Raw genomic sequence first — 57,671 nt, forward strand, 5'->3', positions numbered from 1 at the left:
ATGAACGAATTCTGGCAACACTGTTCCGCACTGCTGGAGCGCGAGCTGACGCCCCAGCAGTACGTGACGTGGATTAAACCGTTGGCCCCGGTTGCCTTCGATGCTGCGGCAAACACGCTGCAGATCGCCGCTCCCAACCGCTTCAAGCTCGACTGGGTCAAGAGCCAGTTTTCGGGCCGCATCACCGATCTGGCCCGCGATTTCTGGCAAGCGCCCGTCGACGTGCAGTTCGTCCTCGACCCGAAGGCAGGCATGCGTGCTCCGCAGGCGGCAAGCGCGCCGGCGCCGCGCGCGCCGCTGGCGGCCGCCCTGCAGGCCGAAGCCGCTCATGTTGCCGGCCATGTTTCCGGTCATGCCGCCGCTCAAGCCGTCATGTCCCAGGCAAGCCCGGGCGCGGCGACTTTGGCGAGCCTCGCGAGTATGTCGCGCGCTGCCGCACAAGCCGCTGAAGACGCTGCCGATCTCGATCTGCCCAGCCTCGACGCCAACGAAGCCGCGGCAGGCCGGCGTGGCTGGCGGCCCGGCCAAAGCGCCGCAGCCGCAGCCGCAGCGAGTGGCGAGCCCGACCCCACTTACGAGCGTTCCAAGCTCAACCCGGTGCTCACGTTCGACAACTTCGTGACCGGCAAGGCGAACCAGCTTGCGCGCGCGGCGGCCATCCAGGTGGCCGACAACCCGGGCATCTCGTACAACCCGCTGTTCCTCTACGGCGGCGTGGGCCTCGGCAAGACTCACCTGATCCACGCGATCGGCAATCAGCTCCTGATCGACAAGCCGGGCGCGCGCATCCGCTACATCCACGCGGAGCAGTACGTCTCCGACGTGGTGAAGGCGTACCAGCGCAAGGCGTTCGACGACTTCAAGCGCTACTACCATTCGCTCGACCTGCTGCTGATCGACGATATCCAGTTCTTCTCGGGCAAGTCGCGCACGCAGGAAGAGTTCTTCTACGCATTCGAGGCGCTGGTCGCCAACAAGGCGCAGGTGATCATCACGAGCGACACCTATCCGAAGGAAATCTCGGGTATCGACGACCGTTTGATCTCGCGCTTCGACTCGGGCCTGACCGTGGCGATCGAGCCGCCCGAGCTGGAAATGCGCGTAGCGATTCTGATGCGCAAGGCGCAGTCGGAAGGCGTGAGCCTGAACGAGGATGTGGCGTTCTTCGTCGCCAAGCATCTGCGCTCGAACGTGCGCGAGCTCGAAGGCGCGCTGCGCAAGATCCTCGCGTACTCCAAGTTCCACGGCCGCGAAATCTCCATCGAGCTGACCAAGGAAGCGCTCAAGGACCTGCTGACGGTGCAGAACCGCCAGATCTCGGTGGAAAACATCCAGAAGACGGTGGCCGACTTCTACAGCATCAAGGTCGCGGACATGTACTCGAAGAAGCGTCCCGCGAACATCGCGCGGCCGCGCCAGATCGCCATGTACCTGGCCAAGGAGCTCACGCAGAAAAGCCTGCCGGAAATCGGCGAGCTGTTTGGCGGGCGCGATCACACGACGGTGCTGCACGCCGTGCGCAAGATCGCCGACGAGCGCACCAAAGACGCCCAGCTCAACCACGAGCTGCACGTGCTCGAGCAGACCCTCAAGGGCTGATTGGGCTCGTCAGGCGCAGCAACACCGGCGCGGCCGAGCTCGGCCGCGCCACCTGTTTATTTTGCGGATCGCCCCCAATTTAGGGGAGCGGTCCGTTTTCAGGCACAATATGGGTTTATCCGCGCGGCGGCCAGGCCGTCGCGCGGCTTTCACGCCGCGGCCTGCGCTGCAGGGCGGCTCCAGGGCTTGTGGCGCCGGCTGAACACCAAGCGAGCGCCGAATGCCAGCCCTGGACGGGGTGCGCAGACCGTCACATCAACGAAGGAACTCTATGCAACTGGTCAAGACCGAACGCGATAACCTGCTGAGGCCGCTGCAAACGGTGAGCGGCATTGTCGAACGCCGCCATACGTTGCCGATCCTCGCCAATCTGCTGATCACCAAAACCGGTTCCGACGTCTCGTTCTTGTCGACCGACCTCGAGTTGCAGATCACCACGACCGCCGACTTCGGCGTCGGCAACGACCAGGTGGCCACCACCGTCGCCGCGCGCAAGCTGCTCGACATTCTGCGCGCGATGCCCGACGGCCAGGTCACGCTCACGCTCGCCGACAAGCGCCTCACGGTGCAGTCGGGCAAGAGCCGCTTCGCCCTGCAAACGCTCGCCGCGGACGAGTTCCCCACGGTGGCGCAGGCCAAGGACTTCGGCGCGAACCTCTCGGTGCCGCAGAAGACCTTCCGCCAGTTGCTCGGCATGGTTTACTTCGCGATGGCGCAGCAGGACATCCGTTACTACCTGAACGGCATGCTGCTCGTCGTCGATGGCGACCAGTTGATGGCTGTCGCCACCGATGGCCACCGCCTCGCTTTCTCGTCGATGAAGATCGAAGGCTCGTTCGCGCGCCAGGAAGTCATCATCCCGCGCAAGACCATTCTCGAACTCCAGCGCCTGCTTGAAGACATCGACGATTCGCTGAAGATCGACATCGGCTCCACGCAGGTGAAGTTCACGTTCGGCCAGGTTGAACTGGTTTCGAAGCTCGTGGAAGGCAAGTTCCCCGACTTCCAGCGCGTGATTCCGAAGGCGCACAAGAACACCTTCCAGATCGGCCGCGAAGAGCTGCAACGCTCGCTGCAACGCGCGGCGATTCTCACGTCCGACAAGTTCAAGGGCGTGCGCTGCATCATCGAGCCGGGCCAGCTCAAGATCATGTCGACTAACGCCGACCAGGAAGAGGCGCAGGAAGAGCTGGAAATCGCCTACCAGGGCGACACCATCGACATCGGGTTCAACGTCACGTATCTGCTCGACGTCCTCGCGAACCTGAAGGTCGACACGCTGGAAGTGAGCCTTGGCGACGCCAGCTCCAGCGCGCTCATCACGATTCCCGAGAACGAGGAATTCAAATACGTCGTGATGCCGATGCGCATCTAAAAAACGCGACAGAAGAAGAACACCAGGGGGCGCTGCGCCCCTTTGGCGTTTTTATGGCTTTTCGAAAAAGTCTCGAGCAGTAACACAGGCAGTACGCAGAACCGGAAAAAATCCATGACTGATACGAACAACTCGCAACCCGACAACAGCTACGGCGCCTCGTCGATCCAGATCCTCGAAGGACTGGAGGCGGTGCGCAAGCGGCCCGGGATGTACATCGGCGACACGTCGGACGGCACCGGTCTGCATCACCTCGTCTTCGAAGTGCTCGACAACTCCATCGACGAAGCACTCGCCGGCTACTGCAACGACATTCACGTGGTGATCCACGCGGACAACTCCATCTCGGTTACCGACAACGGCCGCGGCATCCCCACGGGCGTGAAGATGGACGACAAGCACGAGCCGAAGCGCAGCGCCGCCGAAATCGTGATGACCGAGCTGCACGCGGGCGGCAAGTTCGACCAGAACAGCTACAAGGTTTCGGGCGGCCTGCACGGCGTGGGCGTGTCGTGCGTGAACGCACTCTCGAGCTTTCTGCGCCTCACGGTGCGCCGCGACGGCAAGAAGCACTTCATGGAATTCCACCGTGGCGTGCCGCAGAACCGCGTGCTCGAAGAGCGCGACGGCGTGACGGTCTCGCCCATGCAGTTGCTGGGCGACACCGAAAATCGCGGCACCGAAGTGCACTTCATGGCCGACGAAACCATCTTCGGCAGCGTCGAATATCACTACGACATTCTCGCCAAGCGCATTCGCGAGCTTTCGTTCCTGAACAACGGCGTGCGCATCCGCCTGACCGACCAGCGCACCGGCAAGGAAGACGATTTCGCGTTCGCGGGCGGCGTGAAGGGCTTTGTCGAGTACATCAACAAGGCGAAGCAGGTCCTGCACCCGAACATCTTCTACATCCAAAGCGAGAAGGACGGCGTGGGCGTGGAAGTCGCGATGCAGTGGAACGACAGCTACAACGAAAGCGTGCTGTGCTTCACGAACAACATCCCGCAGCGCGACGGCGGCACGCACTTGACCGGCTTGCGCGCGGCCATGACGCGCGTGATCAACAAGTACATCGCCGATAACGAAATCGCCAAGAAGGCCAAGGTCGAGACCTCGGGCGACGACATGCGCGAAGGCCTCTCGTGCGTGCTTTCCGTGAAGGTGCCTGAGCCGAAGTTCAGTTCGCAGACGAAGGACAAGCTGGTGTCGTCCGAAGTGCGCGCGCCGGTCGAGGAAGTCGTGGCGAAGGCGCTGGAAGAGTTCCTGCTGGAAACGCCGAACGACGCCAAGACCATTTGCGGCAAGATCGTCGACGCCGCGCGTGCGCGCGACGCCGCGCGCAAGGCGCGTGAAATGACGCGCCGCAAGGGCGTGCTCGACGGCGTGGGCCTGCCGGGCAAGCTCGCGGACTGCCAGGAAAAGGATCCCGCGAAGTCGGAAGTCTATATCGTCGAGGGCGACTCGGCAGGCGGTTCGGCCAAGCAGGGCCGCGACCGCAAATTCCAGGCAATCCTGCCGCTGCGCGGCAAGGTGCTCAACGTGGAGAAGGCGCGCTACGACAAGCTGCTCTCCAGCGAGCAGATCGTTACGCTGATCACCGCGCTCGGCTGCGGGATCGGCAAGGACGACTACAACCTGGAAAAGCTGCGCTATCACCGCATCATCATCATGACCGACGCGGACGTGGACGGCGCGCACATCCGCACGCTGCTGCTCACGTTCTTCTATCGCCAGATGCCCGACATGATCGAGCGCGGCTACGTGTACATCGCGCAGCCGCCGCTCTACAAGCTCAAGGCGGGCAAGGACGAACGTTACCTCAAGGACGACGCCGATCTCAACGCGCACATGCTGCGTCTCGCGCTGCAAGGCTCCGAACTCGTGCCGAGCGAAGCCGCGACGCCGATCTCGGGCGACGCACTGGGAGAACTCGCGCGCTCGTACCAGCTCGCGCGTGGCGTGGTGGACCGCCTGAGCCGCCTATATGACGTGCGTGCGCTCGAAGCGATCATGGACGGCGTGGCGATCGACCTGTCGAGCGAGGCATCGACCGAGGCATCGGCGCGCGCGCTCGAAGCGCAACTGCGCGACGACCCGCTGAAGCCCGAAGTCACCGTGGTGCCGATGTACGACCCGGTGCGCGAGCAACGTTCGCTGCGCGTGGAGCGTCGTCATCATGGCAACGTGAAGGTCTCGGTCATCGACGAGGAATTCCAGCTCACCGCCGATTATCAGCAGCTCGTGAACACGGCCAATACGTTCAAGGGCTTGATCGGCAAGAACGCGTTCATCAAGCGCGGCGAGCGGAGCATGGCGGTGACCGACTTCAAGAGCGCAATGAAGTGGCTGATCGCAGATGCCGAGCGCAATGTCTCGAAGCAGCGTTACAAGGGGCTCGGCGAGATGAACCCCGGGCAGCTTTGGGAAACGACGATGGACCCGGCGGTGCGGCGTTTGCTGCGCGTGCAGATTGAAGATGCGATTGCTGCCGACGGCATCTTTACGACGCTGATGGGCGATGATGTGGAGCCGCGTCGCGCGTTTATTGAAAGCAATGCGTTGCGTGCGGGGAATATTGATGTTTGATCGGCTGCTTTGTTGATCGACGCATAAGCAGCGGAAAACAGACTCATAAGTTGAAAAGCCTATGGGTCTGTTTCTTTTTTAATCCCCGTTCGGCAGACGTTTGAAGCTGGCATCCACACACCACGCTTCCCACATCCTCCGATACGCCGCCTCCATATTCCGCGCGAAACGCGTTCCGTCCATGAGCCGCGAACGTTGCATGCGCTCGCGCAACCCCGCGCGCAGCGCAGCGAGCCGCGGCAGGTCGCATGCAAGTGCGATCACAATAGCGACGTAGTCGGCGTCGTTCTGCGCGGCAAGCTCCGGCAGACCCAGATTGGCGAGCAGGCAGAGCCCCGCACGGCTCACCGCCGAGCGTCCATAGCGCGTAGGCACCGGCACCCCCATCCAGAAAGCATCCAGACTCGTGGTATGGCCGTTGGCCGGAAATGTGTCGAGCGCGATATCGATCTGGTGATACGTGCGCAAATAGTCCTCGCGCAACTGAAAGCCGACGAAGCGCACGCGCGCGGCACCGATGCCATGTGCCGCGAGGCACGTCGCAAGCCGTTCGCGCGCACTGCCGGGCGGCGCCATCAGTATGAGGCGCGCCTGGGGCAGCGCAGCGAACACACCAGACCAGAGCGCCAGCGTCGCATCAGTGAGCTTGCAGGGGTTGTTCAGGCATCCAAACGTGATGTGCCCAGCCGAAGGCGTTGAAAGTGCCGGCAACGCACCCGGTTCCAGCCCCGGGGAAAGTGCGTCGTAACACCAGAACGCGTCGGGCAAGCGCAGTGATCGCTCGGTGTACTGGTCGTCGACGTGCGGCATGTCCACCGGGTCGAGCCACGGATCGGTGAGGCGCCATCCGATCGACGGGCTGCCGGTCGTCCCCGGGTAGGCAAGCCACGCGACCTGAACGGGCGCGGGCCGCCGCGCGAACAAGAGGCGCCGGGCGCCGCCCATATGCATCGTGAGGTCGACGAGTACGTCGATGCGATCGTCGCGAATCTGCTGTGCAAGGCGCGCGTCGTCGAAATCGCGCACGTCGCGCCACACGTCGGCGAGCTTCATGAGACGCGCGGTTACGTCGTCGCGCTGCGCGCTCAACGCATAGCAGACGATCTCGAACGCTGCGTGATCGTGATGACGCAATAGCGGCATCGTAAAAAGCGACTGGCAGTGGTTGCGAAAATCGGGCGAGACATAGCCGATGCGCAACCGTCGTTCGGGCTCCGGCGCACTCGCATAGTGTGCGGTCGCACTTGCGGCAAGCAGCGCCGCCTCGTGCCGCGCGGAGAACTCCTCGGCCTCCGCGCGAACCGCGTGAGCATCGTCGGCAGCGAACATCAGCGCGAATAGCAAGTTGCTATTCGCGCCGAGATTGGCCGGGTCGCATTCCATCGCCCGGCGATAGCACGCGATGGAGGCCTCGATGCATCCGCTCTTGCTCATGGCGTTGCCGAGATTGAGGTGTGCGTCGGCGAAATCGGGCTTCAGTTCGATGGCGCGGGAAAACGCCGCCCGCGCTTCGTCGATGTGGCCGCGGCTCATGAAGACGTTGCCGAGATTGTTCCATGCCGACACCCGCAGCGGATCAAGCTCGAGCGCGCGTTCGAGTGTCGACTTCGCCTCGTCGAGGTGGCCCGCGCCCCACAAGACGCAGCCCAGATTCGTGAGCACTTCAACCGAATCCGGCGCGAGCGCGCGGGCACGTTCGAGAACAGCGCGCGCTTCGGTGTTGCGATTCATCGCCAGCAGGGCTTTGGTAAGGTTGTTCCATGCATTCGCGTGGGCCGGCGCGATATCCACCGTGCGCCGCAGCACGGCCTCGGCGCGCGCCGGCTCACCCGAGTTCAATAGCATGGTCCCGTAATTGAAGCGGATGCCCGCATGATCGGGCGCCAGTGCGATCGCGCGTTCGAACAGCCGAGATGCTTGATCGGTCTCTCCCTGCTCGCCGTAAAGGTGGCCAAGATTATTTAACGCGATGGGGAAATCCGGCTGCAACTCGATCGCGCGGTTCAGTGCATGAATCGCAATGCCTCGCTCGGCTGCGGAATGACAAGTCAGGGCCAGGCTGACGAGAAAAACCGGACTCTCGCGCACCGCGAGCGCGCGGCCAATCAGTGCACGTGCTGCCGAACGGTCACGATCCAACTCGAGCAGGCCGGCAAGGTGCAGCGCATCGGCATCTTGAGGATTCGCGTCAACAAGCCGCTTGCACATCGCGCGCGCGGCTTCAGATTTGCCGCGGTGCCAGGCGGTCTCGGCAGTTGCGAACGTGTCGCCGGGGAGAAGCGCGCCGGGAGCCCCGGTGTCGGAGGTTGCCATGGTAGGAAGCGCCGCTGCGGACCGCCTGACGACGCAGGCCGGACACAACGAGACGTGAAGATGCGTAGCTCGCTATTTTCGCGGCGTAGCGGCGCTCTCGAATTGATTTCGGACAGTTTTTGAACAAGCGCTCAACGCCTGGGGAACGGCTCCTCCCCTGCGGAGCAACTATCCACAGACCTCTGCGGATAACCCAAGGAAAAGCCCTGGAAATCACTGTGCACGAATCGGGGATAACTCTACAGCGCTGAAAAACGGGGAAAAGTTGCCAGCAGCAGTCCAGCGTTGTCCTTGAAACGCCCGCAGGGTTATGAATTCCCCACAACCTTGTTTACTCAACGGTTTTTCCCGGTTATCCACAGGAAACCCAGGGGCTTGTTAACTATTACTACGTTTACGTATACATAAATTAAAAAAACCTTAGAACCCCCGCACCGGAAGTGGCTTCAGCCGCCGGAACAGCCTGGACCGGCGGCATCGAACCACGCCGATCAAATCAGCCGGATATACAACTCCGTGCGCAAATCATCGGGTGCCGCTTCATCCGGCGTATTCAAATAGACTTCGAACGATGGCGTCGAAAAATCGGCCTTGCGCCCGGACTTCGGCAGCCAGTCGTTGTAAAACCACATCCACGCGTCGCCGAGACCCTCATACGGCCCCTTGTGCAGCAGCATTGCGTGCTCGCCGCCACGCAGATGGATTTTCTCGACGGGCGCAATGATGTCGACATCCGTCGGCTGCTCCAGATGAATGGCCGCTTTCGAGCGCAGCTTCGATGCCTCGACCTGATTGGGATCGTCGTAGTAGATGCCGACCATGCGCGCGCCGGAGGTGCGCACCTTGCGCTCGCTGAGCCATTGCGCGAGCGTATAGAACGCGTCTCCAATCTTCATGTACGGGCCCACGTGGCTGACGGCAAGCAGATCGAGCTGATCCAGGGTGACGAGCTTGACTTCGCGGTGTTGCATGATGGAGTCTCCAGGTTCGGCGGCCGCACGGGCCGCGCAGGTTCATCCGCTCCAAGATAGCACCGCGTTTGGAGAGACGTTCTTTCCCGGATCAGGCACCTCAGATGCATGCGCCGCTAAAGCTCCCGGAGGCTCACAGGGCGACCCGTCTCACCGGGTGGGTATCGAGCCAAGCGCGCTCGTCGTCGTCGTAAAGCCGCGAACGCGTGAGAAAGCGCAGCCCCGTCGGCCGCTCGAGCGAGAACATGCCGCCGTTGCCGGGCACTGCGTCGATGACGAGCTGCGTATGCTGCCAGTACTCGAACTGCGCTTCGGTCATATAAAACGGCATCCCGCCGATCTCGCCGAGCTGCACGTCGGCGCTTCCGACCATGAACTCGCCGGCAGGAAAACACATCGGCGCGCTGCCGTCACAGCAGCCGCCCGATTGATGAAACAGCAGAGCGCCGTGCTCGCGTTCGAGCTGCCCGATCAATGCGAGCGCAGCCGGCGTGGCGGTAACGCGTGCAACCATATGGCGGTCCTCCGTCAATCGGCGCCAGAGCGGCCGGGAAGACGGCTCATCCCGGTCGGCCTGGCTACCCGGCGATCACGATCGCGATCGGATCGGAATCAGAAGAAGCCCAGCGGCTTATCGCTATAGCTGACGAGCAGGTTCTTCGTTTGCTGATAGTGGTCGAGCATCATCTTGTGGTTTTCGCGGCCGATGCCCGACTGCTTGTAACCGCCGAACGCCGCGTGCGCCGGATATGCGTGATAGCAGTTGGTCCACACGCGCCCCGCCTGAATCTCGCGGCCGAAGCGATACGCGCGCGTGCCATCACGCGTCCACACCCCGGCGCCGAGGCCATAAAGCGTGTCGTTGGCGATTTCCAGCGCTTCCTCTTCGGTCTTGAAGGTCGTCACGGAAACGACCGGGCCGAAGATCTCTTCCTGGAAGATGCGCATCTTGTTGTGGCCGCGGAAAACCGTGGGCTTCACGTAGTAGCCGTCGCCGAGCTCGCCCGCGAGTTTGTTGCGCTCGCCGCCGATCAGGCATTGAGCGCCTTCCTGCTTGCCGAGGTCCACGTACGAGAGGATCTTCTCCAGTTGCTCCTGGGAGGCCTGGGCGCCGATCATCGTCTTCGGGTCGAGCGGGTGGCCTTGCTGGATCGCGGCCACGCGCTTGAGCGCGCGCTCCATGAAGCGGTCATAGATCTTCTCGTCGATCAGCACGCGCGACGGGCAGGTGCACACCTCGCCCTGGTTGAGCGCGAACATCGCGAAGCCCTCGAGCGCCTTGTCGAAGTAGCTGTCGTCGTGGTCGAGCACGTCGGCGAAGAAGATGTTCGGGCTCTTGCCGCCCAGTTCCAGCGTCACGGGAATGAGGTTCTGGCTCGCGTACTGCATGATCAGGCGCCCCGTGGTGGTCTCGCCGGTGAAAGCGATCTTGGCGATGCGGCGGCTCGATGCGAGCGGCTTGCCCGCTTCGAGACCGAAGCCGTTCACCACGTTGAGCACGCCCGGCGGCAGCAGATCCTGAATCAGTTCGACGAGCACGAGTAGCGATGCGGGCGTCTGCTCGGCGGGTTTGAGCACCACGCAATTGCCGGCGGCGAGCGCGGGCGCGAGCTTCCAGGCGGCCATCAGGATCGGGAAGTTCCACGGGATGATCTGGCCCACCACGCCGAGCGGCTCGTGAAAGTGATAGGCGACGGTGTCGTGATCGATCTCCGAAATGCCGCCTTCCTGCGCGCGCACGCAGCTCGCGAAGTAGCGGAAATGGTCGATGGCGAGCGGAATGTCGGCGGCGAGCGTCTCGCGCAGCGGTTTGCCGTTATCGATGGTTTCGGCTATCGCGAGCTTTTGCAGGTTTTGTTCGAGGCGATCGGCGATGCGATTGAGCACGTTGGCGCGCTCAGTCGACGAGGTCTTGCCCCACGCAGTCTTGGCCTTGTGCGCGGCGTCGAGCGCGAGCTCGACATCGGCTTCGCGCGAGCGCGGAATCGAGGTGAACGGATGGCCGGTGATGGGCGAGATATCGTCGAAATATTCGCCGCCGAGCGGCGCCACCCATTCGCCGCCGATGAAGTTGCCGTACTGTTTCTTGTAGGGGAATTCGGTGCTCAGAAACTGCATGTCCGCGTGATTCATCTGTGTGCTCCTCGCTTGTCTCTATCGATATGGACGGGCGCGGGTCCTGATGATGCTGACCGCCGCGCAACCGGAGCGCATTAACGCCAGAACCATGCCAATGAGCACGCAATCACCGTGTGGCGGGCGTTTGAGGGATTGTCGGGGTGCAAAAAGGGCGTCGTGCGCTGCTCCGCGATGTGAGGACGCATGCGTCAGCTGTGCCGTGGCGGAGCAGCACGGTGCGACGCTGTTCAGAAAAGGAACAGTAGAGGAACAACAGGGGCGCAACGCGGGTGAGCTGCGCGGAAAAAAGCGGCGCGGGCGGCGCGCATGCTGTAGGCTTTGCACCCGTAACAGCAAGGAGAGTTTGCATGTCGAGTACATTCGTCTGCCGCAATCAGTCGTGCGGCACCCCGTGGGAGCAAAACGAGGTGGTGATCAAGAACGAGGGCCAAGGCCCTCTGTTCCGTTGCCCGCTGTGCGGCGCCCGCAATTACCTCGAGCAGTTCGAAGACGACGACGGCAACGCCGTCTACGAGCAGGTGGACGGCAAGCCGTTTCTCTAAGCCGGGCGCGCCCGCGCGATGCGTCAGAGGATTTCCGACGCGAGCGAGATGCCGAAGATCAGGCCGCCGATCAGACCGAGCGCGCGGCCGACGAGCAGCAGATTCAGGTCTTCGTCGAGCATGCCGGCGTCGCGCCGCTCGCGCAGCACTGTGCGGTGCAGCAGCGGGCGCGGGAACAATAGACAGGCCGAAATCATGGCCGGCACGGCTAGCCGGACGAGTGCGCCGTAGTGGCGATCAGAGGGGAAATCGGCCCAGACCAGCAGCACAACGAGAAGCGCGGTGATGATTGCGCCGACGATTGCGCCGGCGACGAGTTTGTCGGTGGGATGCCCGTGCATGACAACTGCCCAAGAGTGTTTTCGATGGCACCATCATCTGACGTATGTCAGAAAACCCCCATCGGAGCAGTCCTAAAACGCTTGCACAACGGTTGTCGCGGCGCATGCGCTAAGCATGGTCTGTGCCATGCACGTGTATTTTGCATTGGATTTACACCTATCCGTTCGAGTAGGCTGGCGCCGCCCCGTGGCCGTCCTACAGTACCGTCATACGATTAGAAACGCAGTCGTCCATACGGGGTGCACCATGACATTTGTCGAACAAGAAATCGCGCACATTGCACGCGTGATGCCGCTCTCGCTCGCGGGCGACTTCGAAGAGCCGGTCATGGGCATCGAATACTGGCGCAATCGGCTGCATGCCTTGCTCCAGCAAAATCATTTGACTCACGCTCAGCTTGCGACCGTGGATACGCTTTTGCGTCAGCTCGACGGTTTCGAGGTGCTGGGTCGCTGGCTGCCGCAATCGAAGGTGGCGGCACGCCTCGCTGTGCGCACAAGGCAAGCGCGGTTGGCGGTGGTTTGAAGCCGTTGTTAGCCGTGTGCTCCGTGCCGAGGCAGGCGCGGAAAAGCAAAAAGCCCGGTCAGAGACCGGGCTTTTTACATGAATTCGCTGGTGGGGCGTGAGTGACTCGAACACTCGACCTACGGATTAAGAGAACCAAGGTTAAATTTTTGTTGACGGGTAAGGCAAGGAGGTATAGGCGTTTTCAGGTTGCCGCTCTTAAGTAACTGGATGACCTGATGGAAACGGCGACACGGTTTCCCCGGGGGATATTCAGCCGTTTCCCGAGTTGGTATGAGGTACTCATTGCAGGCTCGAAGGCCGAAATTGGGTGCCTCCGACCGGCGAAAGACCGGACGGGGCGAGTATCTCGAACGCCTTTGATGAAGGAAATACAGGCGAAGTCCTTCGAGACCGATGCGACCTCTTGTACTTGTTGGAGGTACTCTTCCCCGGCCTGCGCCCGGACGCCCCGATTAGCACGTTTGACGTTACGCGACGACTTCACTTTCCTCATTCTCTCCGATGACGTCGGCCAACGACATCTTCTTGGGTGTTTGCGGCGGCTCTGAGCCACGAATGCCGGCGCAATAGTACGCCTTTCCGCTGCTATCCCGAGAATCGATGCCCTTGGCCTTCATCGCCTTACCGAACGTCGCGTTATCCGCAGGTTGATAGCCGTTTTCGATGCAGTAATCGCGATAGTCGTCATAGACCACCTTTTTCAGAGTTCTGCTGTTCGGGCGGACGATAATCCGATCCCGCACATACATCGCGATCGGATCAGACGTGTACTGGTACTGCTGGCAAAGCGTGTCGCTGGAAGGCACCATTGTGAATGCCTTCTGGTGCTGTAGACGAAGCAATCCTTGAGCCGCCCATGCCAGCACACCAGCTCGCTCGTTCTGTAACTCAGCCGAGAGGTTGTGATTTTGTTCCTCCTTCGTGAACGTCCGATTCAGCGTTAGCACGATCAGACGGCGAAAAAAGCCGTGCGAAATATCCCTCAGTGCCGGCAGCTCGTTCATTGCGGCGATGATACGGACCGCTGGGCGGAACTGGATGGGGCTTCGTCCCTTACGGTTTGCCGTGATGCTGTCGCCTGCTACTACCGATTTGATGAACCCGTCGTTCAGCCGCGCCCCGGCGGGATGCTCGCCCGCGAAGTTCGCGAGCTTGCCGTACAGCTCGTATCGGTAGAACTCGCCACTCATTTCGCTCAACATCATCGACGAGCTGTTCTCTTCCCCGAGCATGTCCTGCATGACCGCTAGTAGAGCGCTTTTACCGTTGGCTCCAGGGCCAAGCAGCCATAGCATTTTCTGGTGGGCCGTTGACGGAACGAGGAGATAGCCGAACCATTCCTGAAGGAAATCAATTTTCTGCTGCCGATCAGGATCGATACTAAACACCTCTTCCAGGAACTGGAGCCAGCGCGGACATTGACTCGATGCGTCGAAGCTCGTCTTTAGCTGATTGCGGTGGTAGTGCTCGGGACGATGGGGGCCGAGCTTGCCGGTATTCAGATCGAGCACACCATTCTGAACGTTGATCGTCATGGGGGTGGCATCAGGAAACACGGGCATCGTACAGCGCAGCTTGATCGCTCTCAGTAAGCTATCGACCTGTGCTGCTGTCTGGTAGACCGCTTCGACGGAAGGTAGCTCAGATAGACGTCGAGCGAAGACGTCGTCACGGACTAGCTTCCAGTGACCTTCCGTATATTCGAAGACCTCCCCAGCAACGACCATGATGTGACCGTTAAAATCGTTCTCGATGATGGTATCGGCCAACGCGAGTTGATTGCTGTCCTTCTCTTGGTCAGCCCCGGAGTTGCCAAACCCTTTACGTTTCTTGCCGATGACAGGAGGCAAGGAGTCGGGGTTGACGAATGCGCCGTCACGAGCGCTTTGCACAAAGTGTCCCTCGTCTGCTGTCGATTTGGGATGCGCAGGCAGATAGTAGATCTGCCCGATCTTGTACGAGCATTCGTCACACTGTACGTCGAGGTGCTGCGCCACGCGACGAGCATAGTCTTCGTACAGCTTTGGCTCGATCGGAGCTGCAAGCGGTAGTGCGATTCGAAGACGTGGCTTGTCGGCTTGATGCTGGTGGGTAGTGTAGCAAACAGACTTGTACTGCTTGAGTCGATCTAGAAGCGCGGGAACCTTCGCTAGCGCGATTCGATCGATATCGAGCGTGATGCCGCCGACCTCTTTGATGTTCTCGTTTTCGCGCGATTGACCATCCGCGTAGTGATTGAAGTTAAACGCCGGACCATTTTTTGCTGTTCGGATCGCGTGCCCATCGTCGAACATTGCGAAGAACCCGTCGAGCGTGCATGCGCCGGTGTCGAAACCCGCATTTTTGTAGTGATTCTTAAAGGTCGATAGAGTAACTTGTAGGTCGGTTTCTGGTGACTGCATGATGGTTTCCAATAGGAAGTAGAAAAAAAGCCCCATGCGGGGCAGGGGTAAGCAACCGCTCAGACGATCAACTGGCCGATCGTTTCGACGCTTGTGCGAAGATGGTCAGACGCGAGGTGCGCGTAACGTTCAGTCGTAGACGCAGAGGCATGGCCAAGCAGCCGTTGGACAGTAAAAAGCGGAGTTCCAGACATCACAAGCAACGACGCAAACGAGTGCCGGGTATCGTGGATTCGGAACGGCTTGTCGATACCCGCAGCTGCCAGTAAGCGCTTGAGCGTCTTTTTGGGATCGCATAGCGGCTTGTTTGGATCGCGGCCGGGAAACACGAATCGCGAACCTGCTGCCCGTGCGCGCTGTTCCTGGAGACACTGCAACGCCGCATCACTGAGCAGCACGTGCCGGGGTTTCTTGGCCTTGGTCTTCGGAAGTAGCCATGTCTTTGCATCGAAATTGACGTCGGACCACAGAGCCGACAGTGCCTCCTGCCGCCTGACGCCCGTCAGTAGCATGATCTTGAGGGCCGCACAGGCGATCTGATTCCTGTCGCCATGCATCGCGGCGAACAAACGGGATGCTTCCGCAGCGGAAAGGAACGTCTCTCGGCAGTTTTCCTCTTTAAACAGCTTGATACCGTGTGCTGCGTTGTTTTCGAGGTACTCCCATTCGATGGCAAGTCCGAGCATTCGCTTGATGAGCGCGAGATGACGATTCGCGGTTGCAGCGGTGTGCGAGTCCCTGATCTTGCCGTGATACATGGCGATATCTTGGCGTTTGACCGAAGAGAGCTTGTAGGAGCCGAACACAGGCAGGATGTGCAGTTCCAGCTTGGATATATCGTCCTTCACCGACGACTTATAAGTCGTCACATGCGGGAGGTACTCGTTCAGGGCGAACTCCGAGAAGGTCATTTCCTCTCGCTTGGCGCGTCGCTCCGCTGCTGGATTGAAGCCCCGATCGACTTCAGCTCGATGCTTGTAGGCCGTGCTGCGTGCTTCTTCCAGATCGATCGCCGGGAACTCGCCGATGCGAATAGCCGATTTGATTTTGTTGAACGTGTAACGGAAGTACCAGACCTTTCGACCCGCCCGAGACACCTCAAGCTTCAGTCCGACCACCGTAGCGTCAGAGTATTCGGTGGCCTTTCCGCTGCCCGTATGAGTTAGCGCTGAAATTGCCCGGCGTGTGAAAGGAAATCGTGTATTCATAGTAGTCCTATTTAATTGAAAGGGTGTATATCGAGAACTTCAGTATCAAAGCTATGCGGTACATGGACGCGACAAAATTCAGGCGCGACCGAGCCTGCGCGTGACTACTGGATATCCAGCAGACGCGGGCAGACGGGTGATATAGCGATTAAAAAATTCGATGACAAAACTCGTATGCATGTGAGGCAGAGTCCGGCCGTCATTCTCGGCCTTCTCGTCACCCCGCAACGCATCGACAGGACGGATTCTAATGACCATAGAAATACCGTCAAGACTATGAATTTCTGCTTAAAGTATTTTGGATTGCTAATTCATTAAAAGGCGCGTGAAGGTTTTGGGAAGGAGATCCAGTCGATCTCCCCGGTCGGACTGTCGGCCGACTCTCAAGTCCGGTGGTCTGGAGCGGGGAAAACTGTTACGTTTTGTTACACTTTCCGCGCGAATGGAGGAGCATCGTGATTTGTCGTGGGGCTTTCTGAGCAGGCCGGTGGCTGGAGGCCGGTCCATTTCCGGTTCTGAACGTAGCTTTTGCGCCCCCACTCCCCCCACTGAGCCAGAGTGGAGGGAGTGGACGTGCTCAACTCGGCGACGGCAGGCCGAACCACTGGCACGTCAACAATAGGGCTCGCCGTTCAGCGTCGATACGCGGAACGCGGTCGCCTTCCTCAATGATGGCTGCTCGCTCTTCGAAGAATTCGCGCTGGTTTGCGTCCAGGGAGGCGATGACGGCACGTTCGGCTATGGTGAGTCCATTGGAGATGGACATGGGGCGTCCTCCTTTCAATCAAGGGATCCGGTTGTGGGGTAAAAGTGGAGGGAGTGGGGGTGTTAAAGGCGCATGAAATCGCGGACGGCGCAGAACGAGCGGGCGAGCTTGCCGTCGTACTCGTCCAGGTCGTTACGATTTCCAGCCAGATACGTGCGATAGCGGGTAAGGCTCGTGCGGTCAGGCGACTCGAACCCGAAAAGCGTCGGATCGCGAAACCGGATCACGCCCCAAGCGTCTGCATGCGTCGGCAAGGTTCGTTCCTCAGACGCAAGCAGGAGCAGCAACAGAATCGCTTTCGATTCAGAAAGGTCTCGCCATCCATCGGGAATGTCGGCGTCGACGCTGGCGATGAAACTGCCGCGCGCCGTCGAGTAACCCATCATGAACACGGGAGCGCCGACGTGCAGCATGCACCACCCGAGCCGGATCATAGAAATGCACGAAATGACGTTCTCGGGTTGAATCTCGTACTCGGTGCAGAAGTTGACGAGAACTTCATCGACGGAGATGTTGATGCGTTGGTCTTCTTGCTCCGGGACGTTGAGTGCTCCACGGAAGGCGGGAGAATAGACGTCTGAAGCGGATACCACTGGAACGAGCAGGCGCTTCACGTCGAGTTGCAGAGCGTCGCTGGACCTGGCCTGACTTTGTATTGTCATTGCGCGGTACCCCCGGCATCGCTCTTTTTGTTCTTGCTTCCCTTCGCTTGTGTTTTATGGGAGTTTTCTGCTGTAGGAGAAGCCGTAGAAGCAGGTTCGGCCATTGGGGTGCCCTCAAGCTTCAACGCGTCAGCTTTCCAGGTGGTCCAGTCACCGGAAACAACATGCTGAAAGTCGCTTCCGGGTGCAGCGTCGAGAAGGTGTTCTGCCCGCAATATGGCGGCAAGAAATCCGGCGTTGTTGCTGGATTTGCCGATGAATGCAGAAGCAAACATCTTCGAGGGGAGAGGGCGGTCATCACGATACGATGCAACGCATTCGAACGTCGTGTCGAAGTCGATAGCTTCTCGCGAGAAGTAACCACCGCCATCGTTCCCGGTGATGCGCATGAAAACCTTGGTGTGCTCGTTGTTCGAGAGAATGTCATAGCGGATCACGCCCGTAGCGCGTTGTCCGACCTTGCGGGCTTCGCCGGAACGGAGAAGCAGATAGGTGTTGTTCGAGGGTGTGTTGGTCATCTGGAGAAGTACAGGAAAAAGGCGTGCAAACGCCCTGATGACCGCGATGGGGCATCAGGGGACGGCGTATGCTGGGAAGAGGCCTATACGGCCGGAAAAGGCGGGAAAGCGAGGGTTAGCGCTGGTAGCTGAAATACAGGCCGAACGTAACTTCCTTGGGGAGTGCTGTTTGCTTGATGTTCTCGATCACCGAGGCAGTGTCGAGTGCCGCAAGATTTACGCTGGTCGGATTGGAGCGAGGCGCTGGGGAGTGTTTCGGGGTGGACGATCGGGACATGGATACCTCATTGATGTGATGGCCCTCGCATGGCTGAGAGGGGAAAAGGCCTCGTGAAAACCTCACAAAAAGAATGTATCCGCGAAACCTAATTTATTACGTTATGCTTGAATTTTCTTGAAAAGCTGGGTTGATGTTCGTCTTTTGCTTTCGGGCGCAGCTTCATATACTTTTACGGCCATGGAAGCTAAGGTCGTCGCGGACGCGGCGATTGATTTACCCATAAGCCTTGCATCTGTCGATGTAAGGGGATCTGGGGTGATGAACTCGAAATAGTCGGTATGGATCTTGAAACCATGGTGGATGAACGGAACGTACCGAAATGCTCGCTTGATTTCTGACTCGTGTTCCCTGAGATCGATCATCTTTCTGGCGTAGGCGTCGACGAGGTGATACTGATGTAAATTCATATGGAATCCTATGTGTATAAATCATAAAAATGGCAAATCCATGTGTGACATGGCTTTCTGTTAGCTATTTTTATGTTTTATAACGTAGCGATCGATGGCTGATTTGGGGGGCGTGCGTCGAACGCCGCAGCAGAATAGGGGAGGGAGGGGAGGGGGAAAACTGCGACGTGCAGTTGGTGTGCTCGTCGCTCTCACTGACCAGCGAGAATCGGTCCGGAAGGGGGAAATTCTCGCGTCATTGTTGCTTGCTAGATCTGCCGAGCACGGTACACTTGCAGAGATTGGGCATCACGTGGACCGGGCATTCCTAAGCCAAGGTTTGCAAAACCCGCTTTGACATGGCGCAGATGAAACGGTCGGCCGAAGTTACCCCAAAATGCCGGATGAAAAATAGGCAAGTAGGAAAGAGTCCGGCCGCCAAGATCGATACTTAGAATCTTGCCAGGTGCGGTCTGTATGAAATCCGACAGTCCCATCACGTTGCTCAGTTCGTGCACACGCGTTTGCAGTACGTCCCAGACGTTTGCTCCCCAAGAAATAAGCTGAATGTGTCTAAAGCGGCTGGCCATCGCGGCGATCATTGCGTCTAAACCAATCAAACATTGTGCGTAGCTGTAGCCGTACTTCTTGAGATTGCCGCATTTCGGGTCACCCGGCGGGCGGTAGTCTGGATAGAGATTGAAGAAGAAACCCACTGTTTCGCCATCAAATACCGCCTGTGGGGCGGCGGGCCAATATCTTTCGACATAGCGCAGTGCATCGTGCGATCCCAGCGGAGAGCCAGACGGGCGTGGGTCATGAACGACGATCGGATACCAATCATGACCCAAGAGGATCGTGGCGCAATCCTGCTGTTCGGAGTAGGTTTCAGCTAGCAGATGATCAGTCCACGGGCAGAGTCCGATGCTGTATCCCACACCGTGCATTTGAGAGGCCGCACGTAGAGCTTGACCTTTGCTGGCGATATCGAGCGTCTGGTTGTCGATTTCTCTGACCGCTTGATCGAGTGCGTACAGTTGCTCGTACGAAGACGCGTGGAAGTTCGAGGTCACATAGGACCATGGTCGCTGGCGGTGCAGCCCCCAATAGTCTGCCAGAGCAGGTGTAATGACAGGGAAAATCGCTTGGTATGCGTGTTGTATCTTGGCGACCTCGTCGGCGATATATTTTGCACTACTATTTGTCATTAACGTCTCGCGATTGCGGGTTACTGGGACGCGGACGATCATACGCGATCGAGTAAGGGCGAGACGACGCAATCAATCCCGCCCTTGTGATGTACACGACGTAGTCGTGTCGTGTTGCCTCTTCGTTCACTAGAAAGCTTCGTAGTGGGCTACTCGTCGGTTGGGAGGAATCCGTACGTGTAGATACTAGGGCGAATCACTTCGGTCAGCCTTTCGTAGGCTGACTGCAGCGGCGCGAAATCGATCGGCGAATAATCTCCACTCGCATTGCGATCTTTCAGCGTATTTCTTACTTGATACCAACCAACGTCCGGGCGATCGAGGCACCACTTCTTGCGAACGCTATGGGCGTCAGTTTGCTGAAAATATGCTTTCCAAAGCTTCTTTCCCTCTTCCAGCACTGCTTCTGCCTCGTCGGAAAGCGTTTTAGAGGCGAGGTGCTGAGACATGAAGTCTGACTCAAAAGGCCCAGGTGCATCGACGTCACCCTCTGTAAAGGGGACGAAGTGATTGACGAGTGTCCAGCTTTTCCCGTTCCAAGCTAGATCTTTGGCACTAGCTGACAGGTTGCTATTGTTGAATAGCATCCAGACCAAGCAATCTCCGACAAAATCTGCTGCAAGTGGCTCTTGCGGAGCCAGCAATTGGTCCCTGTCATTCACCCACGTATGTTTGATGATCCTGCGTGCGGTGAATGCGACTGCGACTTGATCAACATTCTGTCTTGTGATCAACATGCCGCCTGCGCTGCAATAGCCGGAAGAGAAAACGGCAGTATTGCTGCCAGCATTCTGTAAGTCCGACCCCTTGCACATGAATCCGCCAATGGCATCATCGGCCCACTTGGTTCCGCGCACATCTTTCGTGCTGGTCGTGGGCGTCAGAGCGTTCTTCAGAGGGATGGCATCTTCGTCGTTGGGTTTCACCCGTGTAATCCAGTCTCCCAAGAGCTTGCCAGTGTGCACGTAGAAAGTTTTTGTTCCGATAGGAACAGCCTTCCGGTCAACGACTTCAGTAACTATCTCAGTGAAGGGGCTCACAGGTTTGGTTGCGGGTTCATGCTTCCATACAAGGAAACCGATTGGGAAATCGCCTTTGAGCCCTTCGAACGCTTTGCTATGGATGATGAAGCCGCCAAGATAGTTTGCGTTCCAGCGCGCACGGAACGGCTCAAAATTAGGGGCGTTGATGTGCTTGAGCTTGGAAAAGCATGCAATTGTGGCGGTGGGGATTTCTCTGGCGATTCTGACGAGGAACTGAATGAAAAGCTCTCGGGCCGCGTAGCCATACCCGCTCATGCTTTTCCCCATCATGGTAGAGGCGACGTTTGCCTTCGCGTCGGCTTCGCCATCTCCTCTATTAGCATCTGCGTTGGCGGCTTCAGCGTAGGGAGGATTGATTAATACGAGCAATTTCTTGCCTTTTGCAATGGCGTCGCGCAGGGCTTGCGGCATCTTTCCTGTCAGACTGTAATCTATCGCCCCATCGGGCGCGATGTCGTCGTTGAGGTAGTCGTATTGGAACTTGGTAGCAGCAGCACAGGTCTTTGTTGATGCCATCATCGCCAAATCTGCAGCATCCAGCGTGCTCATGAAGACATTGCGATGATTTGTGTGTTTGACTTCGAGGTTGCCTACGCCGCAACACATATCCCAGAGCACGTAATCCTTCTGCCAAGTTGGGCCAAGAAGCTCGGATAAGGTTTCATATGCTTTATCGACCGTGGATAATGCGGTGTAATAGGCCCCCTTGAACATCCGTTCATCCAAGGGGATGAGGCTGTCCCGGCGTTCGAGGAGATAGTCGCGATACTCTGATTTTGGCGGACGATGGTAGATGGCCCAAAACCGGCGGTACCCTTCTTTGTTCCCGAGCTTGTAGAGCTTGCCGTTTAGAATGAAGGCAGGCTGTCCGTCTACTTGAGCGAGGCTAGCCGGTAGATTCTTGTAGCTGGAAACGACACCGTCGTGCATAACGTCGGCATAGAACAACAACGTGTAGTCTTCGGGCATAACGCCCTCGACTTCACGCCCAATGAGATCGACCCATTTGTCAAAAACTTGGCGCAGATTGGACGGCGTTATCTGAGTCCGAATGATTTCACCGGATTTGATAGCGGTCTTGAGCGTCTGAATGAATTCCGTCTCGTTCGTAGCTAAGCGAAATGAGACGAAGTGGGTTCCAATATGAGCACTGATTTCTTCGAGTGCTTCCTGCGTGTATTTCGATGCACTTTTCCCCCATTTCACGGTCTTCTTGGCCAGAAAGGGAATGACGTCAGAAGACTTCATGATTGCGGCTTTCTCTGTATCGATGACCGCAAGGAATGGCGGGATATGTTCGCCGTTGTTCAAGGCTACTTGCACGTAGTGCAAGAGCTGCGTGAACTGTGCATATGTGCTGTGTTTCCCCGTATCTTTGGCCTCAAACCAGACCTCTTTTGTCTGTATGTCGATGAGGCCTTTGGTGAACGATTTGAGCCCGAGTGCCCTGATGTAGGTATCTTTAACGTCCTCTTCAGACTTTACATGCTTTAGTGATTCGTAAAGGCTCGTCACGCGCGCTGGTCCTCGTTGCTTTGTACAACTGCTGTCACTCGGAGCTTGCCCGCCCGTATCACACCGGAGATCTGGATATGGTTCTCTTCGAAATAGTGTGTACGCATGTCGTCAAGCAGTTCTTCAGGGAAGCTGCCACGGCGCTCCCCATTCTCTCCCTCTACGTCACGGAGAATAAAACTTAATTTGTCGTCGTCAATCTCGCCAATTCGGCCAGACAGCAGAACGATTTCTTCTTCTTTGAGCTGACGCAATCGATTTGCGACTTTCGTTCGCGACTTTCGAGTAAGCGTATAGCGACGACCTTTTAGCCAATAGCCACCCACTTCTACTGAAGTAATAGCGCCGTGGCCTGGCGGTGTCAGAGCCAGCGTGGCGCGCAGGATCGCTTCAGTCTTTGTATCGTCTCCAGCCTCTAAGGCATCACTGCTCTGAGTGTCTTCTGCCCATTCCAGTCCGGTCTGAAGATCGTTCACTGCTTGCAAAACCGCGTCATTCGGGAAAAGGTCTTGCATAGGTGCGGCAAGACCGACCTCAAAGCTAGCGAATTTCAGTTGTCGCACTGGCAAGTCGTACAGCGCGCGTTGCGCATCAGTAGGACGACCTTCCCCATTCGCGGCCAAGGCATGATCGAGAATGGCTTTTAACGATGACTTAGCGGCATTCGCTACGAATGCGATCACGCTGCATGGGACGCTGCCTAGAGTGATGCCATTGCCTACAGCTCGTGCACTGAAGGCGATACGATGTTCTGGCAGCAGAGGCGTGCCGGGCTTCGGGAGGTGCAGGGCAGGGATGGCGGCTTCCGTAACGCTCCAAGCTTCGGAAACGCTTTGCGCGAAGTCAACTCTGACCATCCACATCCACGTGTCAGTGAGCGCTTCACGGATGCCGATGCTACCGCTTTCCAATCTGCGTATTGAGCTTGGTGTGGCAGGGGCAACGACAACGAATTGAAGGCCATTTGTCTCATCGGCGAGGTAGGCCAACATCTCCTGACCTTGCTTTGTCTTAGTCAGATAGATGATGGGCTGTTCGGCTTCGTACAGTACCCGCTCGATGGGCAAAGGAAAGTCAAAGAATCCGTCAGGAATTCGGTTGTCGGGTTTTAGGTCAATATTCATCATCCGACTACCTTCAAGTCAGCGGGGTTACGCATCCCCGCATAGGGCCACCAGTCAATGTGGCCAGAACTGCTTGGCTTGCCAACCCTACCATGCGCAGTCGTCAGAGAAACAGAAGCGACGAAGTTGCCGAGATGGGGGGAAACCTCAAGGCGATGTTGTGCTTGGTCGAGCGTCGAAAACAGCGAAACAGAGCCGCGTTTACAGGCGTCAGCGGTTGGTAGGAGATTCAATTCGAGATATGTGAGTAAGTCCTCACGTGTGGGCGGATCCGCCCGCACTACTCGATATGCGGTCCCTTCAAATTCGCTTGCGTCTGCTTTGGGACAACCTGCAGGTAGCGCCAAATCGAAAGTCACAACTGCCCCCGGTTTTTTCAATGATATTTTGGTGATGCACGATACACCATCCTGCCTAAACGTACACGTGAGGAGGGCGGTTATGTCTAGGCGAGGAATGGACGGTTGGCGATGAAGGGCATGGAGCTTGCGTGCTCGGAGCGGGACTGCCGGGGAAGACGTATCGGCGTAAGGGCTGACCCGAAGCCTTATGAGCTTGAACGCTCGTGCTGGAGTTCTGCAGCGAGGTGGGCGCGTTGGGTGGGCAGGCGGAAATATCGCGCGGCGTTACGGGGCCGACGGGTGTAGATCGCCGCTACGGCGAAGACAATTGACCGGAAATGCTCCGGAAAGCGGCCGGAAGAAAGCAAAAAGCCCGGTCAGCTTTTGCTAACCGGGCTTCGTAATGCTTGGTGGGGCGTGAGTGACTCGAACACTCGACCTACGGATTAAGAGTCCGCTGCTCTACCAACTGAGCTAACGCCCCCAACAGAAGAAAAATTATGCATGGCTTTTTGAGAGTTGGCAAGCCTTTTTTGCAAAATTCCTGAAAAGTCGTCGTTGGGCCGTTGGCGCTTCCATCGGCGAAGAGCGGGCGCGGTTCAGGTGTCGTGCCGAAATTATGTCGTGTTGGGCCATGGGCGATGCCTCCCGGTATGATGTCGCCACGTCGCGCTGATTTGCAGCCGGCGAGCCGCGTCGTGCTAACCGATCCCGCTGTCTGAACCGCCCGGCGGACCCGATCGGGCGACCTTGCCGCGCGGCATGAATTCCAGACCAGAAGGCATAAGACGATGGACGAAAAGGCAATCGACGCGCTGCTCGAGCGCGTGCTGGCGCCGTGGGTGAAGGCGCTCAGGATGAGGCCGGTCGAGGTCACGGAGGAGAGCGCCACGATGCGGCTGCCATTTTCCGGCGAGCTGCGCCATTCGGGCGGCGGGATCTGCGGTCAGGTCTTCATGGCGGCCGCGGATACGGCGATGATCGTCGCCATTACCGCAGCGCTCGGCGAGTTCAAGCCCATGACCACCGTGGCGCTCAACACCAATTTCATGCGCGCCGTGCGCAAGGGCGACGTGACAATCACTGCACGGGTGCTGCGCATGGGCCGCAATCTGGTGTTTGGCGAAATAGAACTCTATGACGAAGAGGGTCGTATGGCCGTCCACGCGACCTCGACTTACGCACTTCTCGACTAAGCTCTAGCCTTCGGCACGATCTGAAAGATAGAGGGCGCATGTTCGATCAAGTGGTCTTTGCTGGCGGCGGCAATCGTTGCTGGTGGCAGGCGGGGTTCTGGGACGTCGTGCAGCCCGAGTTGCGGATTCATCCGCGCGTGATTACCGGCATTTCGGCGGGCGCGGCCACCGCCTGCATGCTCTACGTGCGCGACTCGCAATGGGTCATGCGCTATTACGCGCAAGCGCTCAAGCACAACACGCGCAATGCCTATTGGGGCAACCTGCTGCGCGGCGAGTCGGTGTTTCCGCACTACCGCATTTATCGCCAGGCCCTGCTCGACATCTACGGCCCGCATTTCGCGAGGCTGCAGGATGCGCCCGAGATCCGCATCGGCGTTTCGCATCTGCCGCGCTGGCTCGGCGCGCGTAGCGCCGTCGCGGCAGGGCTCATTGCGTACAACATCGAGAAGCACGTCCGCAAGACGCTGCATCCCACGCTCGGGCGCAAGCTCGGCTTTCATCCAGAATTCGTGGTCGCGCAGGATTGCGAGCGCGTGGACGACCTCGCCGATCTCGTGCTGCAGTCCTCCTGCACGCCGCCCTTCACGCCGGTTCTGCGCCGCAACGGCCGGCCAGTGCTCGATGGCGGCATGGTCGACAATGTCCCCGTGGGCGCGCTCGACGACACGCCGGGCCGCGTGCTCGTGATGGTGACGCGCCTATATCCGCGTCCGCAGATGTTCGTCGTGAAGCACCGCACGCGCGGGGCGGGCGGTGAAGCTGGCGGCGAGCAGCAGCGCCTGTATGTGCAGCCTTCGGCCCGGGTGCCGATTTCGAGCTGGGACTACACGAGCCCGCAGCAGATGCAGCATGCCTACAACCTGGGCGCCGAGGACGGCGAGCGTTTCCTCGAGCGTTTGCCCGAGGTGTTCGAGGCCGCCGAGCACGCGTAAAGGCGCGAACGTTGCGCGCATCATGAAAAAAGGCGGCCTGGGCCGCCTTGTCGTTCTTTCGCCGCTTGTGTGACTACCGGCGGCGCACGCCTTGCAGCGCTTCGGGATTCGCGACGTGCGAGTAATCGCCCGCATCGAACGCGAGGATGTTGCGGAACGCCGCGCCGAAGTAGAGCTCATAGCTCTCGCGTTCCACATAGCCGATGTGCGGCGTGCAGATCACGTTTTCCATGCGCAGCAGGCTGTAGCCCTGGAGGATCGGCTCGCTCTCGAACACGTCGATGGCGACCATGCCCGGCCGGTTGTGCGAGAGCGCCCCAAGCAGCGCGTTTTCTTCCAGCAGCTCCGCGCGGCTCGTATTGACGAGCAATGCAGTCGGTTTCATGCGCAACAGGTCTTCCTGCTTGACGATGCCGCGCGTGTCGTCGTGCAGGCGCAGGTGCAGCGAGAGAACGTCGCTCTCCTCGAACAGCGCCTCGCGGCTGGCGGCCGCTTCGTAGCCGTCGGCGCGCGCCGCTTCGAGCGAGTGCTCGCGGCCCCACACGACCACGCGCATGCCGAACGCCTTGCCGTAGCCGGCCACGAGGCGCCCGATCTTGCCGTAGCCCCAAATGCCTAGCGTCTGCCCGCACAGCACCTGGCCGAGGCCGAAATTGGGCGGCATCGCCGAAGTCTTGAGGCCTGACTGCTGCCACGCGCCTTGCTTGAGATTGGCCACGTACTGCGGAATGCGCCGCTGCGCGGCCATGATGAGCGCCCACGTGAGTTCGGCGGGTGCGACCGGCGAGCCGGTGCCTTCGAGCACGGCGATGCCGCGCTCGCTGCACGCTGCAATGTCGATGTGCGGGCCGGCTTTGCCCGTCTGGCTGATCATGCGCAGATGCGGGAGTTTATCGAGCAATTGCGCGGGGATGCGAGTGCGTTCGCGGATCAGCACGAGCGCGTCGACTTCCGCGAGGCGGCTCGCGAGCTGGCCGAGACCGCGCACGGTGTTGTTGAAGACCTTGACATCGTGATCGGCAAGCAATTGAAAGCAGTCGAGCTTGCGGACGGCGTCCTGGTAGTCGTCAAGGATGGCAATTTTCATGGCAGCTTGGGTGGTGGTGGCGCACATCTCGGTGCGACTCGATGTTTATCTGGTGGTTATCCCACTATGCAGCGTGCAGTAGGCTGGTATGAATACAAGGGTGCCTTCCGGCACGCGGAACAGGCGGGTATTCCATTTGCTATCCACTGCTGATGTTTCAGGCAATAGCGCCCGGTACAGCCAGATCGGGTTTAAGTGAGAATTTTCCCCCTTTTATCAGCTTGAAGGGTTCTGATGCAAGCCGCTTTACAGACGGTTGCGAACCCTCGCTGTCAGGGCCTTGACGACCTGCCTGGCTGCGCGAATGAAGATGGTGGTTAGCGCAGCCCAGCCTCTCGCATGCAGCGTCGAAAGGGCCAGAATCGATTTTCATAAGCCCCCATGGAGACATATCGATGAATCATCCTGACCTCCCCGCTCAGGCTGCTGTACAAGCACCGGCCTGGGTCCGGCACCGGAAACTGGTCGAGTGGGTTCAGAGGGTTGCCGCCCATACCCAACCCGAGCGCATCGTCTGGTGCGATGGTTCGCAGGAGGAGTATGACCGCCTGTGTCAGCAGATGGTCGACGCGGGCACGATGCGCCGACTCAATCCGCAAAAACGCCCGAACTCGTATCTAGCCTGCTCTGATCCGTCGGACGTGGCGCGCGTGGAGGATCGCACCTTCATCTGCTGCGAGAAGAAGGAAGATGCCGGCCCGACCAACAACTGGATGGCACCCGCCGAGATGCGCGCGACCCTCGACGGCCTGTTCGCCGGCTCCATGCGCGGACGCACGATGTATGTGGTGCCGTTCTCGATGGGGCCGCTCGGCTCGCCCATCGCGCATATCGGCGTCGAGCTTTCGGATAGCCCGTACGTGGCCGTGAATATGCGCATCATGACGCGCATGGGCCGTGCCGTGTACGACGTGCTCGGCGAGGACGGCGCGTTCGTGCCATGCGTGCACAGCGTCGGCGCGCCGCTGGCGACGGGCGACAAAGACGTGCCGTGGCCGTGCAACGATACGAAATACATCGTCCATTTTCCGGAAACGCGCGAAATCTGGAGCTATGGCTCGGGCTACGGCGGCAACGCACTGCTCGGCAAGAAGTGCTTTGCGTTGCGCATCGCCTCGACGATGGGCCGCGACGAAGGCTGGCTCGCCGAGCATATGCTGATTCTCGGCGTGCGCTCGCCCGAAGGGCGCAAATATCACGTCGCGGCGGCGTTCCCGTCGGCGTGCGGCAAGACCAACTTCGCCATGCTGATTCCGCCGGCAGCAATGAACGGCTGGGAAATCACCACGATCGGCGACGATATTGCCTGGATCAAGCCGGGCGCCGATGGCCGTCTCTACGCGATTAACCCGGAAGCCGGCTATTTCGGCGTCGCGCCGGGCACGAGCGAAAAGACCAACTTCAATGCCATGGCGACGCTCAAGGAGAACGTGATCTTCACGAACGTCGCGCTCACCGACGACGGCGACGTCTGGTGGGAAGGCATGACCGACGAGCCGCCCGCGCACGTGATCGACTGGCAGGGCAACGACTGGACGCCGGCCATTGGCAAGGAGACCGGTCGCAAGGCTGCGCATCCGAATGCGCGTTTCACGGCGCCCGCCTCGCAGTGTCCGTCGATCGATCCCGCCTGGGAAGATCCGAAGGGCGTGGCCATCGACGCCTTCCTGTTTGGCGGTCGCCGCTCGACCACGGTGCCGCTCGTGACCGAGGCGCGCGACTGGACCGAGGGCGTGTACATGGCCGCGACCATGGGCTCTGAGACCACCGCGGCGGCTGCCGGGCAGCAGGGCGTGGTGCGGCGCGATCCGTTCGCGATGCTGCCGTTCTGCGGCTACAACATGGCCGATTACTTTGGCCACTGGCTCAAGGTGGGCGAGCGCCTCTCGAAGCTGGGCGCGACGCAGCCGCGCATTTTCTGCGTGAACTGGTTCCGCAAGGGCGAGGACGGCAAGTTCGTCTGGCCGGGCTTCGGCGAGAACGCGCGCGTGCTCGAATGGATGGTGCGCCGCATCGAGGGTAAGGCCGAGGGCGAAGATCATGCGTTCGGCATTTCGCCGCGCTACGACGATTTGAACTGGCACGGCCTGAATTTCACGCCTGCACAGTATGAACAGGTGATTTCGGTCGACGCCGAGGCGTGGCGCGCCGAACTCGCGTTGCACGCCGAGCTTTTCGCCAAGCTCGCCCACGGCTTGCCGCCAGCGCTGAACGATGCGCGTACGGCGCTGGAGACGCGTCTTTGAATTTCAGGCGAAGTGAGGGTGAGTATTCACCAGTGTTGTTTCGATTCTGGAAACAATCGCCGCTGTAACAATGCGTAATAAGTGAAAGTCGAGAAAATCGTAAAGAAATTCCGACAATCTTAGGCAACTTCTGCACGAATTCTCGTGTCGTAGGAGAATTCGCGGCTTCCGCTGCCGTCTTCTGGCAGCCAAGTAACAGGCAGGAGTTGTCACATGGATCATTTGCAGTCGATGCGAGTATTCGTCAAGGTGGCCGACCTCGGCAGTTTTGCCCGGGCGGCTTCCGCGATGGATATCTCCAATGCGGTTGCAACGCGTCACGTCGCCGACCTCGAAGGGCGGCTCGGCACGCGTTTGCTCAACCGCACGACCCGCAGCCTTTCCCTCACTGAATCGGGCCAAGTCTATCTCGAACGGGCTCGCCAGATTCTCGACGAACTCGAAGACGTCGAGCAGATGGTGGTGGCGCGCAATCATGAGCCGGTCGGCACACTGCGCATCGTGGCACCGGTGGTGTTCGGGCTGCACAATCTCGCGCCCGTGTTGCAGACGTACACGCAGCGTTACCCGCAGGTGGTCCCCGACGTTACGCTGGTCGACCGTCAGGTCGATCTCGTCGAAGAAGGCTTCGACCTGGGCGTCGTGACCGCGCGCCAGATGCGCAGCGCGAGCATCGTCACGCGCCGCCTCACGACCGGCTGCATGACCGTGTGCGCCACGCCGGCTTATTTGGAGAAGCACGGCACGCCCACGCGCCCCGAGCACCTGATGGAGCATCCGTCGCTTTCCCTGCCCTCGGAGTACTGGGGCGACGAACGGGTCTTCACGGGGCCGGAAGGCGAAGTGCGCGTGCGCCCGAGCAACGTGATCATCGCGAACAACACCGAGATGCTGCGCCAGTTCGCGCTGCTCGGCATGGGTATCACGATCCTGCCGAGCTACCTGATCGGGCGCGACATGACGCGCGGGCGTCTCGTGCGTCTGCTCGGCGAATATCGGCTGCCGCAGGTCGAGATCAACGTCGCGTACCCTAGCCGCCGCCACTTGCCTGCGAAGGTGCGCACCTTCATCGACCACCTTGTCGAGCATTTCAGCCAGACGCCGAACAGCCAGCTCGGCGAGCAATGGATCAAGGACGGGCTTACGCGCCCGGTGAACAGCGCGGCGCACGCAACGGCGCCCGAGGCGTTCGACGGCTCGGAGCCAATTTCTGATCTGCTCGACGGCGAGCACCACGGCGTGCAAAGCGAGCGCCCCTCGAAGGCGCCGCGCGCGGCCGCGCGCACGCGGCCGACGGCGTTGTCACCGCTATAAGCGCGGTATTTCGCTTATCAAGGGCCAGAAGGGCCTGATTGGGCGCTCTGTTTGCTTTGGAACGGAAATAAAAAAGCGCAGCTTCGTGAGAAGCTGCGCTTTTTTGCTGATGCGTGCCGCCGCCCGGCTGCCGCAGGTCCCTGCGATTACGAACCGGTCTTGCGCGCCGCCGTTTTGCGCGCGGCGGTCTTTTTCGCAGGCGCGGTCTTGGCGGCAGCCGTCTTGCGCGCTGGTTTTGCGCTCGTTTCTGCGGCGTCGTTTTCGCTGGCCGCGTCGTTGGCGGCTTCGTCGGTCCCCGCCTTAGCGGTGGACTTCTTCGCAGCGGTCTTCGCCGCAGTCTTGGCGCCCGGCTCCTTCTTCTCGAACTCGAAGCCGATCTTGCCGTCAGGCTGCTTCACCAGAAACGCCTTGAAGTTGCGGCCCGTGCGCGACGACTTGAAGTTCGTCAGCAAGTCCGTGCGCCCTTCCGACAGCAGCTTCGCCATCTGCTCGCGGGCGATCTCCTGCTGCAGGATCACCTTGCCCGAGCGGAAGTCGCAGGTCTTCGGATTCGCAACCGAGTTCTCGCAGACGTAGCTCATGCCGTGCTCAAACACGCGGGCCTTGCACTTCGGGCACGCGCCCACGGGCTCCTGCTGCGAGAAGTCGGGCGCCTCGCCGTCCTCGCCGCTTGTGTCCTGGCCGAAGTCGAACTCGAGCTTGAAGTTCTTGACCTCGTCGTCGAAAGAGAGCTTGAGGATCGCCGAGAACGGCCGGCCCATCTTGCTGCGGAAGCCTGAGAGCGGGCCGATGGTCTTGTTCTGCAGCAGCTCTTCCACTTCCGGGATTTCGAACTGGCGGCCTCCCGGGATTTTCGAGATCGAAAATTCGCACTTCGTGCACGCAAAACGGCGGTAATTTTCCTTAACCTGGCCGCCGCAGTTGGGGCACGGCGTTTCCAGCGTCGCGTAGTCGCCGGGAATGGTGTCGGAGTCGTACTCTTTCGCGCGCTTCACGATGGTCTGCGTCATGCGGGCAATTTCCTGCATGAACGCGTCGCGCGGAAGCTTGCCGCGCTCCATCTGCGAGAGCTTGTATTCCCACTCGCCGGTCAATTCCGGCGCGGTAAGTTCCTTCACGTCGAGGCCGCGCAACAGCGTCATGAGCTGGAACGCCTTGGCCGTGGGAATCAGCTCGCGGCCCTCGCGCACCAGATACTTTTCGCCGAGCAGGCCTTCGATGATCGCCGCGCGCGTGGCCGGCGTGCCGAGGCCCTTGGCGGCCATCGCCTCGCGCAGTTCCTCGTCGTCCACGAGCTTGCCGGCCCCTTCCATGGCCGACAGCAGCGTCGCTTCGTTGTAGCGTGCGGGCGGCTTGGTCACGAGCTGATGCGCCGCGATCTTCTCGGTCTTGACCTTCTCGTCCTTCTGCACCGGCACGAGGTTGGCGTCGTCGCCGCCCGTGTCGCGGCCGTAGACTTGCAGCCAGCCCGGCTCGACCAGCACCTTGCCTTCGGTCTTGAAGTGATGGCCGGCCACTTCGGTGATACGCGTGGTCACGCGGTATTCCGCAGCCGGGAAGAATACCGCGAGGAAGCGCTTCACCACGAGGTCGTAGAGCTTCTGCTCGGGCTCCGAGAGCGACTTCGGCGCCTGCAGCGTGGGGATGATGGCGAAGTGGTCGCTGATCTTCGAGTTATCGAAGATGCGCTTGTTCGGCTTCACCCAGCCTTTATCGAGCACCTGCTTGGCGTGCGGCAGGTAGTTGTTGCTCTCCTTGAGCATCTCCAGCGTCTCCTTCACGGTGCCGAGGTAATCCTCCGGCAGCGCGCGCGAATCGGTACGCGGGTAGGTGAGCACCTTGTGCTTTTCGTACAGCGCCTGGGCGAGGCCGAGCGTGTTCTTGGCCGAAAAGCCGAAGCGGCCGTTGGCCTCGCGCTGCAGACTCGTCAGATCGAAGAGCGCGGGCGAGAGCTGGGTCGACGGCTTCGATTCTTCCGTGACCGTGCCTTCGCGGCCATGGCAGGCGGCCACGATGGTTTCGGCGGCCGGCAGGCTCCAGAGCCGCGAGTCGCGCTTTTCCGGGTCGAGCTCGTCCTTCTTGAATTTCGGGTCGTACCAGCGGCCTTCATAGAAGCCAGCCGCACAGACGAACTCCGCGCGCACTTCCCAGTAGTCGCGCGGCACGAAACGGCGGATTTTCTCTTCGCGTTCGACGACGATCGACAAAGTTGGCGTCTGAACGCGGCCAACCGTGGTCAGGAAGAAGCCGCCGCCCTTGCTGTTGAAGGCGGTCATCGCGCGCGTGCCGTTGATGCCCACGAGCCAATCGGCTTCCGAGCGGCAGCGGGCGGCGTCGGCGAGCGGCTGCATGTCGTCGTCGCTGCGCAGGTTCGCGAAGCCGTCGCGGATCGCCTGTGGCGTCATCGACTGGAGCCACAGGCGCTGGACCGGCTGCTTCGCCTTCGCGTGCTGCGCAATCAGGCGGAAAATCAGCTCGCCTTCGCGGCCCGCGTCGCATGCGTTGATCAGACGGTCGACATCCTTGCGCTTCATCAGCTTGTTGAGCACCTTGAGCCGCGATTCGCTCTTGGCAATCGGGTTCAAGTCGAAATGCGGTGGGATGACCGGCAGATGCGCGAAGCTCCATTTGCCTCGCTTGACCTCGTACTCTTCGGGCGCGGCGATTTCCAGCAGGTGGCCAACCGCCGAGGAAAGCACGTAGTCGTCGCTTTCGAAGTACTCGTCATGCTTGGTAAATCCGCCCAAAGCGCGCGCGATATCGTTCGCGACAGATGGCTTCTCGGCGATGATCAGGGCTTTGGACATGACTGGCTGTGTGTGGTTGATCCGGGCTTTGGACATGAATCGCGCCCCGCGGCTATCCGGTCTGAATCGGCTGCGTGGCCGGCGCGGCGCGTTTCGCCTCTCGCTTAACGACCGCTTTATAGCACATGGCGCGCAGACGGCGATTTTCTTGTCATCGGAGCGAGGTTGCTTGCATGGAGCCTTGGGGGCGTCTCCGGGCGCCCATCATAAGGGCGCGGCGCGGTGGCGGGCAAGCATGGGGTCGGAACAAGTGCCGGACGGCGCCTGGCGGTCCCGGCGTTGGCGATTCGCGAGGCGCGCCTTAGGCCTCGGCCAGCGCGGGCCGCAGCTTCGGTGCATCGGCGACGCCTGGCAGCGCGGTGAGATCGGCGAGCATGCGCTCGACCACCGCGGCGTGCGGCAGCACCGTGCCGAAAAACCGCGTGGCCTTGCTGTCCTCGATGAGGATGGTCGGGAAGTTTTCCACGTCGAGGTCGTCGAAGCGGTCAGCGTGCGTTTCAATATCGATCCAGGCAAAGCAGATCTCGGGATGGCCCTCGGCGATACGGTCGAAGGTGGCCCGGTAATCGCGGCAGGTGCCGCACCACTGCGCGCATAGACAGGCGACGAACAGCGTGTCGCGGTTGGCGACGCGCTCGGCGATCTGGTCGGCGTCGGTGTCGAGGTCAAGCGCGGGCATGATCGTTCCTTGCGTTCTCTTATATATAGAGTGTGGACGTTGGGCGGGTATTTGGCGCGAATGTAACACGGCGGCGGGCTAGCAGTGGGACGTCCGCATAAACCGCCCGCCGGGCAGCGTGCTGATGTGCCCGGCCAGTTCGAGCCGCAGCAGCGTGGCTTGCAGGACCGCTTCGGTCATGTCGGTGCGCTGCGCGAGGATTTCAAGCGTGGCGGGCGCGTGGCCTAGCGCGGCGAGCAGGGAGGAGGCCTCGGGCCCGAGCGTGGTGACCGTCGCTGCCTTGGCGGGTTTCGCCTCGGCCAGCGGACCGGCTGGGGCGCGGTCTCGCGCGAGGCCGTCGAGCTGCGCTTCGAATTCCAATGGAAGCGTCGCCGCGCATGCTGTGGTTTGTTTGCGCGACGCCCTGGCTCGCGCGGCGCGCGGCGCCGGTTGCGTGAAGCGCAGCGCTTCGAGCACTTCCTCCGGTGTCTCGACCAGCTGCGCGCCTTCCTTGATCAGCCGATGACATCCGCGCGAAAGCGGCGCGTGGACTGAGCCGGGCAGCGCGAACACGTCGCGTCCCATTTCATTGGCGAGGCGCGCGGTGATGAGCGAGCCTGAGCGCATGGCCGCTTCGACTACGATTACGCCCTCCACCAGCGCGGCGATCACGCGGTTGCGCTGCGGAAAGTTCGCGGAACGCGCGGGCGTGCCGAGCGGCCATTCGGTGACGATCGCGCCACGTTCGGCGATCTGGGCCGCAAGCGCGTGATGTGCGACGGGATAGACGAGGTCGGCGCCCGTGCCGGTGACGGCGACGGTGCCGCCGGGCTCGCCGAGTGCGCCCTCGTGCGCCGCGCCGTCGACGCCGAGCGCCAGGCCCGAGACGATCGTTACGCCCGCCGCGGCGAGCGTGCGCGCGAAGCGCGCGGCGTCTTCGAGCGCTTGCGGCGTGGCGCTGCGGCTGCCCACCACGGCCACGCTGCGCGCATGCAGCAGATCGAGCCGCCCTGTCACGTAGAGGAGCGGCGGCGGGTCGGGCATCGTCAGGAGGCGGGGCGGATACGCGGGATCGGCGAGTGTGACAAGCGCGTTGCGCGGTTGTCTGCACCATGCGGTCACGGCGGAGACTTGTTGCGCGAAGCCGGCAGCCGGCGGTGCAAGCACGGCGCGGGCGGCCTCGTTGCCGGCAGCGGCCGCAAGCGCTCCGAACGGCTGCGCGAGCACGCGCTGAGGGAGCCCGAACGTGCCGAGCAGCGCACGCAGCGCAGCCGGCTTCAGGCCCCGTGCGTTCGCGAGGCGCAGCCAGGCGCTGAGTTCGTCGGCCCCGAGCGGCAAGGTAGCGAGCATCGGCGATTCTCCGTCGGCGGGCGAAGTCAAGCCCGTCGTGTTAAAATTTTCACCATCCGAAATTTGTTTGCGTCGCTGTGACGCATCGTCACGGCGTGCTGCTGGCACCGCGCTTTTTGCCCGCCGCCAGTTGCCCGCACGTCGATCTGACCGTCTATCTTCTGTATTCCGCGAGGGGCGCACCAGTTGGCCGAATGGCCAGTTCGCGCGCGAGCGCGCGGCTCGCGGCGCCCAACCAGGAACCTGTCAAACCATGGCTCTACTGAACATTCTTCATTACCCGGACAAGCGCCTGCACAAGGTTGCCAAGCCCGTCGAGGTGGTCAACGACCGTATCCGCAAGCTCGTCGCCGACATGGCCGAGACCATGTACGCCGCGCCTGGCGTGGGGCTTGCCGCCACCCAGGTCGACGTGCACGAGCGCGTCGTCGTGATCGACGTCTCCGACACGCACAACGAATTGCTCGTGTTCATCAACCCGGAAATCGCCTGGGCGAGCAATGAGCGCGAAGTGCACGAAGAGGGCTGCCTCTCGGTGCCGGGCATCTATGACGAGGTCGAGCGCGCCGAAAAGGTGCGCGTGCGGGCGCTCAACGAGAAGGGCGAGACCTGGGAGGTCGACTGCGAAGGCCTGCTCGCCGTGTGCATCCAGCACGAAATGGATCACTTGATGGGCAAGGTGTTCGTCGAGTACCTCTCGTCGCTCAAGCAGACGCGCATCAGGAGCAAGATGAAGAAGCTCGAGCGCGCGATGTAAGGTTCGCGCGCCGCACCGTCCTTTTCTTCATTCGCCGATCTTCTTCCAGCGCCCATGAGCCATTCTCTTCGCGTGATTTTTGCCGGTACGCCGGAATTCGCCGCCGCCGCGCTCGCCGCGATCCACGAGGCGGGGTTTGCCGTGCCGCTCGTGCTGACCCAGCCCGACCGGCCCGCGGGTCGCGGGATGAAGCTCCAGGCGAGTCCGGTCAAACGCTACGCGCAGGAGCACGGGATCGCCGTGGCGCAGCCGCCTTCGCTGCGGCGCGCGGGCAAGTACCCCGAGGAAGCCGCCGCGGCGCTGGAACTGCTGCGCGCGACGCCGCACGACGTGATGGTGGTGGCTGCTTATGGCCTGTTGCTTCCGCAGGAAGTGCTCGATATTCCGCCGCGCGGCTGCATCAACATTCACGGATCGATCTTGCCGCGCTGGCGCGGCGCGGCACCGATCCACCGCGCGATCGAGGCCGGCGATGCCGAGACCGGCATCACCCTCATGCAGATGGATGCGGGCCTCGACACCGGCCCGATGATCTCGGAAGTGCGCACGCCCATCGCGTCCACGGACACGACCGCGACGCTGCACGACCGCCTCGCGAAGCTGGGCGCGGAACTCGTGGTGGAGGGGTTGATCCGGCTCGAGCGCGATGGCGTTCTGCCCGTGGTCCCGCAACCGGCCGAGGGCGTCACCTATGCCGAGAAAATCGGCAAGCAGGAGGCCGCACTCGACTTCCGCCGTTCCGCCGAGGCGCTGGCACGGCAGATTCGCGCGTTCGATCCGTTCCCGGGCGGCGCGGCCACACTGGATGGCGCGCTGCTCAAGCTGTGGTCGGCCGAGCCGGCCGACGGCATCAAGGTGCCCGCCGCAGCCGTGCCGGGCCAGATCCTCGAAGCCTCGCCTGGCGGCGTCGTCGTGGCGTGCGGCGAGGGCGCGCTGCGCGTGACGCAGCTGCAGAAGCCGGGTGGGAAACGCCTGCCGGCGCGCGAATTCCTCGCCGGCATGCCGCTCGCGGCTGGCCAGCGCTTCGCGCTGACTGACACCGGCGCCGGGGCCGCGTAGGCGCCCAACCTGAAGGCGGGGCGATACACGCGCCGCCGCGCGCGTTAGAATTCAGGAGCGTTGTCGAGACGGCTGCACAGGACGGCTCGAACCCTTTTCCCGAGTCGTTTTGCAGGAAAAACGTCATGTTTGGCATTACTCATTTTGGCTTCTTCCTCGTCGCCGTTTTTCTCCTGAACGTTACGCCCGGCCCCGATACGGCCTACATCGTCGGGCGCAGCGTCGCGCAAGGCCGCAGCGCCGGGCTCGTCTCGGCGCTGGGCATTTCCGCGGGCTGCTGCGTGCATGCGCTGGCCTGCGCGTTCGGGCTGACCGCGCTGCTCGCGGCCTCGGCCACGGCGTTTACGGTCATCAAGCTCGTGGGCGCATGCTACCTGGTGTACCTCGGCGTGCGCCTGATCTTCGCGAAGCAAAGCGCCCCGGCTAGCACCACGGAGTTCGCCCCGCGCGCCGCTGCGCCGCGTCCGCTGCGCCAGCTTTTCCTCTCGGGTTTCTGGACCAACGTGCTCAACCCGAAAGTCGTGCTGTTCTTTGTGTCGTTTTTCCCGCAGTTCGTGAGCGTGACGAGCCCGCACAAGGTGCTCGCGTTCCTCGCGCTCGGCGTCGTGTTCGTCGTCATGAGCACGATCTGGAACAGCTTCGTCGCCTGGATCGCGGGCAGCGTGACGCAGCGCTTCTCCGGCAAGCCCGGCATCAGAAAGTGGCTCGACCGCACGGTGGGCTCTGCGTTTGTCGGGCTCGGCCTGCGGCTCGCCACGGCCACGCGCTGAGATTGAATTTTTCCGATCCGCCCATATCTAACAAATCGCTTACAATGCGCTCGCCGGCCGCTGTTGGCGGGTGTTTGACGATTTGATCCCCGAATTGATTCCCATTGGGTGAAGGAGCACAGCACATGTTCAACTGGGTCAAAACCGCGATGTTGATGGCCGCGATTACGGCCCTTTTCATCGTGATTGGCGGAATGATGGGCGGGCAGCGCGGCATGATGCTCGCGCTCATGTTCGCGCTCGCCATGAACTTCTTCTCATACTGGTTCTCGGACAAGATGGTCCTGCGCATGTACAACGCACAGGAAGTCGACGAGACCACGGCGCCGCAGTTCTATCGCATGGTCCGCGAGCTGGCCACGCGCGCGAACATTCCGATGCCGCGCGTCTACCTGATCAACGAAGACGCGCCCAACGCGTTCGCCACGGGCCGCAATCCCGAGCATGCGGCAGTGGCCGCCACCACCGGCATCCTGCGCGTGCTTTCCGAGCGCGAGATGCGCGGCGTGATGGCCCACGAGCTCGCGCACGTGAAGCACCGCGACATCCTCATTTCGACGATCACGGCCACCATGGCCGGCGCGATCTCGGCGCTCGCCAATTTCGCGATGATCTTCGGCGGCCGCGACGAGAACGGCCGTCCCGCGAACCCGATCGCCAGCATTGCGGTTGCGCTGCTCGCGCCGATCGCGGGCGCGCTCATCCAGATGGCGATCTCGCGGGCGCGCGAGTTCGAGGCCGATCGCGGCGGCGCGCAGATTTCGGGCGATCCGCAGGCGCTTGCATCGGCGCTCGACAAGATCCATCGCTACGCGCAGGGCATTCCGTTCCCGGCGGCCGAGCAGCATCCGTCCACGGCGCAGATGATGATCATGAATCCGCTTTCGGGCGGCGCCGTTGCGAATTTGTTCTCGACGCACCCCGCCACCGAGGAGCGCATCGCGCGTCTTATGGAGATGGCGCGCACGGGCCGCTTCGACTGAAACAGCGCGGCGCGAGCGAAAGGCGGAGAAAGGCAGACCCGGGGCAGTCCCCACGGTCTGCCTTTTTTATTGGTGCATGGCGGGCGCGCAGCAGTGCGGTGCCTTGCCGATTCGGCCCGGCGAGCAGCGTTGCGTTCGCGCCACGCTACAATGGCTCGCTTGTGGTTTGCTTTTTGCACGATTCGCCGCGCCCCGGCGCGGCCCGCTCCCGGTTTTTCCATGACATCCAGCTCCTCGCGCCGCCCGTCCGGCTCATCGCCGTCTGCCCAGCCACGTGCCAAGCGTGCAGGGCGTCCCGCCTCGCCGGCGCGCCGGTCGGATCAGGCCACGCCGCGCAAGGCCGCCGCGCATCAAGCCGTCCATCTGGCTCCCGAATCGCTCGGCTTCGCGCTCGACACGGCGGCGCATATCGTGGGTGCGGTGCGCGCGGGCGCGGCTTTGCCGGCGGCGCTCACGAGCGCTTTCGGCGCGCTTCCGCACGAGTTCGCAGCGACGGCGCGCGGCGCTGTGCAGGACATCGCGTATCGCACGATGCGACGCCTCGGCACCGTGGACTGGCTGATCAAGCAGCGTGTGAGCAAGGCGCCGCCGCCGCCCGTGACGAACCTGCTCGCGTGCGCGCTCGCACTGCTCGTCGACGACGAGGCGCACGCCGCCTACACGCCGTTTACCGTCGTCGATCAGGCCGTGCGCGCGATCGGCGCGCGCCGCGACATCGCCTTCGCGAAAGGCCTCGTGAATGCGGTGCTGCGCGGTTTCCTGCGCGAGCGCGAGAGCGCGCTGGCCGCCGCCCAGGGCGACGAGGTCGCGCGCTGGAATTATCCGCAATGGTGGATCGACGCGATCCGCAAGGCGTGGCCCGACCGTTGGCAGGCGATTCTCGAAGCGGGCAACACGCAGGGGCCGCTCACGCTGCGCGTGAACGCGCGCCGCGCGAGCACGGCCGACTATCTGCAACGTCTGGCCGATGAAAACATCGCCGCGACGCGGATCGGCGAGCACGCCGTGCGCCTTGCCGCACCGCTGCCGGTCGACCGCATTCCCGGCTTCATGGCCGGCGACGCCTCGGTGCAAGACGCCGGCGCGCAAATCGCCGCGCAAATCATGGGCGTGCGCGACGGCATGCGTGTGCTCGACGCGTGCGCGGCGCCCGGCGGCAAGAGCGGCCATCTGCTCGAACTCGCCGACATCGACTTGATCGCGCTCGAAAGCGATGCCACGCGCGCGGCGCGCATCGGCGAAAACTTTGCGCGTTTGGGTTTTTCGGCTGAGGAGGTGCACGACCAGGCTGACGACGAAGCCGATGACGATGCACCCCCACCCGCCTGGCGCGCGCGCGTCGTGATCGGCGACGCGGGTGCGCCCGAAAGCTGGTTCGACGGCGTGCCGTTCGACCGCATTCTCGCGGACGTGCCGTGCTCCGCTTCGGGCATCGTGCGCCGCCATCCCGACATTCGCTGGCTGCGCCGTCAAAGCGACATCGCTGCGCTGGTGCAGGAGCAGCGCCGCATCGCCGAGGCGCTGTGGGCCTTGCTCAAGCCGGGCGGCGAGTTGCTTTACGTGACGTGCTCGATCTTCCCCGAGGAAGGCGAGGCGCAGGCGAGCTGGTTTGAAAGCACCCACGCGGATGCGGTACGATTGGACGCGCCGGGGCAACTGCTGCCGGCGACCGACGGCGCGCCGGCCGGGGGGGCACAGAGTGGCGCAGCCAGCGTGGCGCGGCGCGATGCGCAAGTGCAGAACGACGCCCGCCCCGTTCCCGATCGCACCGCGGATCACGACGGCTTCTTCTACGCGCGCTTCCAGAAACGGTGATCATCAAACGCTTCTTCCCGCTACGCTTTGCGATCCTGATCGGGATTGCGCTGGCTTTCGGCCTGCTGGCCGTCAAGCCGGCGCGCGCCGATTCGATCTCGGTGCAACGGGCGTCGCTGCAGGCCGACGGCTCCGGCTGGAGCCTCGACGCGCGCTTCGACTTCGAGCTCAATAGCAGCCTGGAAGATGCGGTCAACAAGGGCATTCCGCTCTACTTCACCACGGACTTCGAACTCACGCGCCCACGCTGGTACTGGTTCGACGAGCAGCCCGCGAGCGTCTCGCAAAGCATTCGTCTCTCGTTCCAGCCGCTCACGCGCGAGTACCGCGTGTCGAGCGGCGGCCTGCAGCTCGGCTTTTCGACGCTGGCCGACGCGCTCGCCGTCATCAAGCATGTCACGTCGTGGCACGTGATCGACAGCAAGCAGGTGCATGCGGGCGAAACCTATACGGCGTCCGTGCGCATGCAACTCGACGTCGCGCTCATGCCCAAGCCCTTCCAGATCGATGCGGTCAACAACCGCGACTGGAATCTCGCTTCCGACTGGAAGCGCTTTAACTTCACGGTGACCGAACGTGCTAAATAAAGTGCGCCGCGCCACCAGTGTCAGCGGCATCGTCATCCGGCTGCTCGTGTCCACTGTCGCGCTCACCGCGACGCTGCTGCTCGTGCTGCTTGCCGCCGCGAGCGCGAACACCGAGTTCTTCGACCGCTACTACGGCTGGCTCTATGCGGCCAACATCGGCGTCGCGCTGATCTTCCTCGCGGTGGTCACGGCGCTCGTGATCGTGATCGTCGTGCGCTTGCGGCGCGGCAAGTTCGGCACGCGTTTGCTGGCCAAGCTCGCGTTTTTCTTCGCGCTCGTGGGCGTGGTGCCGGGCGGCATCATCTATGTCGTTTCGTATCAGTTCGTCTCGCGCTCGATCGAGTCTTGGTTCGACGTGAACGTGGAGACGGCGCTCACGGCGGGCCTGAATCTCGGGCGCGGCATGCTCGACGCCTCGCTCTCCGATCTGCAAACCAAGGCGCGTCTGATGGCCGAGCAGATCGCGACCGGCCAGGCTGCGGGCACCACGCTCACGCTGCTGCGCGCGCGTGACCAGTTCGGCGTGCAGGACGCCACCATCGTCGAGCCGGTGCGCAGCATGTCGGGCGCGGCGCCGGAGATGCACGTCGTCGCGCAGGCTTCGAGCAACTTCTCCTCGCTGATGCCGGCCGACCTGCCCACCGCGCTCATGATCGATCAGGCGCGCGGGCGCGGCTACGCGGCGATCGAAGGCGAAGTCGATGGCGACCCGCGTCTGCACGGTCCGAAGGGCGCGCTGCGGCTGCGCGTCGTCACGCGCATTCCCGATGCGAACACCACCGACCTGCAACCGGTCGAGCGCTTCCTGCAACTGGAGCAGCCGGTGCCCGCCGCGCTTGCGCGCAACGCCGACGCCGTGCAGCGCGCCTATCGCGAGTACCAGGAAAAGGCGCTGGGCCGCACGGGCTTGCGCAAGATGTATATCGGCACGCTCACGCTCGCGCTCTTTCTCGCCACCTTCGTTGCGATGATGCTGGCGCTCGCGCTCGGCAACCAGCTCGCACGTCCGCTCTTCCTGCTCGCGCAGGGCACTAAGGAAGTGACCGAGGGCGACTACACGCCCAAGCGCGAGATCAAGTCGCGCGACGAACTGGGCTTCCTCACGCAGTCGTTCAACGCGATGACGCGTCAGCTTTCCGAAGCGCGCCAGGCCGTGGAGAAGAACCGCGTCGCGCTCGAGCATTCGAAGGCGTATCTCGAGAGCATCCTCGCGAATCTCACGGCGGGCGTATTCGTGTTCGACCGCCAGTTCCGGCTGACGACGGCGAACCCCGGCGCCGAGCGCATCTTCCGCCATCCGTTCCAGGCGCAGCTGGGCTTGCCCATCGATCATGTGGCCGCGCTCGGCGACTTCGCGGCGATGGTGCGCAAGGCGTTCGCCGACCAGGAAGCCTCGCGCACCGATCGCGAAGGCAGCGACGTGGATCACGGCCATTGGCAGCAGCAGTTCTCCGTGCCGGTGGCGGGCGAGACCGATCCGCTCACGCTGCTCGTGCGCGGCGCGCGCCTCGTCTCCGACACGGGCCGCGACGCCGGCGACATGCAGACCTCGGGCTACGTGGTGGTGTTCGACGACATCTCCGACGTGATCTCGGCACAGCGCTCGGTGGCATGGGGCGAAGTCGCGCGGCGACTCGCGCACGAGATCAAGAATCCGCTCACGCCGATCCAGCTTTCGGCCGAGCGCTTGCAGATGAAGCTCACCGACAAGCTCGCTCCTTCGGACGCCGAGGTGCTCAAGCGCGGCGCGACCACCATCGTCAACCAGGTCGCGGCGATGAAGCAGATGGTCGACAATTTCCGCGACTACGCGCGCACGCCGCCGGCGGTGCTCGCGAGCCTGCAACTGAACGACCTCGTGAGCGAAGTGCTCACGCTGTACGGCGCGGAAGAAGGCAAGAGCACGATCAAGGTCGAGCTTTCCGCGCTGCCGGTCATCCGCGGCGACGCAACGCAATTGCGCCAGGTGATTCACAACCTTTTGCAAAATGCTCAAGACGCGGTGGCCGATGTTGAGACTCCACGCGTGGCACTGGAGACGCGGGCCGTAGAATACGGCGATCCGGACGCGGACGGCCGCACGCGCGTCGCGGTGCGGCTCACGGTGTCGGACAACGGGCCCGGTTTCCCGGCGCGCATTCTCACGCGCGCATTCGAACCCTATGTGACAACCAAGGCCAAAGGAACAGGACTCGGGCTCGCGATGGTGAAGAAGATCATCGACGAGCACGGCGCACGCATCGACATCCGCAATCGCATGAAAGCGGGCGATGTGATAGAGGGCGCGCAGATCTCGATCCTCTTTCTCCAACTGGCGGATGACGCCAACCCGGACACCCACCCGGGCGCTTCGTCGGATGCCGCCACGCGCGGCACCGCAAAGGCGGTGCGCGCGGCAACGGAGCAGGGATCAAAAGCAACAGTGCAGACAAGGGCAGCGTAAATGGCAACCATCCTGGTGGTAGACGATGAAATGGGCATCCGGGAATTGCTCTCGGAGATCCTCAGCGACGAAGGACACGTCGTGGAGCTTGCGGAGGACGCGCAGGAGGCGCGCGAATTCCGTCAGCGCCAGGTGCCGGACCTGGTGCTGCTCGATATCTGGATGCCGGACACCGACGGCGTCACGCTGCTCAAGGAATGGGCCGCGCATGGCCAACTGACGATGCCCGTCATCATGATGTCGGGGCATGCGACGATCGACACGGCGGTCGAGGCGACCAAGATCGGCGCGCTCAACTTCCTCGAAAAGCCGATTGCGCTGCAAAAGCTGCTGAAGGCGGTCGAGCAGGGGCTCGCGCGCGGGAGCGCCGCGCCTGTGCCCGCGACGGCCGCGGGCGCCGCGAAGCCGGCTGCGGGCGGGCCGGCCGTGGTGGCGTCGGCGGCGGCGCTGCCGGTGCTGGGCGCCGACGGCGCGTCGGGCGGCGCGGCCGCGGCGGGCGTGGCGTCGATTTCGTTCGACATCCCGTTGCGCGACGCTCGCGACGCATTCGAGCGCGCCTACTTCGAGTACCACCTCGCGCGCGAGAACGGCAGCATGACGCGCGTGGCCGAGAAGACCGGCCTCGAGCGCACGCACCTGTACCGCAAGCTCAAGCAGCTCGGTGTGGACCTGGGCAAGAGCAAGGGCGAGTAAGCAGATTTTTTTGCGAAAGCGCTTGCGCAGTCCTGTCAGTGTCGCTATAATTCTTCTTCTTCGTTGGCCCGGTAGCTCAGTTGGTAGAGCAGCGGATTGAAAATCCGCGTGTCGATGGTTCGATTCCGTCCCAGGCCACCAGAATGCAGCCCCAGGAGATCGTACGATTCCTGGGGCTTTTTCGTTGTTCTGGCGGCACGGCATGTCCTGTCGTGCCGAACACAGCGGATGGAATATCAGCGGTATAAAGTAGCGCCGATATTCGCAAAAATACAGCGGCCTATACTGCATTGGCCTGCGCAGGGGAAAGACCCGCGCGGGTCCGCACGGCGGGTTTTCAAGGCTTGCGACCGCGCGGAACCTCTTGATACGGAGTTTCACGGTGACTCGAACAGAACCCAGGAACGGCGCGCTGGTGCTGTTTTCCGGCGGCCAGGACTCGGCTACGTGCCTTGCCTGGGCGCTCGACCGCTACGACACTGTCGAGACGCTCGGCTTCGATTATGGCCAGCGTCATCGCGTCGAACTGGAATGCCGTGAAGGCTTTCGCGCGGCCGTTGGGCAGACCTTCCCCGAGTGGGGCGAGCGCCTGGGCGACGATCACATGATCGATCTTTCGGTGCTGGGCTCGATCAGCGACACGGCCATGACGCGCGAAATCGAGATCGAGACGGCGGCCAACGGCTTGCCGAACACCTTCGTGCCGGGCCGCAATCTGATGTTCATGCAGATCGCCGCGGCGATTGCTTACCGGCGCGGGCTCAAGTTCCTCGTGGGCGGCATGTGCGAAACCGACTTCTCGGGCTATCCCGACTGCCGCGACGACACCATGAAGGCGCTGCAAGTCACGCTCAATCTGGGCATGGAAACCCGCCTCGTGATCGAAACGCCGCTCATGTGGCTCGACAAGGCCGACACGTGGCGTCTCGCGCAGAAACTGGGCGGTGAGCCGCTGGTCGAACTGGTGCGCGTGGAAACGCATACGTGCTACGTGGGCGAGCGCGCCGAGCTCAACGACTGGGGCTTCGGCTGCGGCGAATGCCCGGCGTGCAAGTTGCGCAAGCGCGGCTACGAAGCGTACCTCGCGGGCGAGCAGGTGACGCAAGCGCCGGTCTGAACCGATGACGGGCGCGCGCCACGCGCTTTGCATGGCGTGGCAGCATGAGCGGGGCGGCGCACGGGCGGCGCGTCCCGCCGAACGAAGGCAGCAAGACAATCAGCGCCCGAAATAACCCGCTCCCAGCGCGTCGACACGCAGGGAACATGCGCAGTGAACGCGCGCATTGAACATGATCAGGCAGTAAGCATGACGTACGCAGTAAAGGAAATTTTCTACACATTGCAGGGCGAGGGCGCGAACGCCGGACGTCCGGCCGTGTTTTGCCGGTTCGCCGGCTGCAACTTGTGGTCGGGCCGCGAGGAAGACCGTGAAACGGCGGTCTGTCGTTTCTGCGACACCGATTTCGTGGGCACCGACGGCGAGAACGGCGGCAAGTACCGCACGCCCGAGGAACTCGTCGCGATGATCGCGTCGCTCTGGCCCGAAGGCGAGGGCAACCGCTTCGTCGTGTGCACCGGCGGCGAGCCGATGCTGCAGATCGACCAGCCGTTCGTCGATGCGCTGCATGCCGCCGGCTTCGAGATCGCCATTGAAACCAATGGTTCGCTGCCCGTGCTGGATACCATCGACTGGATCTGCGTGAGCCCGAAGGCCGACGCGCCGCTCGTCGTCACGAAGGGCAACGAGTTGAAGGTGGTGGTGCCCCAGGACAACCAGCGCCTCGCCGACTATGCGAAGCTCGATTTCGAGTATTTCCTCGTTCAGCCGATGGACGGCCCGTCGCGCGACCTGAACACGAAGCTCGCGATCGACTGGTGCAAGCGCCATCCGCAATGGCGCCTGTCGATGCAGACTCACAAGTACCTGAACATTCCCTGAGCATCCCCTGATTCCTTGCCTGACTGGTTAAAAGCGCCGTGCTGACGATCACCCGAAAACTCGAATTCGACGCGGGCCACCGCATTCCCGACCACCGCAGCCAGTGTCGCAACCTGCACGGCCATCGCTACGTGCTGGAAGTCACGCTGCAAGGCGACACCGTCGAAACGGAAGGCGCGCCCGACCGCGGCATGGTGATGGATTTCGCCGACGTGAAGGCGCTCGCGAACCAGCATCTCGTCGATTTGTGGGATCACGCGTTCATCGTCTTCGAAGACGACGCGCAGGTGCGCGGTTTTCTCGAAACGTTGCCGGGTCACAAGACGGTCGTGATCGACCGCATTCCGACCGTGGAAAATCTCGCGGCCATCGCGTTCGAGATCCTCGCTAACGTTTACGACGCGCATTACGGCGTGAATCTGCAACTGCAAAAGCTGCGTCTGTACGAAACGCCGAATTGCTGGGCTGAAGTCACGCGCGATTGAGCGCCGGCATCGAGGCCCGCGCCGAGCCCTAAGGCCGGGTTTTCCGCCCGGCCCTCAAACTTTTGTCGCGGTATGATCGTTCCGGCAAGGCCCGCGTCCGCGCGGCCCGACAACACAACGGAGCGAGACATGCCGGCTGCGGCGCTGCCGGGCCGCCAGGCCCGCGCGGGACGCGCGCGTCCCGCAACTCGCCGGGAGCACGGCAATGAGCACCTTCACTAATCCCCTCAAGGAACGCCTCAAGGAAGCTGAGCCGCTTTACGGCCTGTGGCTTTCGATGGGCAGCGAGACCGCCGCCGAGGCGCTCGCGCACGCCGGTTTCGACTGGCTGCTGATCGACATGGAGCATTCGCCCAACGACAGCAGCGACGTCATCGCGCAATTACGTGCGATCGCGGCGGCCCATTTGCCGACCGAGCCGGTCGTGCGCATCCAGGCGAACGAGCCGTGGCTCGTCAAGCGCGTGCTCGACGCGGGCGTGCGCACGGTGATGTTTCCCAACGTGACCTCCGCCGACGAAGCCGCCCGTGTGGTGAGCTACACCCAATATCCCGATGCCGATGCGCCGGGCGGCCAGCGCGGCGTCGCGGGCGTGGTGCGCGCGGCGGCCTACGGCATGCGGCGCGATTATCTGCATGGCGCGAACGCGCAAGTCGCCTCGATCATCCAGATCGAATCGGCGGCGGCACTCGGCGAGGTCGAGAAAATCGCAGTGGTGCCGGGCGTCGATTGTCTCTTCGCCGGGCCTGCCGATCTTGCCGCAAGCCTCGGCCATCTGGGCGATTCGAAGCACCCTGACGTCGTTGCCGCGATGACGCGCATCGTTGCCGCAGCGCGTGCGGCAGGCGTGGGGGCGGGCATCTTTGCAATGGATGCCGCGCAGGCGAAGCAGTATCGCGAGATGGGCTTCAACTTCGTCGCGCTCGCCGCCGATGTCATCTGGCTCATGCGCGCGACGCGCCAGGCGCTCCAGGAGGCGAGGTCATGAAGCGTCCGAAAGCGTTGCGCGCGCAGTTTGTCGGCGTGGTGGCGGCGGCTTGTGTCGCTGGCGCGGCGTTTGGCGCAAGCGGCCAGACGATGGCGGCTGGTGCCGCGGGGGCAGCGAGCGCGAGTGCAGGTGCACGTACAGGGGCAAGTGCAGGTGCAAGTGCGGGTGCAAGCGCGGCCGTCACGAAACCCGTTGCAGGTGCGCAATCCGATCCGCAGACGGCCAACGCCGTGGCCGACTACAACGCCGGCAATCTCGCGGGCGCGCGCGCCGAATTCAAGGCCGCCGCCGAGCGCGGCAACCGGCTCGCCGAGTTCAACTACGCGATGATGCTGATCAACGGCGAGGGCGGCGGCGCCGACGTGGGCGAGGGCCGCAAGTGGCTGCGCAAGGCCGCCGACGCGAACATGTCCCATGCGCAGTACGTCTACGGCAAGATGTACGACGACGGCGATTTCGTCGAGCGCGACCCGGCGCTGGCGCATCAGTGGTTCCTGAAGGCCGCGAAGCAGGGCCACGTGCAGGCCGAGCTCGCGCTGGCGAACCAGTTCCTCGATGGGCGCGGCACGTCGCGAGACAACAAGCAGGCGTTCTACTGGTACAAGAAGGCCGCCGAGGGCGGCGACATGACGGCGCAGTACGTGACCGGCTCGTTCTACGAGCGCGGCGGCGACGGCGTGCCGAAGAACCTGAACGTCGCGCGCGCCTACTATGCGGCGGCGGCCGCGCAGGGCGACCAGGTGGCGCTGCTCAAGTACAAGCAGTTGAGCGCGCAACTGATGAAGGCGGCACCGCCGCAATGAGTGCGGTGGGTGTGGAAGACGGCAGGCCTAGCTCTGCATCAGCCGCTTCTGCCGCCCGACGCTCATGATCAGCCCGATGGCGACGCCGAGCGTCGTGAGCGCGGTGCCGCCGTAGCTCATGAACGGCAGCGGCACGCCCACCACGGGCAGGATGCCGCTCACCATGCCGATATTCACGAACGCATAGGTGAAGAACGCCATCGTGAGCGAGCCGGCCAATAATCGCCCGAATAGCGTCGCGCCGTTGGCGGCGATATAGAGCCCGCGTGCGATCAGGCACATGTAGAGCGTGAGCAGCACGATCCCGCCCGCCATGCCGAACTCCTCCGAGAACACCGCGAAGATGAAGTCAGTGTGCTTCTCGGGGATGAACTCCAGATGCGACTGCGTGCCCTTGAGCCAGCCCTTGCCGAGCGGGCCGCCCGAGCCGATGGCGATCACCGCCTGAATCGTGTGGAAGCCCTTGCCGAGCGGGTCGGAAGTCGGGTCGAGCAGCGTGCAGATGCGGTGTTTCTGGTAATCGTGCAGGAGCGGCCAGTTCACCTGCGGCTGGCAGATCTTGTCCTGGAACGCCGCGATCGACGCCACGGCAATCACGCCTGCAATGAGCACCGGCACGATCAGCTTGAACGAGAGCCCCGCGAAATAAATTACGAAGAAGCCCGCAGCGAACACGAGCACGGCGGTGCCGAGGTCCGGCTGCTTGGCGATCAGCCCCACCGGCACGAGCAGGATCACGAAGCCGACCACGAAGTCGTACCAGCGCATCACGCCTTCGCGGCGCTGGTAGTACCACGCGAGCATGAGCGGCGTGGCGATCTTGAGAATCTCGGAAGGCTGGATCACGACCCCCACGTTAATCCAGCGCTTTGCGCCCTTGCGCGTGAGGCCGAATAGCGCGACCGCGATCAGCAGGGCGATGCCGAACGTGTAGACCGGCACCGCGAAGCGCATGAGCGTGGTGGGTGGGACATTGGCGAGCGCCCACATCAGCACGAAGGTAAACATGATGTTGCGCAGCTGGTCTTCGACGCGGCCCGGCATGTCGAGGGTTGCGCTATACAGCGTGACGATGCCCACGCACAGCAGCAGGAACACCGTGAGCGCGAGCGGGCGATCGAAGCCCACGAACATCTTGCGCAACGCGTCCAGCACGGCGCGCTTGTCGATCTTTTCGAACTGGAAGAAAGGCATGGGAATTCCTTACTCGTCGATGCCGCCCGTGGCGCGCAAGGGCTGCGGCGCGAGCGTGGCCGCGTCGGGCGCGCTGGCGGGGCGGCGCGGGCGATGCGGACCTGGGCCGAAATGGCGGGGCAGCGAGGCAGCGCCGGGCCGCTGGGCCGCAGCTTCGTTGTCCGGCGCCGCAGTGCCTGGCGTGGTGGTCGCGGTGCCGCCGCTCACGGCATCGGTGCCCTGGGGGGCCTCGGGGGCGGCCGGCCCGGCGCTCGGCTTGTGCGTTTTCTCGCGGGCGCTCGCGCTGGCGGGCCTGGATGCACCGGCTCGTGCCGGCGCGGCGCCGGGCACGGTCGCGGCGGAGGTGCCCGATGTGGCCGCAGCCGCAGAAGCTTCGGAGGCCGCCGCAGCAGCCGAAGCCGCCGCCGCGGCCGAAGCCGCTTCGGCTGCCGAAGCCGCGCCGGGAATCGGCAGTGGCGTGAAGCCCGCCGCAACCCTGACCGGCGTTGTTCCTGTGGTCCCCGAGCTGGCCAGCGGCGCACCGCCGATGGTGGGCGCGGACGCATCCTGCGTGGCCGAGGCCGCCTCGGCCACGGCAGCCTGCTCGACGCCTGGCTTCAGGCGGTCGACGAGCCAGTAATCGAGCACGCGCCGCGCGATCGGACCCGCTGACTGCGCACCCCAGCCGCCGTTCTCGACGATCAGCGCGACGGCGATCTGCGGCTTTTCGGCGGGCGCGAACGCAATGAAGAGCGCGTGGTCGCGCAGATGCTCGGCGAGCGCATGCGCCTGATACTTGCCGCCCTGCAGCGAGAACACCTGCGCCGTGCCGGTCTTGCCCGCCGAGGTGTAGGGCGCGTTTTTGAAGACCGCGTAGGCCGTGCCTGAGGGGTTCATGTCGACGTTTTCCATGCCGCGCTTCACGACGTCGATATCGGACTGTTTCACGTTCAGCCGGCCGCTTTCGTTCGGCACGGTGAGGTGCTGCGCCTTCGTGATCGGATTTTCGATCTCCTTCACGAGGTGGGGCTTCATGAGGACGCCGTTATTGGCGAGCGTGGCCGTCGCGTGGGCGAGTTGCAGGATCGTGAACGAGTTGTAGCCCTGGCCGATGCCAAGGCTGATGGTCTCGCCTTCGTACCAGCGCTGTTGCTCGGGCCGGCGATAGGCTTTGCGCTTCCACTCGGTGGAGGGCAGGATGCCGCGCGCCTCGCCTGCGATGTCGATGCCGGTCAACTGGCCAAAGCCGAGCGGCTTCATGAAGTTCGCGATGTTGTCCACGCCCAGGTCGTGCGCGAGCATGAAGAAGTAGGTGTCGTTCGACACCATGATCGCCTTGTTCATGTCGACCCAGCCCTGGCCGGAGCGCACATCGTTGTTGAAGCGATGGCCGCCGAACATGTAGAAGCCCGGGTCCGAGAAGCCCCAGCCCGGCGTGCGCTTGTGCAGCGTGAGCGCGGCGAGCGCCATGAATGGCTTGTAGGTCGAGCCCGGCGGGTAGGTGCCGTGCAGCGGCCGGTTCAGGAGCGGGTGATCGGGCGAGTTGTTCAGCGCGTCCCAGGTCTGCTGGTCGATACCGTCCACGAACGAGTTCGGGTCGAAGCTCGGCGCCGAAACGAACGCGAGAATGTCGCCCGTGGACGGCTCGATCGCCACGAGCGCGCCGCGCTTGCCCGCGAAGGCCTGCTCGGCCACTTGCTGCAAGCCGATGTCGAGCGAGAGCACGAGATTGTTGCCGGGCGTGGCCTGGGTGCGCTTGAGCGTGCGCACGGGGCGCCCGCCTGCGGTCACCTCGACTTCCTCGAAGCCGGTCAGGCCGTGCAGCTCCGTTTCGTAGCTCTGCTCGACGCCGATCTTGCCGATGTAGTCGGTGCCCTTGTAGTTGTTCGCGTCGAGCCGCGGATCGTAATGCTCGGGATCCTCGTCATTCTTGTCGCTCATGTCGTCGATGCGCTCCTGGTCGCGCTGCGAGATGCGGCCGATATAGCCGATCACGTGCGCGGCCGTGGTGCCGAGCGGGTATTGACGGAACAGGCGCGCGCGCACCTCCACGCCGGGAAAGCGAAAGCGCTGCGCGGTGAAGCGTGAGACTTCCTCGTCGGTGAGGCGGGTGCGGATCGGCAGGCTCTCGAAGTTCTTCGAGTCCTCGAGCAGCTTCTTGAAGCGGCGGCGGTCGCGCGCGTCGATCGGGATCACCGTCGAGAGTTCGTCGATGGTGTTGTCGAGCGTGTCGGTGAGCTTCGAGGGCGTGATTTCGAGTGTGTACGCCGAGTAGTTCTTCGCGAGCACGACGCCGTTGCGGTCGGTGATGATGCCGCGGTTCGGCACGATGGGCGCGACCGAGATGCGGTTCTCGTCGGCCTGCAGCGAGTACTTGTTGTGGTTCCAGACTTGCAGCCAGAGGAACCGGAACGCGATCAGCCCGAAGCAGACGAACACGAACACGCCCGCAGCCGCGACGCGCAGGCGGAATTTCGTGAGCTGCTGCTGGGTGTCCTTGAATTCGGTCATGCGCTCGGAGCAGCGGGGCCCGCGCCTCGCTCAGGCGCTGCGGCGGGCCGATCGTGCCGGTGGTAAGGATGGGTCATCGATTGCGTCTTCAACGGGAAGCGGCGTGCGCGCCGCTCAAATGGGCCGGGTGTCGTCGGGGTCGACGGGGCGGCGCTGCGGCAGCAGCAGCACGATGCTGGCGAGCGGCCAGAGCACGGCCTCCACGAAGCCGCTGATCAGATAGCCCCAGCCGGGGAACGGCGCGCCCATCAGGAGGCGCACCACGAACGGCACGATCTGCGCGCCGACGAGCATCGGCATGACGGCGAACATCTGCACGCCGAGCGACATCCAGAGCACGCGGCGATGAATCGTGATCGCGCCATAGGAGAGCAGCGTGTAGGCGAGCGCGTGCTCGCCCAGCAGGTTCGCATTGTGCACGTCCATCAGCAGCCCGAGGCAGAACGCGATGCCCATGCCGACCTTGCGCGGCTGGTGAATGTTCCAGAACAGCAGCACGAGCGCGACGAAGTCCGGAATGCCCGGCAGCTTGCCCCAGGGCAGCAGGTTTAGCAGGAACGCGGCCGCGAGGCTGAACGCGATGAAATACGGGTTGACCGGCTGCAGGATGTATTGCGGGCGCGTCATCAATGCCCCCCCTGCGGCTTCGCGGGCGCGGCTGCAGGCGCCTTCGCCGCAGTGCTCGCATGTTCCGCCGCCTGGGTCTTCGCCTGGGGCGCCGGCGCGCCGGTGGGTGCGCCGGTTGATGCATTAGCGGCGGGCTTGGCTCCAGCAGGCTTCGATTTGTCGTCGGCCTTCTTGTCCGCAGCCTTCGACTTTTTCTTCTTCGCGTCCTTGGCCTCGGCGGCGGCAGCGGCAGAAGCGGCTTCGGCGGCCTCGATCGGATTGGGCGGCACTTGCGCCACGAAATGCAGCACCAGCACCTCGCGCGCGCCCCGAACCGCCGCGAGCGGCACGCAGATCACGCGCGCAAACGCCGTGTCGGCCTGCTTGTCGATGCGCAGCACCTTCGCGACCGGCAGCCCTTGCGGATACACGCCGTCGAGACCGCTCGTCACGAGTTCGTCGCCCACTTGCACGTCGGCGCTGATCGGCACGAAGCGCAGGTCGAGCAGATCGCCCTTGGCCGTGCCGTAGATCACGCTGCGCAGGCCGGTGCGCACGATCTCGACCGGCACTGCCAGGTCTTTGTCGGTCACGAGCGTGACCTCGGACTGCATCGGGAACACCCGCGTGACCTGCCCGATCACGCCGTCTTCGCTTACCACAGGCGCGCCGTCCTGCACGCCCTGCTGGGTGCCGCCGCCGATCACGACCTTCTGCGTGAACGGGTCGCGTGTGTCGTACTGGATCTCGGCGGGCGTGGTTTGCGCGCCGATGCGCTGTGAAAGCTGCAGCAGCGCGCGCAGATGCGCGTTTTCGGCGGCGAGCGTGGCCGCGTCGTTGGCTTGCTGCGAGAGCTGTAGATTGCGCGCGTGCAGTTTGGCGTTGTCCTGGCGCAACGCGGCGCTCGTCACGGCGAGATCGGCCGCGCCCATGAAGAGGTCGCGCGGCACGAGGGCGGCGCGTTGCAGCGGGTAAAGACCTGCGCCGAGCACGCCGCGCACGACTTCGAGGGTCTTGAAGCGGGCGTCGGAGATCAGCAGCGCAATCGACAGAACGACGAAGAAGATTAGCCGTGCGAGTGCCGAGGGGCCTTGCTTGAATAAAGGCGGCGGACTGTATTCCATGGTCGGCGCCGGGCGCGTGTGCGGTTCGGTGAAACTAACGATGAGACGTAAAACGCAACAGCGGCGCCTTGGTCGGCGCCGCGTTGCGGACGGTGCGGCGGTGTGCGTGCCGCCGCAGCCAAGTGTGCTTCAATTGCGCAGCCTTTGCCCGTAGCCGGGCACTGGCTGGGCACTGCGGCTATGCAACGCGGCAGCGCGCTTACTCGTACGAGAAGATGCTGCCGAGCTTGTCCATGCGCTCGAGCGCCATGCCCGAGCCGCGCACCACGCAGGTGAGCGGATCTTCTGCCACCAGCACCGGCAGGCCGGTTTCCTCGGCGAGCAGACGGTCGAGGTCGCGCAGCAGCGCGCCGCCGCCCGTGAGCATCATGCCGCGCTCGGCGATGTCGGCGCCCAGTTCCGGCGGCGTTTGCTCGAGGGCGATCTTCACGGACGAGACGATCTGGTTCAGCGGGTCGGTGAGCGCTTCGAGGATTTCGTTGCTCGAAATCGTGAAGCTGCGCGGAATACCTTCCGACAGGTTGCGGCCCTTCACTTCCATTTCCTTGACTTCGGAGCCGGGGAACGCCGAGCCGATTTCCTTTTTGATGGCCTCGGCGGTTTGCTCGCCGATCAGCATGCCGTAGTTGCGGCGGATGTAGTTGACGATGGCCTCGTCGAACTTGTCGCCGCCCACGCGCACCGAGCCCTTGTAGACGATGCCGCCGAGCGAGATCACGCCCACTTCGGTCGTGCCGCCGCCGATGTCGACGACCATCGAGCCGGTGGCTTCCGAAACCGGCAGGCCCGCGCCGATCGCGGCGGCCATGGGTTCTTCAATGAGATAGACCTGCGAGGCGCCGGCGCCGTGCGCGGCTTCCTTGATCGCGCGGCGCTCGACCTGGGTGGAGCCGCACGGCACGCAAATGATGATGCGCGGCGACGGCGAGAACATGCGCGATTCGTGTGCAGTCTTGATGAACTGCTTGATCATCTGCTCGGTGACGGTGAAGTCGGCGATCACGCCGTCCTTCATCGGGCGGATGGCTTCGATGTTGCCCGGCACCTTGCCAAGCATCTGCTTGGCTTCCTTGCCGACCGCCTGGATCGTCTTCTTGCCGTTGGGGCCGCCTTCCTGGCGAATGGACACGACCGAGGGTTCGTCGAGGACGATGCCCTTGCCGCGCATGTAGATCAGGGTGTTGGCGGTGCCGAGGTCGATCGCGAGATCGTTGGAGAAATAGCTACGCAGAAAACCGAACATTCAAAAATCCTGTCTCGCTTGTGGCCGACCTTGGGACGAGCGGGTCACGGGGCGGCAGCGGAAAAAATAACAGCCTCAGGACGGGCGGAAAGCGCCGCCGCGAGGAGCCTGAAACTGCGGGAATGGTTACCGGAGTTGGCCACGCTGGGCGCCGCCTGAGCGCTCATTGCAACGATCAGGGATGAAAGGCGGGCGCAAGGCGGTCCGGGTTTGAGTCGAACGCGTAATGATACCTTATAATTTTGCCTGTTTTGCAGGATCCGAAGGGCAGTTTTTGACTTCGTCGAAGCTTTTCTCTACCCCCGGATCCGGTGCGATAAACCGCTGTTGCAGCACTGATTTTTCCGCACTGCCTCAGCCTCTTTTTTCCGGTGACCGCATGGCCCTGACCCTGACCGATGTGAAGCGCATCGCGCATCTTGCGCGCCTCGAACTGGCCGAAGCCGAGGCCGGCAATACGCTCGAGCGCCTGAATAACTTCTTCGGGCTCGTCGAGCAGATGCAGGCCGTGGACACGACGGGCATCGCGCCGCTCGCACATCCGATCGAGCAGATCGAAGACGTCGCGCTGCGACTGCGCGAGGACGCGGTAACCGAAATCGTGGACCGCGACGCCTTTCAGCGCCCCGCGCCCGCGGTACAGGACGGACTTTACCTCGTGCCGCGCGTGATTGAGTAAATACGCGCTCATTTCCCGTCATTTTCGATGAAGTTCGAGTTAGATAACCTTAACTTCACGAATACGGAAACCCGAATCCGGCGCAGCCCGTACACGCGTGCGAGGCGCCCCCGGCGGCGCGAAACGTTGTGGACGCGCCGTTACGTTCTTCCAGGAATCACGCAATGCATGACAATAGTTTGACCGAATTGCGCGCCGCACTGGCCGCAAAGGCATGCTCCGCCGTCGAACTGGCTCAGCATTTTTTGAGCCGAATTGATGCGAATCAAGATCTGAATGCCTTCGTCGACGTCAATCCCGAGCTCACGCTCGCGCAGGCCAAAGCCGCCGACGCGCTCATCGCGGGCGGCAACGCCGGCCCGCTGACCGGCATTCCGCTCGCACACAAGGACGTGTTCGTCACGCGCGGCTGGCGCTCGACCGCCGGCTCGAAGATGCTCGCCAATTACGTGAGCCCGTTCGACGCGACTGTCGTGACGCGTCTCGAGCGCGCGGGCATGGTCTGCGTCGGCAAGACCAACATGGACGAATTCGCGATGGGCTCGTCCAACGAGAACTCGCATTTCGGCGCGGTGAAGAACCCGTGGGACAAGCAGGCCGTGCCGGGTGGCTCGTCGGGCGGCTCGGCAGCTGCCGTGGCCGCGCGCCTGGCCGTGGCCGCGACCGGCACCGACACGGGCGGCTCGATCCGTCAGCCCGCGTCGTTCTCGGGCATCACGGGCATCAAGCCCACCTATGGCCGCGTGTCGCGCTACGGCATGATCGCGTTTGCGTCGTCGCTGGACCAGGGCGGCCCGATGGCGCACAGCGCCGCCGACTGCGCGCTCCTGCTCAACGCGATGGCGGGCTTCGACGAGCGCGATTCCACGAGCCTCCAGCGCGACGACGAAGACTACACGCGCCACCTCGGCCAGACGTGGAGCGCTAGCGCAACGGCCGACAAGCCGCTCGCGGGCCTGCGCATCGGCCTGCCGAAGGAATACTTCGGCGCGGGTCTGGCCGACGAGGTGCGCGCCGCCATCGACGCCGCGCTCAAGGTCTACGAATCGCTCGGCGCCACGCTCGTGGAAGTCACGCTGCCGAAGACCGAGCTCTCGATCCCCGTTTATTACGTGATCGCGCCGGCGGAAGCCTCGTCGAACCTTTCGCGTTTCGACGGCGTGCGCTTCGGCCATCGCGCGGCCGAGTACACCGATCTGCTCGACATGTACAAGAAGTCGCGCGCCGAGGGCTTCGGCCACGAGGTGAAGCGCCGCATCCTGGTGGGCACCTACGTGCTCTCGCACGGCTACTACGACGCGTATTACCTGCAGGCGCAGAAGATCCGGCGCATCATCGCGCAGGACTTTCAGGAAGCGTTCAAGCAGTGCGACGTCATCATGGGGCCGGTCGCGCCGAGCGTGGCGTGGGACCTTGGCGCGAAGGGCGACGATCCGCTGCAGATGTATCTCGCCGACATCTACACGCTCTCCACGAGCCTCGCGGGCCTGCCCGGCATGAGCGTGCCGTGCGGCTTCGGCGCCGGTGCGAACGCGCAACGTCCGGTCGGTCTGCAGATCGTCGGCAACTATT

47 protein-coding genes and 2 tRNA genes (1 of these 49 running past the window's edge) are annotated in these 57,671 nt (G+C 62.6%); 25 read left to right on the forward strand and 24 right to left on the reverse strand.

Annotated elements, in window-relative coordinates; translation table 11 throughout:
• From dnaA to gyrB, 3 genes are all read left to right on the forward strand, one after another.
• Positions 1-1,599, forward strand: coding sequence for a chromosomal replication initiator protein DnaA (dnaA, locus tag P5W98_RS00005; RefSeq protein ID WP_434718100.1), 1,599 nt, complete (start codon positions 1-3; stop codon positions 1,597-1,599).
• A 271-nt stretch (positions 1,600-1,870) separates the two neighbouring features.
• Positions 1,871-2,974 (forward strand): DNA polymerase III subunit beta, encoded by a 1,104-nt coding sequence (gene dnaN, locus P5W98_RS00010; RefSeq protein ID WP_035523302.1) that lies wholly within the window; start codon positions 1,871-1,873, stop codon positions 2,972-2,974.
• A gap of 114 nt (positions 2,975-3,088) precedes the next feature.
• A complete protein-coding gene (gene gyrB / locus P5W98_RS00015) occupies positions 3,089-5,560 on the forward strand; it encodes a DNA topoisomerase (ATP-hydrolyzing) subunit B (protein ID WP_434718101.1) in 2,472 nt (823 codons plus the stop codon).
• 78 nt (positions 5,561-5,638) lie between these two features.
• Here gyrB and P5W98_RS00020 read toward each other — a convergent pair whose 3' ends face one another.
• From P5W98_RS00020 to adh, 4 genes are all read right to left on the reverse strand, one after another.
• A complete protein-coding gene (locus P5W98_RS00020) occupies positions 5,639-7,873 on the reverse strand; it encodes a tetratricopeptide repeat protein (RefSeq protein WP_434718102.1) in 2,235 nt (744 codons plus the stop codon).
• Between the two features lie 491 nt (positions 7,874-8,364).
• On the reverse strand, positions 8,365-8,844 hold the full coding sequence (locus P5W98_RS00025; RefSeq protein ID WP_421022647.1) for an AraC family transcriptional regulator: 480 nt from the start codon (positions 8,842-8,844) through the stop codon (positions 8,365-8,367).
• A gap of 133 nt (positions 8,845-8,977) precedes the next feature.
• Positions 8,978-9,358, reverse strand: a complete 381-nt coding sequence (locus tag P5W98_RS00030; RefSeq protein ID WP_421044692.1) for a DUF779 domain-containing protein — start codon at positions 9,356-9,358, stop codon at positions 8,978-8,980.
• 98 nt (positions 9,359-9,456) lie between these two features.
• Positions 9,457-10,977: an aldehyde dehydrogenase gene (gene adh / locus P5W98_RS00035; RefSeq protein WP_421022649.1), complete on the reverse strand. Its 1,521-nt coding sequence runs from the start codon at positions 10,975-10,977 to the stop codon at positions 9,457-9,459.
• Between the two features lie 353 nt (positions 10,978-11,330).
• Here adh and P5W98_RS00040 point away from each other — a divergent pair, with 353 nt between their 5' ends.
• Entirely contained in the window at positions 11,331-11,525 is a 195-nt protein-coding gene (locus P5W98_RS00040) for a hypothetical protein (protein WP_421022650.1), read from the forward strand.
• 23 nt (positions 11,526-11,548) lie between these two features.
• Here P5W98_RS00040 and P5W98_RS00045 read toward each other — a convergent pair whose 3' ends face one another.
• On the reverse strand, positions 11,549-11,866 hold the full coding sequence (locus P5W98_RS00045; protein WP_421022651.1) for a hypothetical protein: 318 nt from the start codon (positions 11,864-11,866) through the stop codon (positions 11,549-11,551).
• Between the two features lie 247 nt (positions 11,867-12,113).
• Between P5W98_RS00045 and P5W98_RS00050 the strand changes: the two genes are divergently transcribed.
• Entirely contained in the window at positions 12,114-12,392 is a 279-nt protein-coding gene (locus P5W98_RS00050; RefSeq protein ID WP_421022652.1) for a hypothetical protein, read from the forward strand.
• Between the two features lie 470 nt (positions 12,393-12,862).
• Here P5W98_RS00050 and P5W98_RS00055 read toward each other — a convergent pair whose 3' ends face one another.
• The 10 genes from P5W98_RS00055 to P5W98_RS00100 form a co-directional block, all read right to left on the reverse strand.
• A complete protein-coding gene (locus P5W98_RS00055; RefSeq protein WP_434718103.1) occupies positions 12,863-14,797 on the reverse strand; it encodes a DNA primase family protein in 1,935 nt (644 codons plus the stop codon).
• A 59-nt stretch (positions 14,798-14,856) separates the two neighbouring features.
• Positions 14,857-16,005, reverse strand: coding sequence for a tyrosine-type recombinase/integrase (locus P5W98_RS00060; protein ID WP_434718104.1), 1,149 nt, complete (start codon positions 16,003-16,005; stop codon positions 14,857-14,859).
• A gap of 577 nt (positions 16,006-16,582) precedes the next feature.
• Entirely contained in the window at positions 16,583-16,771 is a 189-nt protein-coding gene (locus P5W98_RS00065) for a hypothetical protein (protein WP_176314878.1), read from the reverse strand.
• 62 nt (positions 16,772-16,833) lie between these two features.
• Positions 16,834-17,385: a hypothetical protein gene (locus tag P5W98_RS00070; RefSeq protein ID WP_434718105.1), complete on the reverse strand. Its 552-nt coding sequence runs from the start codon at positions 17,383-17,385 to the stop codon at positions 16,834-16,836.
• 44 nt (positions 17,386-17,429) lie between these two features.
• A complete protein-coding gene (locus P5W98_RS00075) occupies positions 17,430-17,951 on the reverse strand; it encodes a hypothetical protein (RefSeq protein WP_434718106.1) in 522 nt (173 codons plus the stop codon).
• A 378-nt stretch (positions 17,952-18,329) separates the two neighbouring features.
• Complete coding sequence (locus tag P5W98_RS00080) at positions 18,330-18,638, reverse strand: hypothetical protein (protein WP_176314882.1); 309 nt, start codon at positions 18,636-18,638, stop codon at positions 18,330-18,332.
• Positions 18,639-18,886: 248 nt separating this feature from the next.
• Positions 18,887-19,867 (reverse strand): hypothetical protein, encoded by a 981-nt coding sequence (locus P5W98_RS00085; RefSeq protein WP_434718107.1) that lies wholly within the window; start codon positions 19,865-19,867, stop codon positions 18,887-18,889.
• A gap of 107 nt (positions 19,868-19,974) precedes the next feature.
• Positions 19,975-22,383 (reverse strand): hypothetical protein, encoded by a 2,409-nt coding sequence (locus tag P5W98_RS00090; protein ID WP_434718108.1) that lies wholly within the window; start codon positions 22,381-22,383, stop codon positions 19,975-19,977.
• On the reverse strand, positions 22,380-23,510 hold the full coding sequence (locus tag P5W98_RS00095; RefSeq protein WP_186030129.1) for a hypothetical protein: 1,131 nt from the start codon (positions 23,508-23,510) through the stop codon (positions 22,380-22,382). Before P5W98_RS00095 ends, P5W98_RS00090 begins: the two co-directional genes overlap by 4 nt.
• Positions 23,511-24,256: 746 nt before the next feature.
• Positions 24,257-24,332, reverse strand: a tRNA-Lys gene (locus P5W98_RS00100).
• Between the two features lie 307 nt (positions 24,333-24,639).
• On the opposite strand from P5W98_RS00100, the gene P5W98_RS00105 reads away from it, so the two are divergent.
• Together P5W98_RS00105 and P5W98_RS00110 are read left to right on the forward strand one after the other, a co-directional pair.
• Positions 24,640-25,044, forward strand: a complete 405-nt coding sequence (locus P5W98_RS00105; protein ID WP_035523333.1) for a PaaI family thioesterase — start codon at positions 24,640-24,642, stop codon at positions 25,042-25,044.
• A gap of 38 nt (positions 25,045-25,082) precedes the next feature.
• The gene (locus tag P5W98_RS00110) at positions 25,083-25,979 is read left to right on the forward strand and encodes a patatin-like phospholipase family protein (protein ID WP_434718109.1); all 897 of its coding nucleotides are present in this window, start codon (positions 25,083-25,085) and stop codon (positions 25,977-25,979) included.
• 73 nt (positions 25,980-26,052) lie between these two features.
• On the opposite strand, the gene P5W98_RS00115 is transcribed toward P5W98_RS00110, so the two are convergent.
• Positions 26,053-27,066: a D-2-hydroxyacid dehydrogenase family protein gene (locus P5W98_RS00115; protein ID WP_421022654.1), complete on the reverse strand. Its 1,014-nt coding sequence runs from the start codon at positions 27,064-27,066 to the stop codon at positions 26,053-26,055.
• A gap of 395 nt (positions 27,067-27,461) precedes the next feature.
• Here P5W98_RS00115 and P5W98_RS00120 point away from each other — a divergent pair, with 395 nt between their 5' ends.
• Positions 27,462-29,312: a phosphoenolpyruvate carboxykinase (GTP) gene (locus P5W98_RS00120; RefSeq protein ID WP_434718110.1), complete on the forward strand. Its 1,851-nt coding sequence runs from the start codon at positions 27,462-27,464 to the stop codon at positions 29,310-29,312.
• Positions 29,313-29,525: 213 nt separating this feature from the next.
• A complete protein-coding gene (locus P5W98_RS00125) occupies positions 29,526-30,626 on the forward strand; it encodes a LysR family transcriptional regulator (RefSeq protein ID WP_421022656.1) in 1,101 nt (366 codons plus the stop codon).
• A 146-nt stretch (positions 30,627-30,772) separates the two neighbouring features.
• Here P5W98_RS00125 and P5W98_RS00130 read toward each other — a convergent pair whose 3' ends face one another.
• The 3 genes from P5W98_RS00130 to dprA form a co-directional block, all read right to left on the reverse strand.
• A complete protein-coding gene (locus P5W98_RS00130) occupies positions 30,773-33,433 on the reverse strand; it encodes a DNA topoisomerase III (protein ID WP_421022657.1) in 2,661 nt (886 codons plus the stop codon).
• A 301-nt stretch (positions 33,434-33,734) separates the two neighbouring features.
• Positions 33,735-34,112, reverse strand: coding sequence for a thioredoxin family protein (locus tag P5W98_RS00135; protein WP_421022658.1), 378 nt, complete (start codon positions 34,110-34,112; stop codon positions 33,735-33,737).
• A gap of 78 nt (positions 34,113-34,190) precedes the next feature.
• Positions 34,191-35,441 (reverse strand): DNA-processing protein DprA, encoded by a 1,251-nt coding sequence (gene dprA, locus P5W98_RS00140; RefSeq protein ID WP_421073852.1) that lies wholly within the window; start codon positions 35,439-35,441, stop codon positions 34,191-34,193.
• 253 nt (positions 35,442-35,694) lie between these two features.
• On the opposite strand from dprA, the gene def reads away from it, so the two are divergent.
• From def to P5W98_RS00210, 14 genes are all read left to right on the forward strand, one after another.
• Positions 35,695-36,198, forward strand: a complete 504-nt coding sequence (def, locus tag P5W98_RS00145; protein WP_434718111.1) for a peptide deformylase — start codon at positions 35,695-35,697, stop codon at positions 36,196-36,198.
• A gap of 54 nt (positions 36,199-36,252) precedes the next feature.
• Positions 36,253-37,257: a methionyl-tRNA formyltransferase gene (gene fmt, locus P5W98_RS00150; RefSeq protein WP_421022661.1), complete on the forward strand. Its 1,005-nt coding sequence runs from the start codon at positions 36,253-36,255 to the stop codon at positions 37,255-37,257.
• Positions 37,258-37,382: 125 nt separating this feature from the next.
• Positions 37,383-38,027 (forward strand): LysE family translocator, encoded by a 645-nt coding sequence (locus P5W98_RS00155; RefSeq protein WP_421073853.1) that lies wholly within the window; start codon positions 37,383-37,385, stop codon positions 38,025-38,027.
• Between the two features lie 125 nt (positions 38,028-38,152).
• Positions 38,153-39,010, forward strand: a complete 858-nt coding sequence (gene htpX / locus P5W98_RS00160) for a zinc metalloprotease HtpX (protein ID WP_035523362.1) — start codon at positions 38,153-38,155, stop codon at positions 39,008-39,010.
• Between the two features lie 219 nt (positions 39,011-39,229).
• Complete coding sequence (gene rsmB, locus P5W98_RS00165; RefSeq protein ID WP_421022663.1) at positions 39,230-40,825, forward strand: 16S rRNA (cytosine(967)-C(5))-methyltransferase; 1,596 nt, start codon at positions 39,230-39,232, stop codon at positions 40,823-40,825.
• On the forward strand, positions 40,822-41,412 hold the full coding sequence (locus P5W98_RS00170) for a DUF4390 domain-containing protein (protein WP_413187424.1): 591 nt from the start codon (positions 40,822-40,824) through the stop codon (positions 41,410-41,412). The genes rsmB and P5W98_RS00170 overlap by 4 nt, the downstream gene beginning before the upstream one ends.
• The gene (locus tag P5W98_RS00175) at positions 41,402-43,855 is read left to right on the forward strand and encodes a sensor histidine kinase (RefSeq protein WP_421022664.1); all 2,454 of its coding nucleotides are present in this window, start codon (positions 41,402-41,404) and stop codon (positions 43,853-43,855) included. Before P5W98_RS00170 ends, P5W98_RS00175 begins: the two co-directional genes overlap by 11 nt.
• Complete coding sequence (gene esaR, locus P5W98_RS00180) at positions 43,856-44,548, forward strand: response regulator transcription factor EsaR (protein ID WP_421042636.1); 693 nt, start codon at positions 43,856-43,858, stop codon at positions 44,546-44,548. It abuts the gene before it with no gap.
• A gap of 65 nt (positions 44,549-44,613) precedes the next feature.
• Positions 44,614-44,689, forward strand: a tRNA-Phe gene (locus tag P5W98_RS00185).
• A gap of 241 nt (positions 44,690-44,930) precedes the next feature.
• Complete coding sequence (gene queC / locus P5W98_RS00190) at positions 44,931-45,665, forward strand: 7-cyano-7-deazaguanine synthase QueC (RefSeq protein WP_421022669.1); 735 nt, start codon at positions 44,931-44,933, stop codon at positions 45,663-45,665.
• A gap of 189 nt (positions 45,666-45,854) precedes the next feature.
• A complete protein-coding gene (gene queE, locus P5W98_RS00195) occupies positions 45,855-46,487 on the forward strand; it encodes a 7-carboxy-7-deazaguanine synthase (protein WP_421044676.1) in 633 nt (210 codons plus the stop codon).
• Between the two features lie 41 nt (positions 46,488-46,528).
• Positions 46,529-46,972 (forward strand): 6-carboxytetrahydropterin synthase QueD, encoded by a 444-nt coding sequence (gene queD, locus P5W98_RS00200; RefSeq protein WP_421025134.1) that lies wholly within the window; start codon positions 46,529-46,531, stop codon positions 46,970-46,972.
• Positions 46,973-47,177: 205 nt separating this feature from the next.
• Positions 47,178-47,960, forward strand: coding sequence for an HpcH/HpaI aldolase family protein (locus tag P5W98_RS00205; protein ID WP_421022671.1), 783 nt, complete (start codon positions 47,178-47,180; stop codon positions 47,958-47,960).
• Between the two features lie 89 nt (positions 47,961-48,049).
• Positions 48,050-48,763 (forward strand): tetratricopeptide repeat protein, encoded by a 714-nt coding sequence (locus P5W98_RS00210; protein WP_421025135.1) that lies wholly within the window; start codon positions 48,050-48,052, stop codon positions 48,761-48,763.
• Between the two features lie 27 nt (positions 48,764-48,790).
• On the opposite strand, the gene rodA is transcribed toward P5W98_RS00210, so the two are convergent.
• The 5 genes from rodA to P5W98_RS00235 form a co-directional block, all read right to left on the reverse strand.
• Positions 48,791-49,957 (reverse strand): rod shape-determining protein RodA, encoded by a 1,167-nt coding sequence (gene rodA / locus P5W98_RS00215; RefSeq protein ID WP_421022672.1) that lies wholly within the window; start codon positions 49,955-49,957, stop codon positions 48,791-48,793.
• A gap of 9 nt (positions 49,958-49,966) precedes the next feature.
• Complete coding sequence (gene mrdA, locus P5W98_RS00220) at positions 49,967-52,447, reverse strand: penicillin-binding protein 2 (protein ID WP_421022673.1); 2,481 nt, start codon at positions 52,445-52,447, stop codon at positions 49,967-49,969.
• Positions 52,448-52,561: 114 nt separating this feature from the next.
• Positions 52,562-53,074, reverse strand: coding sequence for a rod shape-determining protein MreD (gene mreD, locus P5W98_RS00225; RefSeq protein WP_421022674.1), 513 nt, complete (start codon positions 53,072-53,074; stop codon positions 52,562-52,564).
• Complete coding sequence (gene mreC / locus P5W98_RS00230) at positions 53,074-54,177, reverse strand: rod shape-determining protein MreC (RefSeq protein ID WP_421022675.1); 1,104 nt, start codon at positions 54,175-54,177, stop codon at positions 53,074-53,076. Before mreC ends, mreD begins: the two co-directional genes overlap by 1 nt.
• Positions 54,178-54,376: 199 nt before the next feature.
• A complete protein-coding gene (locus tag P5W98_RS00235; protein WP_004189550.1) occupies positions 54,377-55,420 on the reverse strand; it encodes a rod shape-determining protein in 1,044 nt (347 codons plus the stop codon).
• A gap of 379 nt (positions 55,421-55,799) precedes the next feature.
• Here P5W98_RS00235 and gatC point away from each other — a divergent pair, with 379 nt between their 5' ends.
• Both gatC and gatA read left to right on the forward strand, forming a co-directional pair.
• Entirely contained in the window at positions 55,800-56,099 is a 300-nt protein-coding gene (gatC, locus tag P5W98_RS00240; RefSeq protein WP_421022676.1) for an Asp-tRNA(Asn)/Glu-tRNA(Gln) amidotransferase subunit GatC, read from the forward strand.
• A gap of 164 nt (positions 56,100-56,263) precedes the next feature.
• A protein-coding gene (gatA, locus tag P5W98_RS00245) for an Asp-tRNA(Asn)/Glu-tRNA(Gln) amidotransferase subunit GatA (protein WP_421022677.1) crosses the window boundary here: on the forward strand, positions 56,264-57,671 show its 5' portion. It continues 83 nt past the right edge of the window; the window shows 1,408 of its 1,491 coding nt (coding positions 1-1,408); the start codon lies at positions 56,264-56,266; its stop codon lies beyond the right edge, outside the window.

Source organism: Paraburkholderia sp. A1BS-2L, assembly GCF_051125205.1.
GTDB lineage: Bacteria > Pseudomonadota > Gammaproteobacteria > Burkholderiales > Burkholderiaceae > Paraburkholderia.

Bases quoted from the DNA above. Each gene is read 5' to 3' on its own strand.
- dnaA (WP_434718100.1), top strand. From the start codon at position 1: ATGAACGAATTCTGGCAACACTGTTCCGCACTGCTGGAGCGCGAGCTG.
- dnaN (WP_035523302.1), top strand. From the start codon at position 1,871: ATGCAACTGGTCAAGACCGAACGCGATAACCTGCTGAGGCCGCTGCAA.
- gyrB (WP_434718101.1), top strand. From the start codon at position 3,089: ATGACTGATACGAACAACTCGCAACCCGACAACAGCTACGGCGCCTCG.
- P5W98_RS00020 (WP_434718102.1), bottom strand. From the start codon at position 7,873: ATGGCAACCTCCGACACCGGGGCTCCCGGCGCGCTTCTCCCCGGCGAC.
- P5W98_RS00025 (WP_421022647.1), bottom strand. From the start codon at position 8,844: ATGCAACACCGCGAAGTCAAGCTCGTCACCCTGGATCAGCTCGATCTG.
- P5W98_RS00030 (WP_421044692.1), bottom strand. From the start codon at position 9,358: ATGGTTGCACGCGTTACCGCCACGCCGGCTGCGCTCGCATTGATCGGG.
- adh (WP_421022649.1), bottom strand. From the start codon at position 10,977: ATGAATCACGCGGACATGCAGTTTCTGAGCACCGAATTCCCCTACAAG.
- P5W98_RS00040 (WP_421022650.1), top strand. From the start codon at position 11,331: ATGTCGAGTACATTCGTCTGCCGCAATCAGTCGTGCGGCACCCCGTGG.
- P5W98_RS00045 (WP_421022651.1), bottom strand. From the start codon at position 11,866: ATGCACGGGCATCCCACCGACAAACTCGTCGCCGGCGCAATCGTCGGC.
- P5W98_RS00050 (WP_421022652.1), top strand. From the start codon at position 12,114: ATGACATTTGTCGAACAAGAAATCGCGCACATTGCACGCGTGATGCCG.
- P5W98_RS00055 (WP_434718103.1), bottom strand. From the start codon at position 14,797: ATGCAGTCACCAGAAACCGACCTACAAGTTACTCTATCGACCTTTAAG.
- P5W98_RS00060 (WP_434718104.1), bottom strand. From the start codon at position 16,005: ATGAATACACGATTTCCTTTCACACGCCGGGCAATTTCAGCGCTAACT.
- P5W98_RS00065 (WP_176314878.1), bottom strand. From the start codon at position 16,771: ATGTCCATCTCCAATGGACTCACCATAGCCGAACGTGCCGTCATCGCC.
- P5W98_RS00075 (WP_434718106.1), bottom strand. From the start codon at position 17,951: ATGACCAACACACCCTCGAACAACACCTATCTGCTTCTCCGTTCCGGC.
- P5W98_RS00080 (WP_176314882.1), bottom strand. From the start codon at position 18,638: ATGAATTTACATCAGTATCACCTCGTCGACGCCTACGCCAGAAAGATG.
- P5W98_RS00085 (WP_434718107.1), bottom strand. From the start codon at position 19,867: ATGATCGTCCGCGTCCCAGTAACCCGCAATCGCGAGACGTTAATGACA.
- P5W98_RS00095 (WP_186030129.1), bottom strand. From the start codon at position 23,510: ATGATGAATATTGACCTAAAACCCGACAACCGAATTCCTGACGGATTC.
- P5W98_RS00105 (WP_035523333.1), top strand. From the start codon at position 24,640: ATGGACGAAAAGGCAATCGACGCGCTGCTCGAGCGCGTGCTGGCGCCG.
- P5W98_RS00110 (WP_434718109.1), top strand. From the start codon at position 25,083: ATGTTCGATCAAGTGGTCTTTGCTGGCGGCGGCAATCGTTGCTGGTGG.
- P5W98_RS00115 (WP_421022654.1), bottom strand. From the start codon at position 27,066: ATGAAAATTGCCATCCTTGACGACTACCAGGACGCCGTCCGCAAGCTC.
- P5W98_RS00120 (WP_434718110.1), top strand. From the start codon at position 27,462: ATGAATCATCCTGACCTCCCCGCTCAGGCTGCTGTACAAGCACCGGCC.
- P5W98_RS00125 (WP_421022656.1), top strand. From the start codon at position 29,526: ATGGATCATTTGCAGTCGATGCGAGTATTCGTCAAGGTGGCCGACCTC.
- P5W98_RS00130 (WP_421022657.1), bottom strand. From the start codon at position 33,433: ATGTCCAAAGCCCTGATCATCGCCGAGAAGCCATCTGTCGCGAACGAT.
- P5W98_RS00135 (WP_421022658.1), bottom strand. From the start codon at position 34,112: ATGCCCGCGCTTGACCTCGACACCGACGCCGACCAGATCGCCGAGCGC.
- dprA (WP_421073852.1), bottom strand. From the start codon at position 35,441: ATGCTCGCTACCTTGCCGCTCGGGGCCGACGAACTCAGCGCCTGGCTG.
- def (WP_434718111.1), top strand. From the start codon at position 35,695: ATGGCTCTACTGAACATTCTTCATTACCCGGACAAGCGCCTGCACAAG.
- fmt (WP_421022661.1), top strand. From the start codon at position 36,253: ATGAGCCATTCTCTTCGCGTGATTTTTGCCGGTACGCCGGAATTCGCC.
- P5W98_RS00155 (WP_421073853.1), top strand. From the start codon at position 37,383: ATGTTTGGCATTACTCATTTTGGCTTCTTCCTCGTCGCCGTTTTTCTC.
- htpX (WP_035523362.1), top strand. From the start codon at position 38,153: ATGTTCAACTGGGTCAAAACCGCGATGTTGATGGCCGCGATTACGGCC.
- rsmB (WP_421022663.1), top strand. From the start codon at position 39,230: ATGACATCCAGCTCCTCGCGCCGCCCGTCCGGCTCATCGCCGTCTGCC.
- esaR (WP_421042636.1), top strand. From the start codon at position 43,856: ATGGCAACCATCCTGGTGGTAGACGATGAAATGGGCATCCGGGAATTG.
- queE (WP_421044676.1), top strand. From the start codon at position 45,855: ATGACGTACGCAGTAAAGGAAATTTTCTACACATTGCAGGGCGAGGGC.
- P5W98_RS00205 (WP_421022671.1), top strand. From the start codon at position 47,178: ATGAGCACCTTCACTAATCCCCTCAAGGAACGCCTCAAGGAAGCTGAG.
- P5W98_RS00210 (WP_421025135.1), top strand. From the start codon at position 48,050: ATGGCGGCTGGTGCCGCGGGGGCAGCGAGCGCGAGTGCAGGTGCACGT.
- rodA (WP_421022672.1), bottom strand. From the start codon at position 49,957: ATGCCTTTCTTCCAGTTCGAAAAGATCGACAAGCGCGCCGTGCTGGAC.
- mrdA (WP_421022673.1), bottom strand. From the start codon at position 52,447: ATGACCGAATTCAAGGACACCCAGCAGCAGCTCACGAAATTCCGCCTG.
- mreD (WP_421022674.1), bottom strand. From the start codon at position 53,074: ATGACGCGCCCGCAATACATCCTGCAGCCGGTCAACCCGTATTTCATC.
- mreC (WP_421022675.1), bottom strand. From the start codon at position 54,177: ATGGAATACAGTCCGCCGCCTTTATTCAAGCAAGGCCCCTCGGCACTC.
- P5W98_RS00235 (WP_004189550.1), bottom strand. From the start codon at position 55,420: ATGTTCGGTTTTCTGCGTAGCTATTTCTCCAACGATCTCGCGATCGAC.
- gatC (WP_421022676.1), top strand. From the start codon at position 55,800: ATGGCCCTGACCCTGACCGATGTGAAGCGCATCGCGCATCTTGCGCGC.